The organism is Lutimaribacter pacificus, from assembly GCF_900142185.1.
Lineage (GTDB): Bacteria > Pseudomonadota > Alphaproteobacteria > Rhodobacterales > Rhodobacteraceae > Lutimaribacter > Lutimaribacter pacificus.
In genome coordinates, this window is sequence record NZ_FQZZ01000008.1 from 1 (window position 1) to 55,941 (window position 55,941).

The following is a 55,941-nucleotide window of genomic DNA, read 5'->3' on the forward strand; positions in this document are numbered from 1 at the left end:
GAAATCCGAAAGGGCAAAAGTGGACGACTTTTACGCCGCCCGCGACAACACTATGCCGTCGCTACCGTGGCCGAGTATTGCTCCGCCGTTCACAGCGTTTGCGATAAAGCCGAAACCGATCCCGACCCCGGCCAGAACAAAAGCCACCGGAAAGCCCGTGAAAATCAGCATGGCAAGCGTCACGAACATCAAAGCCGGCAATGCGGCAACCATCAGTTCCACGTCCGGGTCTCCCTATCGGCCATATCATCGGCGCCCGCAGGTCCGGCCACGGGGCCGTCCTCGGCCAGTTGCATGATGTGTTCAGTCGACTCGACGTCGAACAGCTCTGCGTTGGCGGCCCGCAGGTCGGGCGGACCGAACAGGAAGACGATCGACCGCAGCAGAACCGAAAATCCGGCCATGGCAAGAACGACGAACCCCACGGGAAGCATCGCCTTGATCGCCCAGCGATACCCCAGCCCGCCATTGGACGCCGAGGTTTCGCCCATTTCGAAACTGCGCACCGAAAAGGAATACCCGTGATGTATCAGAAACACGCAGTAGGGGATCAGGAACAGCAGGCAGCCGATCAGTTCGATCCATGCGCGCGTGCGGGGCCGCAGGCGGTCGCGCAGCAGCTCAACCCGGACCTGCTGGTTCTGTGTGTAGACATAGCCAAGAGTCAGAAGGAAGATGATGGAGTGCAGGTACCATGCGGTTTCCGACAAGGCCGTCGATCCGATGTTCATCGCGGAATCGACATAGTCGGGATAGGCACCCATGAATTTTCGCGTGCCCACGTCGTAAAGGATCACCACCATAAGCGGGACGACCAGCCAGGCGGCAAGCCTGCCTATGCGCTCGGTGAGACCTCCGAGGAAAACACTTATCCTGAATAGTGTATGCACAAAGGCCCTCCCGACCTGTCCGGCGATAATGGAGCGATCAGGGCGCGCAGAAGGACATCCCGCGCGCCCCGCAAGGGCGATCAGTTCTTGGGCAGGTACCCCATCTCACCCCAGATCGCGTAGCTTGCGCGGAAATCGCTGTAGGACTTCCAGACCTTGGCAAACTCCTCATCGCCTGCCGCCTGCTCCTCGGCGACCTCCTGCCAGGCGACCTCAAAGGCATCAATGAATTCCTCGGGCCATTTGTGCAGGGTCACGCCCTTTTCCTCCAGACGCGCCAGCGAAGGAAACTGCATCGCCTCGCCTTCGGCCAGGCTGCGGGTGACAGCCGCCTCACAGACCGTATCGACAATCGCCCGCTTTTGTTCCGACAGGCCATCCCATGCGGCCTTGTTGAACATTACCTCGAAGAAGGTCGATTGCTGGTGCCAGGCCGGGAAATAGGCATGCTTGGCGATCTGGTAGAGGCCCACCGCCTCATCAATTGCAGGCATCGACAATTCGGTACCGTCAATCGTGCCAAGCTCCAGCGCCGTGAACAGATCGCTTGTGGCGATAAGCTGGGTCTGGACGCCCAGCTTCTCCATCACCTTCCCGCCAAGCCCGTTATAGCGCATCTTCATCCCGCGCAGATCGTCGACCGTGGCAATCTCTTCGCGAAACCACCCCGACGTTTCGGGCGGCATCACCGCGCATATAACACCGTGCACACCGCGCTTGTGGTAGATTTCCTCATAAAGGTCCTTGCCGCCCCCGAAATAGAACCAGGCCAGATATTCCCCGGCATCCGGGCCGAAGGGCACGCCCGTGAACATCTCGCTCGCCGGAATCTTGCCAACCCAGTAGGAGGGCGTCGAATAGCCGGCCTCGACCGCGCCGGTCTGCACCGCGTCGAAGGCTTCGAGCGGCGGGACGATTGCCCCCGGCTCCTGGAACGTCAGCGTGAGCTCGCCGCCGGAAACGACGTCGATCCGGTCCGATATCCAATGGCCCAGCGTCCCGATTTGCGGCAGGGACAAGGGGAATGCGCTCTGCACATTCCAGTCTTCGGCGGCGACTTGAGTCGCCGCCGCCCCCATGATCGCAGCAAACGTCATCTTCCTGATAAACATGTGTTTCTCCTCCCTGCTTGTAAGGCAACGCCCGGTGTGACTCGCGCCATCTCCCTCTGGCGAAGTGTTGCACTTCATTTTGAATACACCAATTGTGTATATGTATGCAACATGCTAATCAATGAATAACCAAGACGATGCGCCGGGGAGGAACCAATGTCGCAAAACCTGTACGACATGCTAATGGCCGAGTGCTGCGCCAAAACCGAGATCGCCGTGGAAACGCAGGCAGGAAAGCAGACATCATATAGCCAACTGGCAAGTCGCGTTGATGGTATCCTGGGCGCATTGACCGCCTGCGGCGCCCGGCCGGGCGACCATGTTGCGGCCCAGATTCCCAAGTCAATCGATTCCATTGCGCTCTATCTGGCGGCACTCAAGGGTGGACTCGTATACATTCCAATGAATACGGCATACACGGATTCGGAGCTGACCTATTTCATCGGCGACGCCTCGCCGCGCGTGCTGGTCTGCGACCCCGAAAACCAGGATCGGCTGAACCGGAAATTCGCCACCGACCGCCTGACCGTCATGACCCTGCCCGCTCATGACCGGGCGGCGCCCGGCCCTCGCGTGACGCAGCACCCCACCACGCACCGCGGCCCCGATGATGCGGCGGCGATCCTTTACACGTCGGGTACGACCGGTGAACCGAAAGGCGCGATCATCACCCATGGCAGCCTGACATGGTGCACAAGGCAACTGGTGGAGGAATGGAAATTCACCGCAGACGATGTGATTACCCACACCCTGCCGATGTTCCACGCGCACGGGCTGTTCCTGGCGGTCAACCTGCCGCTTGCCGTCGGGGGGAAGATCCTGCTGCACGATCGCTTCGATGCCGAGAGCTGTATCGCAAGTTTCGCGCGGGCCACCGTGTTCATGGGGGTGCCCACGCTCTACAAGCGTCTGCTCGCCTCCCCGCGACTCGATGCGCAGGCCTGCGCGCGAATGCGGCTGTTCACCTCGGGATCGGCGCCGCTGAGCCAGGTGGATTTCGATGCGTTTCAAGGCCGCACCGGCCAGACGATCCTGGAACGCTACGGCATGACGGAGGCATTGATCATCTGCTCCAACCCCCTGGAGGGGGATCGCATCGCCGGCTCGGTCGGCTACGCTCTGCCGGGTGTGGAAGTGCGTATTGCAAAGGACGGTGCGGTCTGCCCCTCCGGCATGGTTGGTATGCTCGAAGTACGCGGCCCAAACCTGTTTCGTGAGTATCTCAACAAACCGGACAAAACCCGCGAAGAGATGACCGGCGACGGTTTCCTGAAAACCGGCGACCTGGCCCGGCAGGATGCCGATGGCCGCGTCTGGATCGCCGGGAGGCAGAAAGAGCTGATCATCTCGGGTGGCTACAATGTCTATCCCAAGGAGATCGAGAATGTTCTCGACACCTTCGACGGCGTGGGACAATCGGCCGTAATCGGGGTGCCGCATCCCGATTACGTGGAAGGCGTGATCGCGATTGTCGTGCCGAAATCGGCGGAAACCAGGATCGACCTCGACGAACTGAGCGCGTTTGCGCGCGAACGCCTTGCGGGATACAAGGTGCCCAAATGGTTTCTGTGCCAGGATCGCCTGCCTACAACCAGCGTCGGCAAGGTCATCAAGGCCAAGCTGATCGAGCAGCATCGGACGATCTTTTCCGACACTGAAAACCCGGGCAGGTAGAAACTTTTGGTATCCATATCGGCACGCGCACCATATCTTCTACCGCCAGTGACGGGGGAGGCTCGATGAACAAGGTAAACAGCAAGGTCAATCGGTCGACCGAAATTCGGCAGATCATAGAGAGCCAGATTATTTCGGGGCAACGAAAGCCCGGCGAACGACTTGAGGAATTGCAGCTCGCACGCGATTTCAATGTCTCGAGAACGCCGGTTCGCGAGGCCCTGTCCCAGCTTGAAAACTCGGGCCTGATCGAATCCCGCGGGCGGCAGGGAACGGTTGTGCGGACGATCTCCGCCCAACAGGTCCTGGGCGTGATGGAGGTGCTCGGCGCCCTCGAAATGCTGGCGGCCGGCCTTGCTGCCCGGCGCATGTCGCAGGACGAGCGGGATGCGCTGGTCAAAAAACACGAAGAGTCCGCCTCGCTGGTCGAAAACCGGGATTTCGAAGCATTCGAGGCCATCAACCGCGAACTACACGAACTGATCTATGCCGGTTCCCGGAATTCGCATCTGCGCGAAAAGATCGTCGGCGAGAGGAGAATCATGGAAATCGTCCGACCGTCGATCTTCCGGTCGGTCGGGCGGCTTGAAAAGTCCTTTCAGGAACACGCAGCGATCGTCGAGGAAATCGCAAACGCGAATGACGCACAGGCAGAGCGGCTGATGCGCGAACATGTTGCAACCGGCGGAAACGTCTTTGCCGATCTCGTCGCCAACCTTCGGGCGAAGACTGAAAAAGGCTAAGTGTTGAATGCTTTTCCCTGATGCGCCCACCGTTTGACAGATTCGATGTGTCAGGGTCGGGGTCGGCAGGCAAATCCTGGATGCCGGGCCCGGTGAGTCCCGTTCGAACCACCTGTTGATTGCTGAAAGAACAGGCCGGCGACACGGCCATTCCCAGGCCGGTTGTCATCGGCCTGACAGCCCCTGCCGGAAGATCGCCCCACAAAAAACACCGTCTTTGTCGAAATCCTGACACGATCGCCGCTATGCTCTGGGGTTATCGAATGAATAACCTGGGAGCATTCCCGCCGGGAATGGGGTATGGATGAAGATCATGGGACAGTCTGTTCGCTATGCTTTGGGTCGGGTTCGCGGATATATCGCGGCCCTGTGCTTTCCGCTTGCGCTGCTTGTTCCGCAGGCCGCGGTGGCGGATGGCGGTTTCCTGCAGGCCCGGATGGCCATGCCCGCCCCCAAGGGAGCGCAGCAAATCTGCCAGACCTACCGGTGGGCTTGCGCTGCACAGCGCGCACGCACCCTGAACTCCTCGGCAGAGCTGGCCCTGGTCCTCGACGTCAACACGAAGGTGAACACGACGACGCGCGCGGTGCCGGACGCGTCACAGCACAGGCGTGCCGAACTTTGGTCGCTGCCGACCAGCGCCGGCGGCGATTGCGAGGATTTCGCCCTGCTGAAGAAACGGGAACTGGTGCGCCTTGGCGTCGATCCGGGCCGGTTGCTTCTGGCCACGGTGCTGGACCGGCGGCGCGTTCCCCATGCCGTTCTGGTCTACCGGTCGCACAAGGGCGACCTGCTGCTGGACAACCTGACCGACAAGGTCGTGAACTGGCGCAGCTCCGGCTATGTCTTCCTGCGGATGCAGAACCCCGACAGCCCCGATCAGTGGGTCGGCGGCTTCCGCATGGGCTGAAGAACGGCGGCCCGGGCATGGCAGACTGCCCCGGGCCGACCCGTAAGGATCACGCCGCCTTGCGCTTGCGGCGCGAGACATAGCCGACCGCACCGACCGCGCTGAGCAGCAGCGGCAAGGTTGCCGGAACCGGAACCACCGTGGGCGAGATACGGGCATAGATGTCGGCGCGGGCCGGGTCGATATCGTGCCATGCGCCACTGTGCCATGCCTCGTACACCACGAACTCGTCCGAGAATGTCGCGCCGCCATCCGAGGACAGGCCGAGAATCTCGAACATGTACCGCTGACCGCCGACCATGAAATACTGAACCGCCGGAGCCTGCTGCACGTGCAGAGTATCCGCGTCGTCAGGGACAGACACATTGTTGTTCGTGGTCGTCAACACGTCGAAGGCATAGTCGAAGGACAGGATATCGCCCACCGCCGGGTCCGAGAGCGCCACATCGATCGTCAGGTTCGCCCCCAGGAAATCGTGGCTGGCAGCATAGCTCAGGCCGTTGCGATATTCGAAGCTGCCCAGCGAGAAAATGCCCCCGTCCGTGGTCCAGTTCGCCCCGCTTGTAAAGCTCATGTGGTTACTGTCGGGGTCGGTTTCGCCGATATAGGTGGCGATCGCCTCGTCCGTTTCCGGCACCGAGGACACCCATTCGACACCCCAGGTGACGGACGCGCTGTCACCGTTATTCGCAACGGTGTGGCCAAAGCTGCCATCTACGGATGTCCATGCGCCCTGGGCGGAGCCTGTAAAGGTCGCGGCGTGGGATGCGGCCGCGGTGGCCAGCAGAAACGCGCAGGTCAAAATCGACATTTTCATAATACAACTCCTGAATTCGGTTCCGGCCTTGTCCCGGACGGCCCTCCGGGGCCGGTTTTCGTTCGGTTTTCCGTTCATGCGTTCGATCATCGGTTTCGGTCTGGACACTTAGTTGGTCACACCGGACCCGGGGCCGCTGGGACCGCCATTGTCGCCGCCACCGTTGTCGCCGCCGCCATTGTCGCCGCCACCGTTGTCACCGCCGCCGTTGTCACCGCCGCCGTTGTCGCCGCCACCGTTGTCACCGCCACCGTTGTCACCGCCACCGTTGTCACCGCCGCCGTTGTCACCGCCGCCGTTGTCACCGCCGCCGTTGTCACCGCCGCCGTTGTCGCCGCCGCCGTTGTCGCCACCACCGTTGTCGCCACCGCCGTTGCCGGGGCCGGCGCCAACCTGGCCGGCGCCATCGGCGTGACCGTCCCCACCGCTGGCGGCTGCCGTCGAGAATGTCGTCACTTCGGTCAACGCCACCGTAAGGCCGGAACACATCCCCTGGGTCTCTTCCAGGATGCGGCCGAAATCCGAACGTTTCTGGATTTGCGCAACGAAGCCGGGGGTCAGGCGGTCACATTCACAAAGCTCTTCGGTCGACGATGCGAACATTGCCGTCCAGCCAGTGCATCGCTTGTCGGCCATCGCCGGCGATGCCAGCGATCCCAGGACGATACACAGGGCGAGACCGGCGGGTATGGGCATATTGTTGAACATAGATGAACCTTTGAGAATAAATTTGAGTGTTGCGGCGTAAGTGTCGCCAATGGATCGGCAATGCAATGAGGCCACCAAGGAACCTGCCTCAGTTGTGACATATTTTAAACATCTGTCCGCCCGACTTCTTGACCGGCATTCCGACGTGAAAGAACGCGAGGCACAATATATAGCGCCTACTTATCTATGAGATACCATTTGATGTGTTCTCGTTGTCAAACCGGAAACACACTATCGTTGATCCGCAAGGGTCCGCCCGCATCAGCCCCTCCACAATCCGAACACAATTGCGTTTATTGTAAAGATACGGTTGCCAACGGGCCGTATCAGACCGATGGAAAAGCGGCCTCCGAATGGCAGGTATGGCTGGCATTTGTGCCTTACCAACCCGGCGCCACGCGGCCGGGGCGGCAGAAAACATCTGCAACACTGACCCGGAACCGCGCCTGAAACAGCGAACGGAGGACCCCCCGGTCGTCCGCAGACGCCCGGCGATCGCCGAGGTTACCTGAGACCAGGTTATCCGACCGGATCAGGTTGACTGTCAGTGCATGGCGATCCCGGATGGTGCAGCGGCAGCCATCGACCTCAATCCGTGCCGTAGCCGACGATCGCCTTGATCTCGAGGAATTCCTCAAGCCCGAAACGGCCCCATTCGCGCCCGTTGCCGGACTGCTTGTAACCGCCGAAGGGAGCGCCCCGATCGACGGCGGGGTAATTCAGGTGAACGCCGCCCGCACGCAGGGCGCGGCCAACTGCCCGGGCGCGCTCGAGGGACGCGCTCTGCACATAGGCGGCAAGGCCGTAGGGCGTATCGTTGGCGATCCCGATCGCCTCTTCCTCGCTGTCGTAGGGAAGGATCGACAGGACCGGGCCGAAGATCTCTTCACGGGCAATGCGCATATCGTTGGTGACGTCGGTAAAGATCGTGGGTTTGACGAAATGTCCTGCATTCAGGCCGTCCGGCTTGCCAGTGCCGCCGCATATCAATGTCGCACCCTCGTCGATACCGCTCTGGATAAGTTCCTGCACCTTGTCATATTGCGCCGCGTTCACCATCGGGCCCATGTTCACGTCCTCGCGCGAGGGATCTCCGACGACATAGGTCGCCGCCGCTTCGCGTGCGAGTTCGGCAACGCGGTCCTGCATGGCGCGCGGCACCAGCATCCGCGTCGCGGCACTGCACGACTGCCCGGCATTGCCAAAGCAGCGCGCCACGCCCGGTGCCACCGCCTTTTCAAGGTCGACATCGTCCAGAAGGATGTTCGGTGCCTTGCCGCCGAGTTCCTGCGCCACCCGTTTCACGTTGTTGGCTGCAGCCCTGGCGACCTCGATGCCGGCGCGGGTCGACCCGGTGAACGACACCATGTCGATACCCGGATGTCCCGAAATAGCGGCCCCGACCGTCGCGCCATAGCCGTTGACAAGGTTGAAAACCCCCTTGGGAAGGTCAGCTTCGTCCGCGATCTCGGCAAAGACGATCCCGCTGAGCGGTGCCTCTTCACTGGGTTTGAGCACCATCGTGCAGCCCGCCGCGATTGCCGGAGCGACCTTGCAGATGATCTGGTTGACCGGAAAGTTCCACGGCGTGATCAGCCCGCAAACCCCGATCGGTTCGCGGGTCAGAAGCGTCGTGCCGGACATCTCGTCGAAGTCGTAGTCGCGCAGCACGCGGATCATCTCGCGCAGATGGTTGGGGCCGCTGGCGGCCTGAATATTGGTCGCGGCGGTGATCGGGCAGCCCATCTCGTCGGACAGGACCCTGGCGATATCGCCCTTGCGCTTTTCAAAACTCACGAGAAGCGCTTCGAGCAACGCGATCCGGTCGTCGACCGAACTGCGGGAAAAGGTCGCAAAGGCCCTCTGCGCAGCTTCGACGGCGCTGTCGACATCCGCGGCGGTGGCTTCGCTCACCTCGCCGATTTTCCGCTCGGTGGCGGGGTTGAAGACGTCGATAACACCTGTGCCCTGCGAGTTCCGCCACTCACCGTCGATATAAATCTGCCTGCTGTGCATACCAGCCTCCTTGTTCATCCCTGTGTCATTTCCCGCCCGGAAAAACCTCGCCGTAGACGCGGCGCCAGTTGCCGAAGCAGATCGCCTCGACCTCGTCCGGCGAGAAACCGATATTGCCGAGCGCGCCGGGAATGCGGCCGATGTGGCGAACCTCGGTGAACCAGTCGAGCGGTGCGGTGGTGCCCGGGTTTTCGGGCGACCCGGCGCCGTAGTCGATTTCGCGCGTCCAGCGCCCCATGCGCATCCAGTGCATGTCGGCCAGGGTGTGGCCGTGGCTCCGGTCGGTTCCGATACCCACGTGGTCGATACCCACGAGGTCGACGGTACGGGCGACGATCTCGGCCCATTTCTCGGCGCTCTCGGCATGTTCGGGCGCGCAAATGTTTCGGTAGCTGGCACAGCCGATGATTCCGCGCCGTTCCTTGAGCAGCGCCAGCGTCTTGTCCGTCTTGTTACGCTTGTGCGGTATCACTGACGCGGGATTGGCATGAGTGATCGCCACCGGTTTATCCGAGTGTTCGATGACCTGCTGGCTGGTGAGTTCACCCACATGAGACAGGTCGATCAGGATGCCGTGTTCGTTCATCTCACGAACCATCACCTTGCCCGCGCGCGAAAGGCCGGAATCCTCGGGTTCGTAGCAGCTCCCGCCGTATTCGTTCTGGTTATTGTAGGTCAGCTGGACCACGCGCACGCCGAGATCTTGGAAAAGTTCGACAAAACGGATGCGGCTGTCGAAGAGGTTGGTGTTCTGAAAGCCGACGATGATCGCCGTCTTGCCCTCTGCCCGGGCGCGGTCGATGTCCTCGGCGTCACGGACCAGCACGACGAGGTCCGCATTCTCGCGGGCAAGGTCGCGCCAGCGGGTGATGGCGTCGAGGGATTCGATACACCCCTGCCAGAACCCCCCGGTGATGGTGACGCAGCTGACCGCCCCTGCCCTGAGTTCTTCGAAAACACCGCGGTTGAAGTGCCCGCATTGAAGTCCGTCGATCAACATGTTCGTTCCTGTTCCTGGGATGATTTCTTGCGATTGGATACGGTCAGATCGTCGACCCTCGGATCATCAACTGGCGTCCGATCTTGTGTTGCAGGACGGGTCCGGCCGGACTCTCGGCCGAGACGACGATTTGTGCCGCCTGAGTGGCGAGTTCCCGGTAATTCGTCGAAAGCGTGGTCATCGCCGGACGAACGAAGGACGCCCATTCGATATCGCCGAAACCGATGATCGACAGCGCCCCGGGAACAGCGATCCCGGCGTCGGCCGCGGCGGCCATGACACCCAGGGCCATCTCGTCGCTGCCGCAGACGACGGCATCGAAATCCTCCTGCCGCGCCGCGATCTTCTCACCCGAGGCATAACCTGCCGGGTAACGGTAAGCGCAGTCGAAGACGCGCTCCCCGGCAACCTCCACGCCCCATTCCCCAAGCGCACGCCGGTAACCCTGATAGCGCCACGACCCCACGGCAGACCCTTCGATCCGCCCGACATAGCCGATCTTGCGGCAGCCCCGGCGCAAAAGGTAGTCGGTCGCTTCAAAGGCGCCCTGGTCGTCGTCATGCCAGACCGAGGGAATACCGTCGGCGGACCTGTCCTGGCCGACAACGATGATCGGACAGGCCGAGAATTCAACCTCGGAACGAAAGCTCCCGATTGCCGCCATGTCGACGGGATCGGGGGTGGCCAGGATGAGGCCGCTCAGACGCAGCGCCTTGGCCCGGGCCAGGATCGCTTCGAACCGGTCCCCCCGATGGCCGAGGTTGAAAAGCAGAAGGTCCAGACCGTTCGCCTCGAGTGCGTTCTGCATATGCTGCGAAAGCTGGAGGTAGACATACTGTTCGATATCGCCGATGGCGAAGGCAACCGTATTGTTCTTGCCGCTGCGCAGCCCTTGGGCAAACAGGTTGGGTTCATAGCCAAGCTCGCGCACGGCACGCAACACACGTTCTTTCGTGGCCGGGGCCACGATCGACTTTTCACTCAACACGCGCGAAACCGTGGCAGGCGACACCCCCGCCCGTTTGGCTACATCCAATACGGTTGTCACTTTCCAATCCTCCTGCCGATCAGACTTCGTCCCGCAGCGGATCCACGGGATGCCGGGCCATCGGATAGACCTGAAGGTCCATGTATGGCCAGACCGGGAGGCTGGTCAGCACGTCATGCAGTTCGGTTGTGTCCCTGGCGCGCCAGAGACCCCAGTTCTCCTTGCGGCCCGGCACCCGCCACATACGGACCAGATGCCCCTTTTCCACCAGCGTGGCGGCATGGGCGCGCTCACGGTTCCTGAGGTCGAGCCGTTCCTCCTGCGTTACGGATTCGGGCCATATGAATTTGATATTCACCAGATACTCGGCCATTCGCCTTCTCCTATCCTTGTGTCATTGCGTGAACGCCCCCGGAGGTTCCTGCCATATCTCTCAGGACCGCCCGGGCGGTGTTGTGACCGGCGATGCCGGAGACGAAATTGCCGGGCCAGCACCCGTTGCCCGACAGGTAGAGACCGTCAGTATAGGTGCGATAATTCTGCAGGCCCGGAAAGGGACGCATCCAGAACTGGCGGAAGGGCAACATGTCCCCGTGCGATATATTGGCCTGCACCAGCCCGTACTCGGTTTCGAACTCGTCGGCGTCGAGCATGGCGTAATCGCTCACGATGCCGCGGATGTTCGGTATCCATTGCTCGAGAATATCGAGCACCCGGCTGAACAGGCGATCGCGCTCGTCCGCCCAGGTCGTGCCGGTCAGATTGTACGGAGCGTTTCCGATGTTGAGCGACAGGACATGCTTGCCCTCGGGCGCCAGGCCCGGGGATGTCATGGACGAACACAAGCCCCAGATCACCGGATTCTCGGGAACCCTGCCGAGCAGCATGTCGGCATAGCTCTCTTCGAGGTAGCGGATGCTCGGCGCGACGCGAAGCTGGGCGGCGGCCAGCGCCCTGGCCTCGTCCTCGTTGCCGGCAAAAGTATAGCGGGGGAAATCGTCGAGCGCGAGAACCACCTTGAATGCCTTGCCCCGCAGGGGTTGGGTGCGCCGTTTTTGGGCAACCGCGGTCCAGCGTTCATCGTCGCTTTCGAGGATATCGACCGTAAGATGAGGGTTCATCGCCGAAATGACAATCGGCGCCACCAGTTCGGTGCCGTCTGCAAAAGACACACCTGCCACCTTGCCGCCCCTGGTGTAAATCCGGTCGGCGGCCTTGTTCCTGAGGATTGTGACGCCCTGCGCGGTGACACTGGCCTCCATCGCGTCGATGATGGCCCCCATCCCGCCGACGGGCAGGCCGGTCGATCCGCGCAACGGCATCCGCCGTGGGTCGTCCTCTTCCGTCGCGGCGAGCGAGGCGAGCGATAGCGGCCGCATCATCAGGTTAAACGGCGTGCCGGGCGTCGAAGGGCCGACGATGCCGCTTACCACGGCAAGCGGGCTCAACAGCGACTGGCTCTGCGGCGAGAGTTCGAAATACTCGAACAGTTCCCGCGCGCTGCCCAGCACGATGCGCGAAAACGCCTCCTGGTCCTCGATCGCGTCAAGGTTCCGCACAAGTTCCTTGAGCGTCGGAGGCTCCCGGAAAAGCGAGATGCCAAGCCGGTTGGCGAACTTCTGGAGGTAGTCGTTGAACGCGTTGTAGCGGCTGGATTCTCCGGGGCGGAAACTCTCGAGGATTGCCTCCGTCCGCTCGCGTTCGCGCCAGCCGATAAACGGTTGCGAATCTTCGAGCGGATGAACCAGCGTGGGGTTCGGGCGGACGAACTTCAGCCCGAACTCCTCCAGCTTCATGTCGTTCACGATCATCGGCTCAAGCGAACCGGGCGAATTCGTGATGGTCGAAAAGTAACCCGGCAGGAACTCCCGGCGCGCGGCCGGGCCGCCTACGAAATCGTTCTTTTCGGCGATCACCACCTTCTGCCCGGCCGCGGCAAGATAGCTCGCCGCGACAAGGCCGTTGTGACCACCACCTAGTATTATGACGTCGTATTCAGACATTCTTCGGGTCCGGGTTACTTTCAGGCTCTGGTCTCAGGGGAAATACTTGTCGGTGTAATAGGCCGAGGCCTCCCAACCGCCGTCCATCTCGCCCACATCCTCGAGAACCTGAAGAAGCGCGGTCACCTGCCCTTCAGAGACATGGCCCCAGTCATCCGCACCCGCATCGGTCGACAGCGCCAGAAGGCCGGTCATGTAGTCGACGCACTGGGAATGCTCCCCGGGCAGTTCACGCTCTGCCCGCGCCAGCGTGCAGGCGGCCTCCGGGTCGGCGGCAACCTCCTGGAACGCCCTCTTCGTTACCTCCAGGAAGGTCGTGATACTGTCCCCAAGCCTCTCCTCGGAGCCGGGATTCACGGCGAAGCCGAAGCCGAGAAGCGGCACACCGTGTTCGGCCAGAAGGAAGGATTCCGGCTGGTACCCGGCCCCGCGCACCAGCGCGTTATAGGCATAGGAATCGCCGCTCACCACGTCCACCTGTCCGGCCATGAGGGCCGTGGTCTTGGTGCTGCCGTCCATCGACACGATATTGAGATCGGTTTCGGAAATATCGTTGGCCAGCTGGAATATACGCAGGCTCAACTGATCCGATCCGCCGGGCGTGCTGCCGATGCGATACCTGGTCAGGTCCTGCGGTTCGTTCAGTTCGACCTTGCCTTCAAGCCCGATGAATGAGGCCGCGGTACGCGGCTGGTAAACCCCCACGATCCTGAGCGGAATACCCTTCGAGATCGCATGTGCGGCATTGGTGATGTTGAGGTGGCCGATGTCGTAGTTGCCCTGACCGACAAGCTGTGCGGTCGTATTCGATCCGCGGCCTTCCTCGAACTCGACGTCAAGTCCGGCCTCTTCGTAGTAACCCTTGGCCAGAGCTACAATAAACGGTGCATGGTAGGGGCGCCATGCCCAGTCGAGCGCGACCTTGATCTCGTCCGCCAGGGTCGCCGAGGGCGCCGCCAGCAGGGCCGCGGAAGCCGCGAGCAGTGTCGTTCTGATCTTGCATGTCATCGTTGCATTCTCCGTGTTGGTTGGTTTCCGTTGGTTTTATTATTATTTTTGTGATTTTTCCCTGGACGCCTGTTCCCTGGTCACCGCTGGCTTGCGTGCCAGGGGATCGACAGTTTCTCGACCAGTTCGGCGAGGTACCAGATGGTCACCCCGAAAACCGAGATGATGATGACCGATGCGAATGCGTAGGGCGTGTCGAGGCTGCCGACCGCCTGGATCAGCGCATAGCCAAGGCCGCGGTTCGAGGCGACGAATTCACCGATCACCGCCCCGACCGGAGCGCCGGTCGCCGCGATCTTGATACCCGAGAAGACATGCGGAAGCGCGGTCGGGATGCGTATCTTCCACATCGTCTGCCACCGGTTCGCCCGCATCGACTTGACCAGTTGGAGCAGGTCGGGTTCGGCCGACTTCAAACCGGTCACCGTGCTCACGACGATCGGGAAGAAGGTAAAGACGACGACGAAGATGATCCCGCTTTTAAGTCCGAAGCCGATCCACACCAGCAAGAGCGGCGCAACGACCACCTTGGGGATAGCATGAGCGATCACCAGCCATGGATAAAGCACCCGGTCGATCGAACGCGATGTCGCAATGGCGGCCCCAACCACGATACCAAGCACCAGCGCGATGACAAAGCCCACCGACGAGGCGACGACCGTGTACCACAGGTGCGACATCAGAACCGGCCACCGGTCGATCATCGTCTCGAAGACCTGCATGGGTGCGGGTAACAGATACTGGGGCAAGGCGAAGCCCCAGACCGCCAGCTCCCATAGCAGAAGACCCGCGATGCCGCTCAGCAGCGGCAGAAGCGATCCATGATAGATCTTGAGCCATTTGGCCCGGCGCACCATACGCTGGTGCTCGGCCAGGTCTTCTGTCTCGGCGGCAGACGGGTTGTCGATACGTAGCTCCGTCATGGTCTCAAAGCACTCCCGCCTTCTCGAAATGGATACGAATGCGACGCGTGATGTCGATGAACTCGGGCTCCTCACGAACCGAAAGGGTCCGGGGCTTGGGGATACCAACCTCGATATCGTCGATGATCCGCCCGGGCCGATCGGACATCACGATCACCCTGTCCGACAGGAACACCGCCTCGGCGATACTGTGGGTGATGAAGAAGGTCGTGACCTCCTCGTGCATCTGAAGCCGCTGAACGATCACGTTCATCTTGTCCCGGGTCAACGCATCGAGCGCACTGAACGGTTCGTCGAGAAACAGCATCGAGGGCTTGAGCAGCAGCGCCCGCGCGATCGAGACGCGCTGCCGCATACCGCCCGAGAGTTCCCACGGCTGGTTGTTCTCGAAACCGGAAACGCCCAGTTCCTCGAGCAGGTTGCGCGCCCGCGTCCTGATCTTCTCGTCCACCCGCCCCCGCAACTCGGCAGGCAGCAGGACGTTCTCGAGAACCGTGCGCCAGTCGAGCAGCAGATCTTTCTGGAACACCACGCCAACGTCGTCGAGCGGGCCGTTTACATTACGGGACTGGACGGTGATCTCACCCCGGGTGCGATCCTCGAGCCCCGCCAGGACCTTGAGCATCGTGCTTTTTCCGCAGCCGCTGGGCCCGACAATTCCGACCGTCTGCCCGCGATCGAAACTGAACGAGATCGGACCCAGGGCGTGGACCACCCCACTGGGGGTGAAATAGGTCTTTTCAACACTCTTCACGTCGACGAATGAAGCGGTATCCAGCATTACCCTGCTCCTCGGCGCGGCCGCCTGATGCAGCCGCCTTGGTTCCTGTCCAGCCGATGCCCTGACGGCTCCGGCCTCAGAAAACGCCAAAATGATAACGTTTTCTGAAAACGTTTTCAGAATAGGTAGCGGTATCGATTCGTGTCAATGGGGATGGCCGGTTTTCCAGTGAACGGGTGTCGGGATGGCCCCGGAATGATGAGAAAACAACCGGACTTCCCTGCCAAAGCACATATCGGCCCGGCTACGGAAACCGATGGCCGGCAATTGCTCAGCGATCGGTTTGCGCGCATCTCGACGCTTCGGGAAACCGATGCAGAACAAACCCGGACGGACAGATGTCAGACGGTTTTGGACAAGGTTCTACAAGGACAGTTTGCCCGCCCCGCCAGGGACGCCGGAATGCCCCCGCCAACTGCTCCGCCCCCGCCCCGCGGCCCCCGTGACAACCGCCCTTAAAGAGCCTCCTTCAGCATCAACGAGGCTACCCCTCGCACGATCATTTTGCATGCAAAAATGCCGAAACCGGCGTTGACGGCAGAAAACTGTCGCGTTAATGCATGCTATACGCCTTTTGGCGGATTGGTCGCCCACCGCGCAACGCGTGGACCGGCGATAAGCGCAAAGATGAGAAAGGGAGTGTGGAATGGAGTCCATCTCGCGTTACGGCACGCCGCCGACCCGGCTGATTTCCATGATGAAATCGTTTGAATACCCGTTCCGAAACGTCCGTGCGGGGGATCGGTTCGCCATCCTGACCGACGACCAGATGGACCCGCTGATCTGGCAGGCGATGATGGCCGCCTTGCATGCACGCGGCGCCGAAGCCTGCCTGTGCCTCTACCCCAAGCGCGCCTATCACTGCGCCGACCCCTCGCCCATCGCGGTGGGTGCCGCGAAAGAGGCAGACGTGGTGATCGCCCTGACCACCACCGCGCTCAACAGCGGCACGCCGGGGCTGCGGCAGATCCGCTCCGAGGGCGGTGCCAAGGGCAAGACGCCGATCTGGCTCTGGGAAGAGATCAACCAGGAGATCCTGATCGAGGGCGGCGGTGCCTGCACCGAGGAAGACGTCCGCGAGATGTGCGAGATCCAGCGCCGCATGGGCGAGATTTGCGACGCGGGCAAGACGATTTCGGTCACCACCCCCGGCGGCACCGACCTGCGCGCCGACATCACCGGCTACCCTCCGGGCGCGCTGGCCCGCCGCTGGGGCGCGATCCCCTTCGAGCGTGACGCCGAGACCGGCCGCTTCGGGCTCAGCCCCGGCACCTGGCCATTCGGCGAATTCCACGTCGAACCGCTGGCCGGAACCGCCAACGGCGTCGTGGTCTGGGACCACACCGGGCAGTATCCGGCCGGCCAGTGGCACGAACCCGTCACCGTGCGCATCGAGGACGGGCATGTCACCGATATCTCCGGCGGGCACGAGGCGGCGCAGATCCGCGATTACCTCAAGGCTTACGGCGACGAGAATTCGCTGGTCGTGGGCGGCGAGATCTCGATCGGCACCAACCGCAAATGCCCGCCCTATACCGGCAACATGCGCAGCGAAAAGAAACGCTATGGCGCCATGCATTTCGGCATCGGCCACGGCGCCGACCGGGGCGAGGTCGTCAGCAAGCTGCGCTACGAAGGCATCTGCGACCGGGTGACGATGATCGTGGACGACAAGCACGTTATCGCCAAGGACGGGGTGATCCTCGTATGAGCATCCTGCCTCCCACCGAGGGAGCGCGCGCTGCGGAGCTTACGGATGACGACCTTCAACAGATCGTCGATGCCTTCCGCGGCTCGGGCTGCACCCTTCTCGAACTGACATCAGGCGCAATCCGTTTGCGCCTGGGCCGCCGGCCGGCGGAGTCCTCCCCCTCCGCCGGCGGCAAAACCGTTCCCGTCGCCGCGCCCTTTGTCGGCACATTCACCGGCAGCGTGGCGGCGGGGCAGACGGTCGGCAAGGGCGCGGTGCTGGGCACGATCCGCAGCCTCCGCGCCGAAACCGGGGTTCTGGCCACCGAGGCCGGCACCATCGCGGCGCAACTCGTCCCCGAGGGCAGCTTTGTCGCCTTCGGCGCGCCCCTGTTCGAAATATACCCCGAAACGCCCGAGGGAGGTCAGGCACAATGACGATTCAACGGGTCTTCGTGGCCAACCGCGGCGAGATCGCCGTCAGGATCATTCGCGCCTGCCAGGATGCCGGGATCGAAACCGTGATCGGCGTTTCCGAGGCCGACCGCGACGCCCTGCCCGCCCGCATGGCGGACCGGGCGATCTGCATCGGGCCCGCGCCGTCCGGGGCCAGCTACCTGAACCTTGACGCCGTGGTGACGGCCGCGGTCGGCGCTGGCTGCGATGCGCTGCATCCCGGTTACGGATTTCTTGCCGAAAATGCCGAACTGGCCGAACTCTGCGCCGAACAGGGCATCACCTTCATCGGCCCCGGGGCCGCAACGATCCGCAGCCTGGGCGACAAGATCAGCGCCCGGATCATCGCGGAAAAGGCCGGCGTGCCCGTTGTGCCCGGCCGCGACCAGGTGACAAGCTACGAAGATGCGCTGGCCGCCGCGCAGGAGATCGGCTTTCCGATCCTTCTCAAGGCCGCGGCGGGCGGCGGCGGGCGCGGCATGCAGGTCGTGCGCAGCCAGGACCGCCTGCAAAGCGCCTTCGACACCGCGCGCGCCGAGGCCCGCGCCGCTTTCGGCAACGATACGCTTTACCTCGAGCGGTTCGTCGGGCTGGCCCGGCATATCGAGGTGCAGGTGCTGGGCGACCGCCACGGCAAGGTGCTGCATCTGGGCGAACGCGACTGCACGCTGCAACGGCGCCACCAGAAGATCGTCGAGGAGGGCCCCGCCGTCGCGGTGCCCGCGGTTCTGGTGGACGAAATGCGCCGCGCCGCCGTCGATCTTGCCCGTTCGGTCGATTACGAGGGGGCCGGCACCGTCGAGTTCATCTTCGACCAGGAGCTTGAGGAGTTCTATTTCCTCGAGGTCAACACGCGCATACAGGTCGAACACCCGGTCACCGAATTGCTGACCGGCATCGACCTGGTGGCCGAACAGCTGAAAATCGCGGCGGGTGAACCGCTGGCGCTGGAACAGGACGACATTCGCCTGACCGGCCACGCCATCGAATGCCGCATCAATGCCGAGGCCGCGCTGGAGGGGTTCCGCCCCTCCCCCGGTGAAATTCTCGCGTGGGAGGCCCCCTCCGGGCAGGGTATCCGCGTCGACACCCATTGTTATGCAGGCTATGTCGTGCCGCCTTTCTACGACTCGATGCTGGCAAAGCTGATCGTCACCGGCACCGACCGGGACGATGCGCTTGCGCGGATGCGCGCGGCGCTGGCCGATTTCACCCTCACCGGCATCGACACCACCTTGCCGTTTCTTCTCGCCCTGCTGGACCGGCCGGAATTCGCAACCGGCGCGGTCAGCACACGCTGGGTGGAAACGGTGCTTGAAGACCCGGAATTTCTCGCAAAGCTCGAAGGGGACCATGTATGAGCGACTTAACCTACCAGGATGTGATCCGCATCCTCGAACTGATCGACCGCTCGGACTGCATTGATCTCGATCTGGAATCCGGCGATCTCCGGCTGAAGGTCTCGCGCGGCAATGCGTCCTCCGCCCCGCGCCCGGCAGCCGTGGCGGCACCGGCACCCGCGCCAGCGCCGACACCCGCGCCAGCACCGGCAAGCGATGCGCCGGCAGTGCCTGCCGCACCGGCCGGGGCCGGAACCGTGGTACAGGATCATCCCGGCGCCACGCCGGTCCGGGCGCCGATGGGCGGCATGTTCTATGCCACGCCCGCCCCCGGGAAACCGCCCTTCGTCACGGTCGGGCAAGAGATCCGCAAGGGCGATCAGCTTGGCATCGTCGAAGTCATGAAGCTGTTTACGCCGATCACGGCCGAGACCGACGGAATCGTCGTCGCGATCGCGGTGGAAAACCAGCAGACCGTAGCCAAGGACGATGTGCTCATGCTCATCGAGACCAGAGACTAACCGGCTTCAGAGCCGAGAAAGCGGGCCAAGAAATGGCGAAAAAGATCAAACTTCTGGACGAGACCCTTCGCAACGCGCAGCAATCGCTTTGGGCGACGCGCATGCGCACCGAAAGCATGCTGCCCATCGCCGACGTGATCGACCGTGCCGGGTTCGATACGGTTTGCGTGGCGGCGGGCGTGACCTTCGAAAGCGCGGCGATGTTCCTGCACGAAGACCCCTGGGAACGGATGCGCCTCCTGCGCCGCCGCATGCCCAAAACCCGGTTCGACGTGCTGGTGCGGGCGCGCAACCTCTGGGGCTGGAAGGCCCAGCCCTATGACGTGCAGACCCTGTTCCTGGAAACGCTGCTGCGCAACGGCGTCGACAGCTTCAAGCTGTTCGACGGGCTGAACGACCTGCGCAACATGGATCACCTGCTGGCCGAGGGGCTGCGGCTGGGCTTCAAGGTGAAAGGCTTTGTCGGCTTCAACGACAGCCCCGCCCATACCGACGCCTATCTTGCCGCCAAGGCCAGGGAATTCGTCGACCGGGGCGTGCATGCGCTGGTGATCTCGGATTCCCCCGGTGTGATGCAGCCCGAACGGGCCTATTCCTCGCTTTCGGCGGTCCGCAAGGCGATCGGCGACACCGAGCTGCATTTCCACTGTCACACCACCGCCGGTCTTGGCCGCGAGGCCTGCCGCCAGGCGATCCGGGCGGATGCCGACGTGATCTGGACGGCGGCACGGCCGCTGGCCTGGGGCTCTGCCCTTCCCGCCGCGCGCGACATTGCCGCGATGGCCCGCGAAGAGGGTTGCGAGGTCGATGTGGACGATGCCGCGCTCGCCGAGATCGACGACTGGTTCTACTGGGTGGCCCACAAGCAGGGCAAACCCGTCCCCGAGGAAAAGCCCTTCGATCCCGCCTTTTATCAAAGCTATGTCGGCCACCAGATTCCGGGCGGCATGATTTCGAACCTCGTGCAACAGCTGAAGGATCGCGGCCTCGAAGACCGGCTGCCGGAGGTGCTGGAAGAGGCCGGGCGGATTCGCCAGGAACTCGGCTATCCGCACATGTCGACGCCGTTCTCGCAATTCGTCGGCGTGCAGGCGGTGATGAACGTGATCCAGGGCGAACGCTATGCCTCGCCGCCCGAGGCGCTGCGCCTCTATGCCCGCGGCGCCTTTGGCGAGACCATCGCGAGCATGGATCAGAACATCCGCGACCGGCTGAGCGAGGGCGCAGCGCCCATCGACCCGCTCGAAGGGCTGGACGAACCGGTGCTGCCGAAGATCCGCGCCGAATACGGCCCGTTCGAATCCGACGAGGATCTGCTGCTGTTCCTGTTCCTGCACCCGGCAGCCTATGAGGATTTCCGCACGCACCGCCAGCCCATCGTTTCGAAGCCGCGGCCGCACCCGGTGGCCTGCCTCACCGAGGAGCTGATGGCCCGCAAGGACATCGGCTCGGTCGAGGTCAGGCACGGATCGGACCTGTCGCTGAAGCTGAAAAACGGCTGAGGCCGCATATACGCGAAAGGAATGCGCCCATCGGGGCGCATTCCCCCGGATCGCCGGCGAAATCGCACGATCCTGAAACATCCCCCTGATCGGGCTACCCCTCCCCCCAAACAAAAAGCAAAGCGCAACGCAGGCACCGGCCTCGCGTCTGCCACTTGTCCCGCAATGCAGGGGGTTTCACGGTTTGCGGGAGCGCGCCCGGTTGGGCGCGCTCCCCTTCGTTCGGATCGCCTGTGCTGTCCCCTCAGAATGCCGAGTTGGGAAGCCACAGCGACAGCGCCGGCACCGTCAGAAGCAGCACGAGCACCAGAATATCCAGAAGCAGGAAGATCGCGGCCCCCCGGAACACGGTCGCCAGCGTTACCGAACTGGGCGTCACGCTTTTGATGACAAAGATATTCAGGCCGATGGGCGGCGTGATCAGGCCGATCTCAAGCAGCTTGATGACGATCACCCCGAACCAGATCAGGTCGACGCCATAGCTCGCCATGACCGGCACCGTGAACGGCAGGGTCAGGACAAGGATGCCGATCGAGTCGAGGAACATGCCGATCAGCAGGTAAAAGAGCACGATCGCTATCAGCACCAGCGCGAAGGGCGGGTCGATCGCCTTGAGCCAGTCCAGCGCCATCGGCGTGATACGGGTCAGCGAGATGAAGCTCGTGAACATCTTGGCGGCAAGCGCCACGAGAAAGATCATCGAGGTCTGCCGCACGGTATCGAGCCCCGCGGTCATCAGGTTCTCGCGGTTCAGCTTGCCACGCGCCATGCCGATCGCCAGGGCGATCACCAGGCTGACGGCGGCGGCCTCGGTCGGGGTGAAAATCCCGAAATAGATGCCGCCGACAACCAGGCCGAAAAGGACAAGCGCGGGCCAGAGGCCGCGCAGGGCAAAGCGCCCGGCCCCGGGCTCCATTTCGCCGTCGTCGCCGGGGGCGTCCTGCGGGCGCAGGCGGCACCAGATGAACACGGTCAGGAGGAACCCCAGAAGCGACAACAGGCCCGGAACGACGCCGGCCAGGAACAGCCCGTTCACCGATTGCTCGGTAAAGATCGCGTAGATGACGAACAGCAGGCTTGGCGGGATGAGCGAGCCAAGCGTGCCACCCGCGGCCACCGCCCCCGAGGCAAGCCCGGGATTGTACTTGTATCGCAACATCTCGGGAACGGCGATACGGCCCATGGCCGCGGCGCAGGCGACGGACGAACCGGTGATGGCCGAAAAGCCCGCGCATCCGGTGATCGAGGCCATCGCAAGCCCGCCGGGCATCCGCCGCAGCAGAACCCGCAACGAACGATACAGGTCGGTGGTTATGTCCGCATGAAAGGCGACATTGCCCAGGCCGATGAAAAGCGGGATCATCGAAAGCGGATAGCTGTGCACGAAGGAATAGGCGTTGGCCTCGATCAGGCTCAGCGCGGGCCGGAGACCACGGGCCAGGTCGAGCGCCTGCCCCGGACGCCAGCCGAAGAAAAGCACAAGCCCGACCGCGGCGCATCCGCCAAGCGCGTAGGCGATTGGCACCCGCAGGACAAGCAGCAGAAAGACGGCGCCGACGATCACGCCGGTAAGGGTAACGGGATCCATGTCAGTTCCGTTCAGATAAGTGTGCGCAGGTCACGCCAGAGCATGACCACAAGCCGGATCAGGAACAGCGCGATGCCCAGAAGGAAGGTCGAATGACCCACCCACATAGGGATATCGAGCACCCCGGCATAGTAATCCTGCGTCAGCCAGGCCTTGCGAACGCCCAGCCAGGCCGCCCAGGCCAGCAGCCCGACGAAGAACAGGCCCACAAGATGCTCCAGCACCGCCAGCGCGACCTTGCCGCGCGAGGGCAGCCATTCGGTGAACAGATCGACCTTGATATGCTGCCGGGTCGCGGTCACGACCCCCAGCGGAAGCAGGATGACCAGCACCATGAGTTCCTGGACAAGATAGACATCGTCGGGGATCAGGGCGCGGCCCAGCCAGCGGCTGACCACGTTGATCGTGACGATGGCCGCCATGACGAACAGCCCGGCAGCGGCGATCCGTGCAAGAAACCGCTCGATCCCGGTCGCGGAAACCGCGTCGGGATCGGCGTCTTCTGTCGGGAGGTCCCGCAACTTACTGCCCCTCGGAGCCGCCGGCTGCCAGCAGCGCCTGATAGGCGTCAAGCACCTCGGCCGCGGGGTCGCCGGCCCGGTTCAGCCAGTCCGAAATCGCTTCCTGGCTTACCTCCAGCAGCCGGGCCCGGTCTTCCTCGGGAAGCGGCGTCACGGTGATGCTGCTGCCGTCGATGCCGGCCACCATCGCCTCTTTGGCATCGTCGATCTCGGCGGTCATCGCGTCCGCGACGTAGTCGACGAACTCCGACGCAAGCGTGGTCAGGATCTCCTGCTGCGAAGCGTCGAGCATGTCGAAGCTCGCCGGGTTCATGAAGATGCCGAAAGACATGTTCTGCCCCCAGTTCAGCTCCAGAACATACGGGGCGACCTCGTACTGGCGATAGGCGCGCATCGAATAGTAATAGTTCTGGTTGCAGTCGATCAGGCCCGAATCGAGTGCCTGGTAAACGTCGGCCTGGCTCATCGTCACGATCTCGGCGCCAAGCCGCTTGAGCGTGTCGCCATAGGGGCCGGAGGCCCGGATTTTCAGCCCTTGAAATTCGTCGAGCGTGGTGATTTCACTGCGGCAGATCAGTTCCACCGGCCCGGTGGTGTAGTTGGTAAGGTACCGCACGCCCGCGGCATCGAATTCCGCCGTCAGCCTGTCGTCCTGCGTCGAAAGATCGTAGATCGCCCGCATCCCGGTCTGGATGTCGCTGTTGGCAACCGGCAGATCGCCGATGCTGTACAGTTCCAGTTCCTTCGGGGTGAAGAAACCGACCACCGTGCCGATATCGGCCACGCCGCTTGCGATCCCGCCCAGGGTATCGCGCCCGCCAAGCAGCGAACCGCCCCAATGGAACTCGATGCTTACCGCGCCATCGGTGCGGGTTGCCAGTTCTTCGGCGAACCATTCAAGCGCGGCCGCGCGCGCGCCGCGGTTCGGGCCGTAATCGGAAAAGCGCAATACCGTCTGCGCATGTGCCCCCGACGCCGCCAGAACGACAGCGGTTGCCAGCAATGTCTTCCCCAGTCCCATGATGTCCTCCTTCATCCGTTTGAACTTGCATTGCATGCTATTACGTCAATTTTACACATGCAACCCGTCAAAAACACACGTTTAGCATGCAATGAAACGGAAGGCCTTGCTAGACAAATTTGACAGCTTCGGACAATACTCTTCGAAAGGCTACGGGAAAGGATTGGTATGAGTTTCGCCCTGGAAGATGCAACCACAGCCCTGCGTTGCAGGCTGCTTGCCGGCAATTTCGACCCCGGCACCAAGCTGCGCGAGATTTCGGTGGCCGAGGATCTCGGCGTGTCGAGAACCATCGCCCGGCTGGCCATGAGCACGCTGGAACACGAGGGGTTGCTGACCCGCGAACCGAACCGCGGCAGCCGGGTGAAGCGGTTTTCGATCAAGGAAATCGCCGATGCCATCGAGGTTCGGGGCGAGCTTGAGGCGATGGCGGTGCGGCAGGCCGCCGAACGCGGGCTCGAGGCCGCCGCCGATGACGAGTTGTCGGAGATGCTGGAGCGTTTCGAGGAATTGCTGACGGCAGGCGTCACCACCGACGAGATGCGCGACCGATGGGTCGAACTCAACAGTGCATTCCATGCCTGCCTGATCGAGGCATCGGGGAACTGGGCGCTCAAGGTGTCCATCGCGCAGATGTCGCGGCTGCCATTGGTATCGCCCTCGGCGCTGATCTTCGACCGGAAGGACCACGAGAACGGGTTTCGGCAACTGGCCGCATCCCATGCGGACCACATGGAGATCGTCGCCGCGATACGGGCCCGGCAGGGGCACCGGGCCGAGGCACGGATGCGCGAACATGCCTACATGAACGCCCGCAACAAGCGCCTGAACCTCGCCGATCCCGAAACCATGGACCTGGCCCGCGCGCTTCCGGGCGGTCCGTTGATTCGGCCCGACAACTGACCGCGCTGCCCGATCGAGCACGCACCGCCCGTATCGGACGGCTCCATGGTTCATGTCGGTATCGTGTTCGCGGGGCAGATCCCGGACGTGCCGGGGCGACAGCGGGAACCGGACGTGCAGCGTGACGGCCAGGCACGGTGGAAACGCCCTGCCCCCTCAAGCCGGTTTCTTGTGACGATACCCTCTGGAACAACGGGGTTGCCCTCTCGTTTCGGTGGCCATAATTCGGCTGCACCCCGCATCCACATGGCCTAAACTTTTCAAGCCCGAGGAAACGCGGAACGGCATCATGAAGATCGACAGCGAGCATCTGGAAATCCTGGCGGTAATCGTCGACAAGGGCGGCCTGACCGAGGCCGCGACGGCGTTGGGCAAATCCCAACCCTCGGTGTCACGCAGCATGGCGCTGCTGGAGCAACGGATCGGGATGCCTTTGTTCGAGTCCCGCCGCCGCCCGCTGCGGCCGACCAAGCTTGGCGTGGATCTGGCTCGGCTGGGCAGCCGCATTCGGATCGCCAACCAGGAAGCCAGCCTGATGATCCAGCGATTTCGGCAGGGCCACGCCGGAAACCTGCGCATCGGTGGCACGCCGATCTTCATGGATGGCGCGGTCTCGACCATCTTCGCCGATTTCCAATCCCGCTATGCCGACGTGAATATCGAGCAGTTCTATGGCTATCAGGACACGTTGATCGCCGATCTGCGCAACGACGCGCTGGATATGGCCGTTCTGCCGCTGCATCCCAGCCAGGTTCCGGCGGATCTGGAATTTACACCGCTGCTGTCCGGGCTGAACGTCATCACCTGCCGCGTGGGGCACCCCCTGACACGGCGCAAAGCCATCACGCTTGCCGATATCGAACCGTTCACGTGGATCGCCCCGCCCGCGAACAGCCCGCTTTACCGCGATCTGGAACGGGCGCTGAAATCCATCGGATGCGAGGATTTCCGCGTCAACTTCTCAGGCGGCACTCTCGCTTCGATCCAGGCCATGCTGGCCGGGTCGGACTCGCTGACCGTCCTTCCCTATTCGGTTGTTTTCCTGTCACGCCAGACCGTCCCGCTGGAGGCGCTGCCGCTGAAGATCAACCACCCGAACCGCGAACTTGGCTTCCTGGTATCGAAGGACCGGCCGGGCCTGCCCGCCATCGGCAAACTGGCCGATTTCCTTAAGGCAGAGTTTCAACTACTCCAGACCAGGATCGAACACGAACAGCAGGTCACCCGGCGCCGGGGCTGACCGGTCACATTCCCAGATAGGCCTTTTGCACCGCTTCGCTTTGCAGAAGGTCGCTGGCCGCCCCCTCGCCCGTAATCCTGCCATCCTCAAGCAGGTAACCACGATCTGAAATCGACAGGCTCTGATGCGAGTTCTGTTCGACCATCAATACGCTCGTTCCCGTCGCGGCAATGTTCGGCAAGGCCCGGAACAGCTCGGTCGTCAGCAAGGGCGACAGCCCCAGCGATGGCTCATCCAGCAGCAAAAGCTGCGGGTCGGTCATCATCGCGCGTCCGATCGCCACCATCTGCTGTTCACCGCCGCTCATCGTGCCGGCGATCTGGGACAGGCGCTGTCGCAGCTTGGGAAAGACTGCAAAGACACGCTCGAGGCTGTCGCTGGCCTGCGCGCGCGTACGCGGCAGGAATGCCCCGAGCGACAGGTTCTCGGCCACCGTCAGAGTGCTGAAGAGATGCCGCCCCTCGGGCACCAACGCCAGCCCCGCCTCGACGATCTGATGCGCAGGCAAACGCTCAAGCGACTGCCCGCCAAGCAGGATGCGCGCGCCGGGCGCTGGCGTGACCAGACCGGCCAGCGCCTTGATGAAAGTCGATTTGCCGGCACCGTTCGCCCCCAGAACCACGACGATCTCGCCCTGGCCCACGGACAATGCCACATCGGACAGGGCCAGATGGCGGCCATAGCTGACCGAAAGGTTGGATACTTCAAGCATGGTGCGGTTCTCCGAGATAGGCCTCGACCACATGCGGATCGGTCAGGACGGCGGCAGGCGTTCCTTCGGCGATCTTTGCGCCGGCATTCATGACGACACAGCGATCGCACAGCGAATGGATTGCGGACATCACATGCTCAACCATGATGATGGCCGTGCCCAGGTCGCGGATCTTGCGGATGACCTCGATCCCGCTCAGCAGCTCGGTTGCGTTCAACCCCGCCAGCCATTCGTCGAGCAGCAGCACCTTGGGTTCCATCGCCAGCGCGCGCGCCAGTTCCAGCCGCTTTTGATCAATGTAGGTCAGCTTCGAAACCTCGACCCCGGCCTTGTCCGCCAGGCCGACGACCTCGAGATATTCGCGGCTTCGCGCGATCATGGCCGCATTCCAGGATCGCCCCGGCTGAAACGCCATGCCGACCACGGCGTTCTCCAGCACCGTCATCTCTTCGATCAGACGCAGAAGCTGAAACGTCCGCGCAACCCCCTTGTGGGCGACCTTGTTCGCCGGCAGGCCGGAAATCGGCTCTCCGTGCAATTCGATCGTCCCGCGATCCAGTGCAAACGCACCCGAAATCAGGTTCATCGTCGTGGTCTTGCCCGAACCGTTGGGACCGATCAGCCCCATGATCTCGCCCGGCATCAGGTCGAAACTGACATCATCCACCGCAACAAGCCCACCGAATGCCTTGCGGATGCCGTTCACTCTCATGATCGTCCCGGTCATGTGCGTTCTCCTTCCCGGGTGGATTGCGGCACGGCGCGCTTGAGCGCGAACAGCTCCTCGATACGGCCGATGATCCCGTTCGGCAGCAGGTAGACGATCACGATGAAGACCAGCCCCAACAGCAGCGAGAATGCCTGTGGAAACTGGCTTCCCAACGCTTCGAACAGGAACGACATCAGAACCGCCCCAAGAAGCGGGCCGTAGATGCGGTGCATGCCGCCCAGCAGCGCCATGATGACCACCTGGAACGAAAGCGTGGCGTTAAAGGCGATGGCCGGGTCGATATAGGTCCAGCGCGGGGCCATGATCGCCCCGGCCAGCGCCATGATCGCGGAACTGGCCGTGAACAACCCGAGTTTGGCGAAGGTCGGGTTCAGGCCGAAATGACGGGCCATGGTCTCGTCCCCGCCTATGACCCGCAACGCGAAGCCGAGGCGCGAGCGTTGCAGTGCCACCGCACCGATCAGCACGACCGCAAGCAAGCCCAGAAGCTGCCAGAAGATCTGGGGTTGCGTGATATCGAGAAAGATGTAGCGCCCGATGGAACGGGTAACGTTGACCTCATACCAGGTGACGAGTTGGCGGACCATCTCGCTCAGGCCGAAGGTGAAGATCACGAAATAAATCCCGGCAAGCCTCAGCGTTGCCAATCCCACGATCAACGCAACACCGCCACCGATCAGCGCCGAGATCAGCAGGATCACCGGCCAGGGCAGTACCTCGCCCAGGACAGCGACGGTATAGGACCCGATGCCGAAGAATACCACGCTGGCCAACGATACATAGCGTGTCGGCCCCGAAAACAGCCCCCATGCGGTCGCCAGAACGGCATAGTTGAGACACCCGATGGCAAAGGCCATCTGAAAACCGCTTGCAAAAAAGGGCATGAATGCAAGCAGGCCGGAAATCGCGAGAATAAGGATGTAGGGTACTGGCGAACGGACGATCATCTGACGGCCCTCCCGAAAATGCCGACCGGCCGGACGATCAGCGCCAGCAGGAAGACCGCGTAGATCACCGCGACGGTCAGGCCCGGATCCAGGTAGGCCGCGACGAAGGCTTCGATCAGCCCCAGCGCCAGTCCCACCAGCAACGCCCCGACCACGTGCCCGACACCGGCCATGATGACCACGATCAGTGCCTTCATGGTAAAGACAACGCCCATCTCCGCGGTGAAGGTCATGTAGGTGCTGATCAGCACACCGCCCAGCGCGGCAATCGCCCCGCCGATCGCAAAAGCCAGGCCTGCGGCCCATTTCACGTCGATCCCCACAAGCTGCGCGCCAACCGGATCGACCGCGACCGCGCGCAGGGCCATTCCCGTCCGGGTGCGCATCAGGAATGCAAAGGCCAGCGCGCCCACGACCACGGCCGCCCCGAAGGAAACCAGCCGGTTCAGGGCCACTGTTGCATCGAGAATGCGCACCGGCACTGAAAGATAGGTGTACGAGGTATAGTTGCTGCCAAAGACCAGCAGCATGATGCCCATCATCGCAAAGAGCAGCCCGAACGTCAGCAGCAGGCTGTCGATCTCAAGCGCGACGGGTGTCCTCGCCCTGCGCAGGATCGGTGTCAGCATGACCCGATAGATCAGCCACGACAGCCCGAAGGCCACAGGCACGACCACCAGCGCCAGCAGGTAGGGGCTGATGCCCAGCGCGCCGAACAGGACATAGACGGCAAAGGCGGCGCCAATCAGAAACTCGCCATAGCCAAGGTTGAGCGAGCGCGACACCCCGTATTGAATCGTCAGACCCATCGCGACGAGCGCATAGACCCCGCCGAGCGTCAGGCCGCTCAGCAATGCGTTCATGAACATGTTTTCCCCTCAGGATGGGCGGCGGCGCGGCCCCCCCGCGCCGCCGCGGTGTCAGATACCGGTCAGCGCGCGGGCCATGCGGGCTTGGGAACGACGAATTCGCCCCGTCCGGGCACGCCGAGCGGCCCAAGGCCCACGACATAGCCGTTGCTGATCTGTCCGGCCTTGAAGATATTCGGCATCATCTGGCTGCCCAGATTGATTTCGCCCAGGACCGTGTCGAACGTGCCGGTCTTCATCTCGTCGGCAACCACGTCGCCGTTCAGCGATCCGGTACGCGCGATGGCCTGTTCCATTGCCTGCAGCGCCGCATAGGTCACGATGCTGCCCGCGCTGTCGGGCCTTTGGCCGGTCACTTCCTCGTGCAGGGCGATGTAGCCCTGCACCCGTTCGTCGGCCATGTTCAGCCCGCCATGGGTCAGCAGGCCGTCGACGGTATCGCCGAAACGGTCATGGAACATTGGAAAGGCCCCACCGATACCGACATACATGACCGCAGGGTTGAAATCGCGCAATTGCGCATTGTCGGTCAGTGCAATCGTGTCGGGTGGATAGCTGAAGGCAACGAACGCCTGGGTGTCGCTCACCTCGGACAGGATCGACGAGAAATCCTGCGTGCCGACCGGATAGGTCTGGTCGTATGTCAGCGTGAAACCGAAATCCTCGAAAGCGGTGCGTGCAGCCTGGGCCAGGTCGATGCCGAAAGCGTCGGCGACCGAAACCATCGCCACCTCGTCGCCGATATGCCCGGCCGCGCGGGCTTCGTCGAGCAGTTCCACCACCGGCACCGCCCAGCTCTCCGCTGTGCCCGACAGCAGGAAGGCGCGCGGCCAGCGTTGTACCAGATCCGGCGCACGGTCGGTAATCGCGGTGGCCGAGGCATGGATGTAACCATGCCGGTCGAACAATGGCCCGACGGCAAGGTTGATCGCCGTGCCCCAGGGGGCCAGCAGGATATCGACATTGTCCTGGTTGATCAGCCGCTCGACGGCGCGCACGGCCTCTTCCGAGTTCGAGCGGTCGTCATACTCTATCACCTCGATGGGACGGCGGGTATCGCCTACGAGGATGCCGCCGCGTTCACGCATCTCGTGGACCCACAGCCGATAGTTGGGAACCTGCGTGGTCATCGCCCCGCCCGCATTCGGGCCACTGAGCGATATCGCGTAACCGATCTTGACCGGGGTATCCGCATCCTGCGCATAGCCCGCATTCACCCCGAGCGAGCCGGCAAGCCCGATGCTCACTATGGACGCCAATGCGCCTCGTCTGGAAATAGTCATGAAGTCCTCCCTTGACCTTGGTTTGAATTCGTTGCGCATACCGGTCGGGGCCAACCTCTCCCCGGCCATGCTCTTTCGGCAGTTTTCCTGCCCGCCGCCCCCCTCAGCGCGCTAGGACCTGTCGTAACACCCGCGCCAGGTCGGCCGCGGGGTCTGCCACCAGTGCCGTTGCCCTCCAGCAGACATGATGATCCGGCCGAACCAGCAGGCAGCCGTTATCCTGAATCTCGCAGATCCGCGCCCAGTCGCCGCTGTGATCGGCAAACTCGCAGCGTGGACCGATGACATGACGGGCCAGGTCGATCCCCAGATGGCTGGATACCTTGCCCGCCGCTTCGACCCAGGCCTCGCCGCCCAGACCTGTCAGCAGCGTAAAGCGCCCATGGCCACACAGATCGAGTGTCGAAACCTCCTCGCCATTGTCATGACGATAGAGCCAGACATGCGGAAGCCGGGCGCCGGGCCAGGTGGTCGGTTGATAGTGCAGGTCGGCGTCGAGCTGGAATGCGGGTTCGATCTGGTCCTCGACAACGACCGCCGGAGACCGGTAACGCTGGTTCATCTCGACACCATGGGCATCGAATTCGTACTTCTTGAAGGCAATGGCCTTACGGATCGCCTCGCGTTGCGCCGCCGCCTCGGCCGTGCCGTCGCTGCGCGCCTCGAGGTTCTTCTGCATCTGCTCAGGGCTGACACCCCCATCCATGCCGAGCGCGGCAAAGATCGGTGCGGTCTCGGCAATGGACTGATTGGCGCGCGTGACGATCTGCCGGGCGACAGGGGCACGTTCATCGTCGTAGCTGGCCAACAGCCCTTCGCCCGCTTGCCCCTTGAGAACGAAGGCCAGTTTCCAGGCCAGGTTGAACGCATCCTGAATCGAAGTGTTCGACCCCAGCCCGTTCGACGGGGGATGACGATGAATCGCATCGCCCATGCAAAAGACCCGCCCTTCGGAAACACGTGTGGCGTAATAGTCATTCACCGTCCAGGTGCTGGCCGCCAGCAGTTCGATCTCCAGATCGGGGTCGCCGATCAGCTGCCGTGCGACACTGGTGGCGAATTCCGGTGTGACTTCGGGCTCCGGGCCGTTGATGTCATAGCCCCATACGATCAGCCACTCGTTCCAGGGGCGCACCATGCGCACCAGCCCCATGCCGATCCCGCCGACATCGGCACCGGGCTGCATCACCCAGTACAGAACCGAGGGGCGATGGGCGACATATTTGCTGAGATCGGCACGGAACAGGATATTCATCGAGCCGCCGACCGCCATTTTACCCTCGAAGGGCAGGCCGGCATGTTCGGCCACCAGCGATTTCCCCCCGTCTGCGCCGATCAGGTATTTCGAGCGCACGGTAAACTCGCCACCCGTCAGGCGGTCGCGCAGAACGGTGGTGACGCCTTCATTGTCCTGTTCGTGATGCAGGTACTCGGTCGACATCCGCGCCTGGGTTCCGCGTGAGCACGCGGTCTTGAACAGCAGCGGCTCCATGTAGGTTTGGGGCAGGTCGTTCATCCGCCCCGGAGAGGACATCTGGTGTTCGGCCCGCGACAGGGGGTGATTGCCCCAGGCCTTCATGCGGCCGATCTCTTCTCCGGCCAGGCTTTCGCAAAAGATATTCTCGCCCATCAGGTCCTGATGGGTGGCGAAAAGATAGGCCTCGTCCTCGACCTCGCGGCCCAGATCGCGCAGCACTTCCATCGTTCGCTGGTTGGTAATATGGGCGCGTGGCGTATTCGCCAGCCAGCGATACTGGTTTACCGCCATGTTCGAGATGCCATAGCTCGACAAAAGCGCGGCAGCCGCCGATCCGGCAGGTCCGGTACCAATCACAAGAACATCCGTCGAGATATCGGCCATTCTTATTTCCTTCCAAGCAAGCGCCTCGGCCGGCGACTATTTCAGTGTCACGTAAGTGCGCGGATCAAGCGCCGAGACCCGCACCACAACGCCCAGCCCCGTTGCCCGGGAAATCTCGTCGCGCAGCCGCCGGGCCAGGCCGGACAGCATCTCGGGCGTTCGCTCGGGGCTGGGCAAAAGCGACAATTCCGTGTTGATCTGGGCCTGGTCCTCAAGGCCGGCGACCTCGATCACCGCGAACTGGCAGGCCGCCTGCGTCACCCTGAGGCTGTCGCACAGCAGGCTGCGCAAATCCGGCAGCATGCCCGAAAGCGTTTCGCGCGTGGCGGGACAGTTCCGCGAGTCGATATAGAATTTCACGTTGGGCATGGAGAACTCAGGCTGGGACCAGGACAAAATCGAAATGCGAGCGCCAGATCGTGTCGGCATCCTCCAGGCGCTCGTAAGGGGCGATCAGTGAGGTCTTGACGCCGAAGACGGCGTCGGACGCCAGGTACTCGTCCTCGCCAACGAAGGTGTGAGTGACCAGTTTCTGATAACCGGGCGCGGTGATCAGGTAATGCATATGCGCCGGGCGGTAGGGGTGGCGGCCCAAACGGTCCAGCATCTGCCCCACCGGACCGTCATCGGGGATCGGATAGCTGACGGGCTTGATCCCGCGAAAGCTGTAGCGCCCGTCGGGGCCGGTGTAGAACCGGCCGCGATTGTTCCACCTGGGCTGGATGTCGGGCTGCTGGACATCGTAATATCCGTCCGCGTTGTCCGACCAGACATCAAGGCACGCCCCGGCAATCGGTGCACCTTCGACGTTCAGCACCTGCCCTTCGAAAAGGCAGCTTTCGCCCTTGCCGTCCAGGCTGATGTTATCGCCCATTTCGCGGATCGGGGCATCGGCCACGTGAAACGGGCCGAAAACCGTATTCTCCGTTGCCCCCACGGGCCTGCGATTGTTGATCGCATCGACCAGCATCGAGACACCCAGCACATCCGAAAGCAATATGAATTCCTGCCGCTCGTCCGAGCAAATCTGGCCGGTGCGCGTCAGGAAACCGATGACATGCTCCCATTCGTCCTGGGTCAGCCCGACCTCACGAACCAGGTCATGCAGGTGCCTCACCAGCGCAGCCATGACCTCGCGCAGGCGTGGGTCCGTGTCGCTCCCCATCCGGGCATTCACGATTTCGATGGATTCTTTCTCGGAGAAATAGGTCATCTCGGTTCCTTGGTAAAACGGCTGCCTGACATCTGCGACATCCCTTATCGGTCCTCACCGGTTTCGGGCTGTTCAAGCCGGTGCCAGCGGCGATCCAGATAGATCAGCGAATCCCGTTCCGGGCTTTCGTCCACCGGTGCCACCGCCCCTTCGAGCAACTCCGCCACGACCAGTGTTGCCGCATCGAGCGGCATGGTGCTGTGCAGCCTTGCGCGGAACCACGTGCGGATATCGGTGTAACGCGGCTCACCGCCCGGCAACCGGTCCCAGGCGACGTCGGGTCCGAACCGCTCCATTCCGGGGGTCGCGGCAAGCCGGGCCAGGTCCAGATCCTCGAAACGCAAAAGGTGGATCACCGCCGTTTCGGCACTCAAAAGCGCCTCGGCAGAGGAAGACTGTGCCGAGAGTGAGAACGCAACAATCGGTGGCGCGGCACTGACGGATATCAGCGAACTGACGGTCAGCGCGACGGGCCCCGTGCCGGCATCGGCCGACACGATCGCCACGCCGGCCGGATGACAGCGAAACGCCTCGCGGAATGCGTGCGACAGGCTGGGCGGTTCGTCGAACGGTTCGGGGTGTCGGTCAGGTTTCAGCATGAGACTCTTCCGTCGGCAGGAGGCCGGGCTCGGCACCCGGCCCTGCCGGTTTCACTTGGGTTCCACGAGATCGTAGAATTTCCAGACGCGATCGCTCCAAAGCCCGCCGATTTCACGGCCGGCAGAGGCGACGATTCCCGGTGCGATGGTGATGTGGTTCACCGCAACCATCATGTCGCGGAACAGGCGCTGCATCGTCCCGGCACGCAGGCTGGCACCACCGGCCGCGCGATAGGCGAAATTGCAGGCGGCCTCGCCGGCCTCGTGCACCTCCGACTTGGCAAGATGCACCATGCTGATCTGCCGGGTGGTCACCGACTGCCCCGCCTCGACCGTCGCCTCGATATCGCGCCAGACATCCATGGCAAAGGCCCGGGCCGCGCGAACGCGCGCTTCGGCACGGCCGTAGTCATGCCAGAATTTCTCACTTTCCCCCAAAAGCCCCGCGCGGCCGGACTTGGTACGGGCGAACTCGGCAATCTCGTCGAGCATCCTGCGGGCCGCACCCATGGCCCAGCCGGTGTGCCCGATGGCGGCCAGACCGATCACACCCAGACCGAACAGTTCCTTCAGACGCTGCGGTTCGGCGTTGGCGATCGGAAAGGTCAGGTCGTCGGGAATGAACAGCTCCTCGGCCGAATAGTCGATCGACCCGCTGCCCTTGAGCCCCAGGACATCCCAGTTCCCAAGCTGTTCGTGTTCTTCGATCGGCGCATGGACGCACATTATGACCGGCTCACCGTTCGCGTCCTTCTGCGGTTTTCCGGTTCCGTCATCGACGAATGCCGCACTATGCGACCAGGTGGCATGGCTGAAACCCGAGCCATAGCTCCATCGACCCGACAGCTGATAGCCCCCATCGACCTTCTTCAGCATACCGAAGGGCGCCCCCTGCCCCGAGAACCGGTTATCCGTGCCGTCGGCGAACAGGCGTGCCACAGCGGTATCCGGCAGAAACGCCGCCGACATCCCGCCGATACAGGCATGGACCATGGACACCCAGCCCGCGGACCCCGAATGCCAGGTGATCGCCTCGATCAGTTCCAGCACCTGGCGCGGCGGCAGTTGCGCGCCGCCCAGTTCCTCGGGCGCCAGCACATGAGACATGCGCAGCGGGCGAAGGGCTTCGAAAGTCTCGTCGGTGAGTTCCGAGGCCGCATCATCGGCTTCGGCGTTTTCCTGCAAAAGCGGTCCGATTGCCTCGATCTTCTTCAGCAGATCACGATGGTCCACGGACTGGCCCCAGTAGCCATGTCTCATAGGCTTGTTCATGGTTGTCCTCCTCAGGTGAACAAATCAGTTGGAAAGAAAGTCGCCGATCCCGGCCATGATTTCCGGCCGTTCCTGCGCAATCAGATGGCCGACCCCCTCGACAGTTATCAGCCTGCCGTCAGGCAGCGCGTCGACCCAGAGCGGCGCCTGACCGGCGGGCAACAGGCGGTCTTCGGTCCCCCAGACGACAAGTGTCGGGTTCGTGATCCGGGACAGGAAGCGGCGCAGGTTCGGATGGCCCATTCCCAGCGGCGCGCAGATCCTGCCAACCGTTTCGCTTTCCCGCCCGCGCGCGGCGCCGAACGCCTCGGCGGCAGCGGGGTCCGATCCGTCGGGAAAATAGCGCAGCGCGACATTCACGTCGTGCGCAAGGTATCCGGGGAAATCCTGCGGGGCGATTGCCCCCAGGTCAGTGGCCGGCCAGGCCGGATCGTTCAGGCCCGCCGGGGCCATCAGGACGACCTTGTCGAACCGGTCGCGCGCAATGGCTGCAAGTTCGGTTGCCAGCCACCCCCCCATCGAGAAGCCGATCAGATGCGGTTTCTCGGGCAGGTCCAGCGCGTCAAGCAGATCGAGGTAGTGGATCAGGAAGTCCGAGATATCCGCGACATGGGGGGCATCGCCGGAATGGCCCATGCCCGGATGACTGGGGCAGAGCACCCGGAACCGATCCGCCAGCCCCCTGGCGAAATCGAACCCCTCAAGGGTGGCCGCCCCGTGAAGGAACAGCACCGGTTTCCCGGCACCGATTGCCTTGATGACGGTACGGACCCCGCCGATCTCGTAGTCCAGTGTTTCGAATTCGGCAGCCATTCGGCCTCCCTCCCCTTCATACCGGCATAGCGACAACACATCGCTACGCCACGCACACAGGGAGATAGAGGTTCGAAGCGGGCGGAACCGCCATCGAACACAGCCTCCCTTGCCATTCTTTCGAGAGACATGAACTGTGGGCATCATGCGCCATAAGCGCCGTGACCCGGGCTTTCTCCCCAAAGATCCGCCACAATCCGGTTCCTCCAACCGTGTGGCGATACCTGTTTTCTAGGGCGGCGGTCTCGCTGGCGTCAAATTCGAAAACTCCGACGCTTTATATCCTGATGATATATTAATGCTCGAACAGCGGGGAAAAACCCGGAAAACGTGGTCTACGTCGTGAAAAGACACACTTTCCGGCAATGTCAGCCCCTTCCCGGATGCCAATCTCAGGCCCCGGCAGACACCGCGCCTCCGACATCCTGCGACCGGGATCAAACTCCACGTCGCCCCGCCGCATTTCATAGCAACATGTTATATTCCCTTCGGCAGAAACGATATCACCGGGACGTATCCACGTTAGCTTTCGGCCTGAAAGAAACCCGAACGCTGCGGCACGCGCCGCAGCGGCAAGCCTCACGAAAGGACTACGGCATGAGAGATTTCGTCTTTCCCGGCATTACCAGCCGGGTTCTCTTCGGCTCAGGAACCCGCGCCCGGCTTGGCGAGGAAATTGCCCGGCTTGGACATCGGCGTGCTTTTTTCCTTTGCACACCGCAACAGACCGGCGAGGCGAACGCGTTGTCCGGTCTGCTCGGACAGCAGAGCGCCGGACTCTTTTCCGGGGCCGAAATGCATACCCCCCTCGCGGTCACCGAAAAGGCCATCGCCGCATTTGACCAATCCGGTGCCGATTGCCTGGTCGCCGTCGGCGGCGGTTCCACCATCGGGTTGGGCAAGGCCATCGCTACCCGGACCGGCGCCGATCAGATCGCCATTCCCACCACCTATGCCGGCTCGGAGATGACCGACATCCTGGGCGAGACCGATGCAGGTGAGAAGGTCACGCGACGCGATCCCTCGATCCGCCCCGAGGTCGTCATCTACGACGTGGACCTGACCCTTGGCCTGCCTGCAAAGCTGACGGTTACATCGGCCCTCAACGCCATCGCGCACGGGATCGAGGGGCTTTATGCCCCCGACGCCAACCCGATCACCGATCTGATGGCAACCGAAGCGATGCGTGCCTTCAAGTCAGGCCTGCCCCGTGTTGTCGAAGCTCCGACCGACAGGGAAGCGCGGGCCAGGATACTGTACGGCGCGTGGCTGTGTTCGACGGTGCTGGGCTATATCACGATGTCGCTGCATCACAAGCTCGCACATGTACTGGGCGGTTCCTTTGGCCTGCCCCACGCCGAAACCCACGCGATCCTCCTGCCCCATACCGCGGGGTTCAATGCCGTGGGCACCGACAGGCTCGACGCCGTGGCAGAGCTTTTCGGCGGCAGTGTCGGTCGCGGCTTGTGGGACTTCGCAAAAACCTGTGGTGCACCTCTGTCCCTGGCCGATCTGGGGCTGGACCGGACGGATATTCCCCGTGCGGCCGAAATAGCGACGCGCAACCGCTACGCCAACCCACGCCCCTTCGACGCGGGCGACATCGAAGCCATCCTGTACGCCGCATGGGAGGGCCGCCCGGTCGCCCCGCAGACCGGTGCGGCCCATCGCCCCTAACTCGGCCAATGCCGTCGGGCGGAGGCGACTAACCCTCCCCAGCAACGGCGGCGCCGACTGGTCTGGCGACCTCCGTCAGATCGGGTCCCAGGAAAAGACATCGCCGGTTATATCCAACGGGAAAAAGCTCTTTTTCATGGCCGGCAATGCGTGGTCCCGGACGGTTTCCGGCGTCCATCCCTCGCCACGGTGGACCGAGCGGATCGGGCGGGGCTGGCTGAAGAGGAAAACCTCGTTGTGCCGCACGCCGAATATCTGGCCGGTCACCTCGCAGGACGGGTCGGCCAATGCGACGCAGAGCGGTGCGATCTTGGCGGGTTTCATCTCTTTCGCGCGTTCGACACGGGCTTTCTCGGCTTCCGTGTTCGTCGGGATCGTTCCGACCAGGCGCGACCAGGCAAACGGCGCGATGCAGTTCGAGCGCACGTTGAAGCGCGCCATGTCCAGCGCAAGCGATTTCGACAGGCCGACGATGCCCATTTTTGCCGCGGCATAGTTCGCCTGCCCGAAACTGCCGATCAGGCCCGAGGTCGAGGAAAAATGCACGAAACAGCCGGAGTCCTGCGCCTTGAATTGCGGAGCGACCGCCTTGGCCATGTTGAAGCTGCCCTTCAGGTGCACGGCCATGACCGCATCCCAGTCTTCTTCGGTCATGCGATGGAAGATCGAGTCCCGCAGGATGCCCGCATTGTTGACCACGACGTCGACAGCCCCGAATTCGTCCATGGCCTGTTCGTACATCCGGGTCGCATCCCCGGAAGAGGCGACATTTCCGAAATTGGCGACGGCTTCTCCGCCGGCGGCGCGGATTTCATCCACCACCTCCTGGGCCGGGGCGCTGCTGGCGCCCTGCCCGTCCGCGGCTCCGCCCAGATCGTTCACGATAACGCGCGCGCCACGCGACGCCATCATCAACGCGATGTCCCGCCCGATGCCGCGCCCGGCGCCCGTGATGATGACCACTTTGTTTTCCAGCATTTTACGCTCCATTTCCAAGTACCAAAAAATTCCGGCGATAATTCCGGTGGGTGTCTTTCCCGTCCGACTGACCCGCGCTACCAGCGATCCTCATTGGTCATGACCACGGTCGCGGCGGCCGAGAACATGCCGCCGACCCCGTGAACGACCGAAAGCTTCGCGCCCTCGACCTGCGCGGGCGACACCCCGCGCATCTGCCGAACGGCCTCCTGCAACGCGAACATCCCGTACATGCCCGAATGCATGTAGCTGAGCCCCCCGCCATTGGTGTTGAGCGGCAGCGCGCCGCCCGGTCGCGTGTGGCCCTCGGCGATGAACGCCCCCGCCTCTCCGCGACCGACGAAACCAAGATCCTCCAGCCCGTAGATCGGCAGATGCGCAAAGGCGTCGTAGATCATCAGGTGATCGACATCCGAGTGGCTGATCCCCGCGCTGCGAAAGGCCTCGCGGCCCGAGATGCGGAACGCCTTGGAACTGCTGAAGCTTTCCATTTGCGAGATCATCGGCCCTTCCACGCTCTCGCCGCCGGCGCCGCGCAGGTAGACCGGCTTCGTGGGAAAGTCCTTCGCCCGGTCGGCGCGTGTCAGGATCAGCGCGCCCCCGCCATCCGAGACAAGGCAACACATCAGCTTCCGAAAAGGATAGGCGATCATTTTCGAGGACAGCACATCCTCTACCGTGATCGGCTCACGGGCACTGGCCCGCGGGTGGAACGCGGCCCATTCACGCTGTACGACAGCCACCATGGCAAGCTGTTCCTCGGTCAGCCCGTCATCCTTCATCTTGCGCAACACCGGAAGCGTGAAGCGCGAGGGCGGCAAGACAGGCCCGTATATCGCCTCGAATTCCTGCTGCTGCATGCTGGGGAACATCGGGCGATGCGCGGCATGCCGCGAGCGCCCGCTTTCCCCGTGCGTGATCAGAACCGTGTTGCACAGCCCCTGTTCGAGCGCCGCGGCCGCATGGCGCACCAGCGTGATGAAAGAGCAGCCCCCCACCGAGGTGCCGTCATACCAGACCGGGCTAACCCCGAGATACTGGGCGATCTCGGCCACGTCGTGCCCGGCGGTCGCGATGCCGTCGATATCCGCGACGGTCAGGCCGCAATCGGCCAGGGCGTTCAGCGCGGCATCGGCATGCAACCCGGTCTGGCTCAGTTCGGGTATCTTGCCCATTTTCGTGGTTTCGGCGGCACCGACAATGGCAATTGTTGCGCGGTTCATGCGGCACCTCCTTTCGCAGGGCGAAACTGCGGCACCGCGAGCGTGCCGCGCTGCTCGAATGTCACCTCGAGCGGCATGTCGAGTTCGAGGGCTTCCGGGTCGGGCGGGCAATCGACGATGTTGCTGACAAGCTTCACACCCTCGTCAAGCATCACCACCGCGATCGTAAACGGCGTTTCGTAACCCGGCGCGGGCACGTTGCTGATGATATAGGAATACAACCGCCCGCGCCCCGAGGCCTCGATCACCGTGACCTCGCGGCTGCCGCAATGCGGGCAGAACGGGCGCGGCGGAAAGAACGGCCTGTTGCCGCACGCCGTGCAGGCGTTCAGCAGGAGCTTTCCCTCCTTCGCACCGTCCCAGTAGAACTGCGTTTCGGGATAAATGGCCGGCAACTGTCTTTCGCTCATCAGGTGTCCTTTCGCTCAGCCCAGCCGGGCGAGGCCGTTGTCGAGAACGACCACGTCGCGCTCGACGGCCCGCGCCCGGAACGAGACCTCGTTGTTGTCGCCCCACATCTCGGTGCGAATGGTCTCTCCGGGGTAGACCGGTGAAGAGAAACGTAACTGCAAATGCGTCAAGGCCGCCGGATCGCCGCCGCCAAGCGCCGAGGTAATCGACCACGAGGCAATGCCCAGCGTGCACAACCCGTGAAGGATCGGGACCGGGAACCCGGCGCCGCGCGCCACCTCGGGATCGGCATGGAGCGGATTGTAATCGCCGCTCAGCCGGTAGACGAGCGCCTGACCCCGGGTCGTCGCATGATCGTAAACCTTGTCGGGTGCACGCCCGGGCAGCTTGTGCACCGGCGCCACCGGCCCGGTCGCACCGCCGAAACCACCGTCGCCACGGGCAAAGCTGGTTCCCTTGACCGTGGCAATCGGCTGGCCCGTGCCCTTGTCGGTCAGGCTGCGCTCCAGATAGATCAGCGCACCCTTTTCGGCCCCCTTGTCGACAATTCCGGTAATCCGGGTCTGGCCAATCAACGTGCCTTCGACAGGCAACGGAGCATGCATGGTAAAGCTTTGTTCCCCATGCAGGATCTTTTGCCAGGTCAGACCGCTGCCGGGTTCCATGGCCCAGAATCCGGGACCGGCGAGCACGTTGACCATCGACGGCAGCGCGCAGAATTCCGGGGCGCGCTCATAGCAGGTACGCAGCTGCCCGGCATCCAGCGGATCGGCACCGAGCCCAAGCCCGAGCGCGTAGAGGATGGTGTCGCGCATGGTATAGCTGTGTTCGACCGGCTCGAAATGCCGGGCCAGAAGTTTCTCCGGGTCGATCATGGCGCGCCCTCCTTTCAGGTGTTCATGCGCTTTGCGAATTCCGGCTGGACAGAGCGCCGTGGATGGTGCCCGACCGGTTCCTGACCGGAATGGGGCGTGGGACGATCCTTCGGTCCGCAGGACAGGTGCCGGGAAAGCACCGGCTTGCTGTCTAGAACCGGATCAATGTCTTGCCATCGGTTTTGCGCTGGAAATACTCCCTTGCGATATCGAGACGCAGCACATCGGTCAGGCCGATCGTCCGCGCGAACTTGCCCTTGAACGTGGTGCCAAGCCCATCCGAGACCCGGACGATCAGCCTTTTCCTGTCTTCCGGGCTCAACTCCTTGAAGAAGGGGCGAAACAACCAGCCGCTGCATGTCCAGGCCAGTCCGGCCGAGCGGGGAATCTCGATCGGCGCAGGGTCCAGCGCGCCGTAGATGTAATAGTGCCGCCGTTCCTGGCTTCCGTAGGGGCCGAACCCCTTGGAATGCTTCCTTGCGCTGGCCTCCATGCAGGTCAGGATGTCACCGGCCTGTTTGCCGCCTATGGCATCGAAACAGATCATGGCGCCCGTGGCGTCGATCGCCTCGACAAGCTTTTCCCGATACGCCTCTTCAGAGCTGTCGATCACGTGTTCCGCGCCCAGATCCCGCATCTGCTGCGCCGTCGCGGCGCTGCGCACGATACAGACAAGCCCCAGCCCCTCCTCTTTGCAGAGACGCAACAGCATCCGCCCCACATTCGAGGCCGCGGCGGTATTAATGAGCGCCTTGTAGCCATGGCGGCGTGCAGTCTCGATGATGCCGAGGGCGGTCAGGGGGTTGATGAAGGCCGTCGCCGCATCGGCCGGATCAAGATCCTCGGGCACGACGAGGCAGTCCTCTGCGCGGAAAACCTGGTAGTCGCAGTAGGTGCTGTTGTTCCAGACGGCCACGCGCGTGTTCATCAGCGCCTCGGCACCCTCGCCGGCGGCGACAACGGTTCCCACCCCTTCGGAGCCGCCCGGAACCGCCTGGCCCAGGCGGTTTTTCTGCAACTCCGCCGTGCCCGGGCGCAGCGGTGCGCTCAGGCCGGGCGCGTCCCCGGTTCCCGTCTGGACCGCCCTTTCAATGTCGATCGGGCCGAAAAAGCTGTTCATGTTGCTCGAATGCAGCGGCGCCGCCTCCATCCGAACGGTGACCTGCATCGGCGCCGGCGGCGGCAGGTCGATGGTTTCCAGCCCGGCGTGAATGGTTCCGTCCTCCGACAGCCGGCTGACCAGGCGCATGGATCGTAGCGGTGGCGACACGCTCATACCGTCTCTCCTTTCCGTGGTGATTTGCCCGCCCCCCGCGCGATTTCGCGGAATGGCACGTCCTTGTCGGCGCGCGTGTCTGCGGGAAGTCCCAGGACACGCTCGGCGATGATGTTGCGCAGGATCTCGGATGTCCCGCCGGCGATCCGGGCACCGGGCGCCGCGAGCAAGGCAAGCTGAAACGGGTTGTTGGCCTGAGGATTGTCCCGGTCGAGCAGGAGGCCGCCCGCTCCCATCATTTCAACGGCATAGCGGGACATCTGCTGGAGTTTCTCCGCATTCACGATCCGGGCAACAGACAGCTCCGGCCCCGGCATCTCGCCACGGCTCAGCTTCGTAAGGCCGCGGTTGCGGAACGCCTCCACCCCCTTGCTTGCGACATACCAGTCCGCAAACCTGAAGCGCACCGCCTGCTCGGCCATGGGAGGAGCTTTCCCGCCATCGGATTGCGTCAGGAACGCATGTATGTCCTCGATGTCGGGCCGCGCCTCTTCGCCGACGGCCAGCCGCTCGTTCATGAGCGTCGTCACGGCCACACGCCAGCCGTCCGACACCTCGCCAAGCCGCTGAGCGTCGGGAACACGCACGCCCGAAAGGAAAACCTCGTTGAAATGGGACGCGCCCGACATCTGGTGAATGGGTCGCACCTCTACACCCGGGGCCTTCATGTCGATGAAGAACATCGTCAGGCCCTTGTGCTTGGGCGCACCGAAATCCGTCCGGGCAAGCACGATCCCGAAATCCGAGAACTGCGCGCCCGAGGTCCAGGTTTTCTGTCCGTCGAGAATCCAGTCGGCCCCGTCCCGCACCGCGCGCGTGGTCAGGCCGGCAAGGTCCGAGCCGGCATTCGGCTCCGAGAACATCTGGCACCAGATCTCGTCACCCCAGAGGGCCGGTTTCGTGTAACGCTCGAGATGCGCGTCGTCCGCATAGGCCAGCAATGTCGGGATACACATCCCCAGGCCGATATCGAACACACCCTTCGGCACGGCATATCTGGCTTCTTCCTGCTGGTAGATGACCTCGTGGATCGACGACAGCCCCTGCCCGCCCCATTGTTTCGGCCACCGGATTCCGGCGAACCCGGCCGCAGCCTTTTTCCTTTGCCACGCCCTTGCGAGACCAAGCTTGGCCTCGTCCACCTCATAGTATCGCGCGGGCTCGGCGGACTCGTCACGCCGGGTCGCATTCGCATCGAGAAACGCGCGCACGCTTTTTCTGAAACGTGCTTCTTCCGGGCTGTCTTCGAGATCCATCGCATTCCCCTCAGGCCAAATGGCGCTGTTCCAGCCCCGAAACGAGGCGTTCCTTCCAATAGCTTTCCGTGCCCAGGCCAAGCGCCAGGGCGTTCGCGCGGCGATAAAAGAGATTCGTATCGGCCTCCCATGTGAAACCGATGCCGCCATGCGTCTGGATGCTTTCGCTCGACGCCATGATGAATGCCTGTATCGCCGAAACGCGCGCCGTCGCGGCCGCCACTGCCAGGTCGCCCTGCTCCGAAAGAAGGCCGAGGGCGCCCATCATCGCGTTCGAGCGCGCAAGCTCGACGGCAACGTAGACATTCGCAAGCTTGTGCTTGATCGCCTGGTTGGCCCCGATAGGCCGACCGAAGGCATGGCGTGTTTTCGCATACTCCACCGCAAGATCGAGGCAAGCCTGCGCTCCGCCGACCTCTTCGAACGCCAGGATCACCGCCGCCCGGTCGAGCGCGGCCACCAGTTCGGCCCACGCGCCGCTGCCGCCGGAGCCGAGCCGTTCGCCCGGTGTCCCGTCGAAATGCAATTCGGCCTGCGCACGCGAGTCATCTATCGTTGGCTGCCGCGTGCGCGTGACGGTTTCGTCGAAGAAGGCAAGAACCGGTACGATACTGCCATCCGGGTCGCGGGCGACCACCACCGCGAAATCCGCCTGTGCACCATCGGGAACAGGGCATTTGCGCCCGGTCAGCCGGCCATTCTCATAGCGCAGCGTGATTGCATCGGCCGAAATCCGGCCCGGCGCCTCGTGAAGTGCCAGCGTTCCGATCATCTCGCCGGACGCTATCTTCGGCAACCAGTACGACTTCTGTTCCTGCGTCCCGGAGCGCAGGATGATCTCGCCGGCGAGAATGTTCGAAGCGAACGGGACCGGCGCAAGCGATCGCCCGATTTCTTCCGCGATCACGCACAGCGCCTCGTAGCCGGCCCCGTTGCCGCCGTATTCCTCGGGGATGAACGAACCGATCCATCCGAACGCGACCATTTCCCGCCACAGTTCCACGTCGGGTTCGGCCTCGCCCGAAAGCGCCGCGCGGGCGCGTTCGCGGCAATCCCTCTTTTCGAGGAACCTGCGGGCCTGATCGCCGATCGCCCGGGCTTCTTCGGAGAATTCAAGATTCATGCCGCACCACCCTTTTCGCCGATCGCATCTGCGGGCGTCCGTTTCCGGCCCTTCCAATAGGGATCGAGCAGGGTTTTCTTGTAGAGCTTGCCGTTTTCACCGCGCGGCATCACGTCGATGAAATCCACCGAGCGCGGGCATTTGACATGATTCAGCGTCGCCCGGCAGAACTCGATAATCTCGCTTGAAAGCGCGTCGCTGCCGGTCTGGCCGTCCTTCAGCTGAACAACCGCCTTCACCTCCTCGCCATAGTCGGCATTGGGAATGCCGAACACCGCCGCGTCGGCGACTTTCGGGTGTTTGAGAAGGTGTTCTTCGATCTCCTGGGGGTAGATGTTCACGCCGCCGGAAATGATCATGAAGGCCTTGCGGTCGGTCAGGAAAAGATAGCCGTCTTCGTCCACGTAACCCACGTCGCCAATGGTGCACCATCCTTTCGGATGCTTCGCCCCTTCGGTCTTTGCCGGGTCGTTATGATACGCGAACGAGCCACCCCCCTCGAAATAGATCGTGCCGGCCTGCCCCACGGGAAGCTCTTCCCCGTCGTCGCCACAGATGTGCAGGCGCCCCATCTTGGCCTGCCCGACGGAACCGGGCTTTTCCAGCCATTCCGCGCTCGTGATGGCGCAATGGCCGATACCTTCCGAGGCGCCGTAATACTCGATGAGTATCGGCCCCCACCATTCGATCATTGCGCGCTTCACGTCATGGGGGCACGGTGCGGCCGCATGGATCGCGCATTTCATGGTGGAGTGATCGTATTTCGCCCGGATTTCCCCGGGCAGTTTCAGCAGCCGGTTGAAATGGGTCGGCACCCACTGGCTGTGCGTCACGCCATATTTCTCGATATTCGCAAGGCACGCCTCGGGATCGAACTTGCGCATCAGGATCACGGTGCCGCCAAGGCGGTTGATCCGGTTCGCAAAACGGAGCGGCGCGGCATGGTAAAGCGGCGCGGGATGCAGATAGATCGTATCCGCATCGAAATGCCATTCCCTCGCAAAATAGCGCAGCATCGCGCCGCCCTCGCCGAAAGGGCCGGCGGGCATCGGCTTGCGGATGCCTTTCGGGCGCCCCGTCGTACCCGAGGAGTAGAGCATTTCGATTCCTTCGACCTCGTCGTCGATGGGCGTTTCGGGCAGCCCCTCGAGCGCCGCGTCGAAGCTGGTGAAGCCATCCATCGGGATATCAGCCATCAACCGCGCGGCAGGCGGGATGGCCGAAAGATCGCACCGGGCCGCCATTTCGGCGTTCTGCCCCGAAGACAGGAACAGATCGGCGCCGCAATCCCGGATGATATAGTCGATTTCCTCGGGGCGGGCGTGCGTCGAAACCGGCGTCACGCGCAAGCCTGCGCGGATCATGCCCCAGAACCAGACCAGGAACTCGGGACGGTTTTCCACCATCAGAACCGTCTGGTCGCCCGGCTTCAGCCCAAGTTTCCGCATGAGGTGCGCAACCCGGTTCGAGCCACGCTCATATTCTGCAAACGTGGTAATGGCCCCGGTTTCGGCGTCAATGATCGCGGGATGGTTCGGTTTCAGCCCCGCCCAGTAACCCACGTGCAGACTGTTCGGCAAATTCCGATCCATCGACGCCCCCTCCTCCTCGGGCAGGCTCTGTCTAGACGAATCCATTTACCGATGCAATACACTTGCTTGTCGTATCGCAAGATTATTGAATGCCGATATCCAGGCCACCGGACACCCGGCCGACAACGCTTTGGAAAGCGGTATTCCGGCATTGTGTCACACGGCACCACCACCAACGGGTGTTCACACCCAGAATGTTACACAGTAAGTTGATTGCAATACCGAAAAGCGGGCCGTAAGCCCGCTGCGATGGCGCCACCAGACGAGAAAGCGCGGGATGGAGACAACCAGGAAGAAACGCAGGACACAGGTCGAACGCCGCGAAGAGGCGGAGTCGCTTCTTATCGCGGCCGCGACCAAGCTGATTTCGATCAAGGGCTTCAGCGGGTTTTCACTGGCCGAGGTCGGCGATCTTGCCGGCTACAGCCGGGGCCTGGCAGGGCATCATTTCGGAACCAAGGAAAACCTGCAAATACGGGTTGCCGAATACATCTTCGGTGAAACGTTCAATGAAATGGCCGCCCTGGTCGGACACAAGCCGCGCGGCATCCCCTTTATCGAGGCATTGCTGGAATACTGCGTCAAGGCCGCCGAAACGGAGCGGGCCAAGGCCCTGACGATGCTTCTTTCCGAGGCGCAAATGAACGAGAAGCTCTATGCCATCATCATGCGCTTCCATCAACGCGCGCTGAGAAATCTGGAATACGAGATCCAGCAGGGCAAGGTGGAGGGAAACATCCGCGAGGACGCGAACTCGAAAATGCAGGCCGCGATCATCTATGCCTTCCTGCGCGGTCAGCTCAATTTCATCGTTTTCCAGCCCGATTTCGAATACGAGGAAATGTCCCGGGAATTCCTGCGCAACCTTCGCACGGCCATCGGCACCTAGATTCGCGCCTCGGTCAAAACCGCTGGCCGTTCGGCCGGGACCGCATGTGGCGATCCCCGCCGAACGGCGCCATGGTTCAATGCGTCATGAGTTGCGGAAGCCAGAGCGAGACAGCCGGATAGGCGATCAGGATCGAAATGATCACGATCTCGCAGGCAAGGAACCACACCACGCCGCGAAATACCGCGGTCAGCGGCACGCTGTCACCGGCAACCGTCTTGACCACGTAGACGTTGATGCCGACGGGCGGCGTCAGAACCCCGACCTCGACCATCTTCACGACGATGACCCCGATCCAGATCAGGTCCATGTCCAACGCCTCAAACGTCGGGAGGAAGATCGGAAGCGTCAGAAGCATGACCCCGATCGGATCGAGAAACATCCCCAGCACCAGAAAGACAAGTGCCATGGCGATCACCAGCTGGACCTTGCTCAGCTCAAGGCTGGCCACGGTTTCGGAAACCACCTCGGGCACACCGGCCATGGCAAGGAAACGGGTCAGCAGCAGCGCGCCGATCGCTATGAAAAACAGCGATGCGGTGGTGTTCATCGTGTCGTCGAGACTGTGCCTGAGGCTTTTCCATGTCAGGTTGCCCTGGCTCGCGCCGATGATGAAGGCAAAGGCAGCCGCAACCGCACCGGCCTCGGTCGGGGTCGCAATCCCGGAATAGATGGAGCCGATGACCGCAAGGATGAGAACAGGCATTGGCCAGACCGAGGCCAGCGCCTCGAATTTCTCTTTCCAGGTCACGGTCTGCGCGACCTTGGGCGCCAGTTCCGGCGAGCGGATGCAGCGGCCGATGATCATGGCACTGTAGATGCCCGCCGTAAGCAGGCCCGGGATCAGGCCCGCCATCAGAAGCAGGCTGACAGACTGGCCCGTGTACCAGCCATAGATCACGAAAGCGATCGACGGCGGGATAAGCGCACCAAGGGTGCCCGACGCGGCGACGGTGCCCGTTGCAAGCCCCTTGTCATAGCCGAACCGCAGCATTTCAGGGATTGCAAGGCGTCCGACCGCGGCAGAGGTGGCAACGGACGAGCCCGAGGCCGCGGCGAACCCGGCGGCGGTGATGTTCGTCGTAACCGCAAGCCCGCCGGGGATCGAGTTCATCCAGAGCCGGGTTGCCCTGAAAAGGTTTGCGGTCAGCCCCATCTGGAAGGCAGCCGCCCCCATGAGCAGGAACATCGGAACCGCCGACAATTCCCAGGACGAGGCGAAACTGAACGGCAACGTGCCGACCGTACTCAGGGCCGCCCCCCAGCCGCGCACCAGCATGATGCCGATAAAGGACACGATGCCCAGCGCGAAAGCGATCTGCACCCGGAGTGCGAGAAGAACGAGTATGCTGGCAATTCCAAGCCCGCCGATTGCGAGATCACTCATCTTTTTCTTGCTCCGTGGTTTCGTCGGCCGCCGTGTTCCCGGCCGTGGCGGGTGCGTCGAAACCCTGTACGTTGAAGAGGATGCAGATGTGCTGGATCGCCTGAAGAATCAGCCAGAGAAGCATCAGTGAAACCCCGACCGGGACGAACCAGCGCGCCGGCCAGACGGGAAATGCAATTGAGCTGAGCTCCCAGTATTCGCCGCGGCTGGTCATTTTGATTGCCTGCTCCACCCCCTGATCAATCAGGACGGCGGAATAGGCGATACCGATAACGCAACCGATCAGCTTGATCGCCGACAGCGGACGCCCCGAAAGGTTCTGGGTGAACAGCTCCACCTCCAGATGCGATTCCGTCCGGGTCACGTTGCCAAGCGGCAGAAAGCAGATCGCCGGCATGAAGTAGGCAGCAACGAGTTCGAGCGTCATCGGAACGGGTGCCGCCAGCAAGTACTTGAGCACCACGTCGAGCGAAACCAGCACCATCATGCCGCCGATCAGGATGGCCGCCACGCCTGCCGGCAGCTTGGCCAGCCAGGTTGCGAAAGTCATAGCTTTGTTCAGGGTCTTCATGCTGCGCCCGAACGGTTCTTTTCTGTGAGGTCAGCCAAGTGCATTCCCGCAAGTCCTCTTTCCGAAACCCATGTGAAAAGTTGCCCCGTCGTTTACGCAGCGGGGCAACTTGTTGAAATCGAGTTACGATTCAATAGTCCAGCTTGGAGTAGATCTCGCGCTGCAGGGCGTCTTCGTAGGCCGCCCGGTCAAGGCCGATCTCGGCCATGATGCCCCGCCATTTCTCGACGGACGCCTGGAAGTCCTCCACGATGCGGCTGGCAACCCCGGCATCGACACCGCGCCGCTCGGCGGCAGCGATCGCGTCGGACCATGCCCCACTCCGGTAGGTTTCGACGGCACTCACGAACGCGTCGTCCGCTTCGAAGATCTGCATACCGCGCGCGACGGTGTTCTCGATGGCCGTGTCGGCCTCTTCGATGACGACAAAGTTGGAATCCGCGATCAGTTTCGGGATTTCCGCCACTATCGCGTCACGCTCCTCCTGCGGCAGATCGTGCCAGGTGTCGAGATTGAAGATCAGGCGCCCCGCGCTGACATAGGCAAAGATCGGTTCGTCGATCATCGAGCGCACGAACTCGCCAAGGTTCGCCTCTTCCAGCCAGCTTGCGGCCCCCGTGGTGCAATCGGCCTGGCCGCGCTGCATCGCCTCGTACATCTCGGTGGAGCTGATCGAGACCGGCACCGCCTCCAGATCCCGGATCAGGATGCCCGGAGCCCCCGATGCCCGAACCTTCCTGCCGCGCAGATCGGCCGCCGTCGCCACTTCCGGCTTGCACATTACGTAATAGGGGGTCGTGGCCACCATCGCCAGCAGCACCGAGTTGTTGTCGGTATAGTCCTGCACGCATTCCGGGCACTTCAGCAGCTGAACTTCGGAGGCTGCGGCCGAAAAGGCCAGCATGTCTTCAACCGACGCCACGGTCCGGCCGAAATCGCCGAACATCGCCGAGGTCGGGATCGAGCTTTGAACATAGGCATCGACGATGCCGCCGGCGTTCACCGTGTTGCTTCCGATCGCATCCAAAAGCTCTTTCGGGCCGCCCATGGCGCCACCGAAGAACCCTTCGAACGTGATGTCGCCATTGGTTGCGTCGGTGACACGATCGAAGAAGGGCAGCAGCCCGTCCTTGATGGCACCATAGTTGGGCGGCAGGTAGTGACCGTAAGAAATTTCCTTTGCTCCGGCCGAGCCTGTCACCATCGCAAGCGCCACGGTGGCGGCGGCAATCGTTGTGGTCTTGAACATCGTAATCCTCCCTTGAATACGCTACGGCTTTTCCGCGGTCGCGCCTTTTTCCAGCTCGGGTGCATCATGCGCCCCGCATCTGGCCTCCTGGTGCGGCCGGCTGGCCACACATTCATTTCTGCCGAATCGCAATGCGATTTTTCCGGCCTCCCAAGTCCTCTCATATCTGCTTGCTGACCAGCAAGCAAGATTTTTTGAGGCAGGCGCCCGATACCCCCTGCACCGGTATTGTCAAGTCGCTCCCTCCCGCCATAGAAGCAAATAAAACGGATATGACAGGCGCCGCCCAAAGGCGCGATGAAGGGGAGGTCGAATAGTGGGAACGGGTCCGCTGTCACAGCTGCAGATCATCGAAATGGCGGGGATCGGGCCGTGCCCCCTGGCGGGGCGGCTCATGGCTGATCTCGGCGCCGAGGTCATCGTGATCGACCGCGCCTCGGGCAAGGCGAACCCGGCGGATATCAACCGCCGCAACAAGCGATCCGTCGCGCTGAACCTCAAATCCGAAGCCGGGCGCGACGCGGCGCTCCGGCTGATCGAAGGCGCGGACGTGGTGATCGAGGGATTTCGCCCCGGCGTGATGGAAAAGCTGGGCCTGGGCCCCGATACGTGCCATGAGCGCAACCCCCGGCTGGTCTATGGCCGCATAACCGGCTGGGGCCAGAACGGGCCGATGGCGCATCTCGCGGGGCATGACCTGAACTACTTGTCGCTTTCGGGCGCGCTTGCGGCGATGGGCCCGCGTGATGGCGCTCCGATGCCGCCGCTGAACCTGGTGGCGGATTACGGCGGCGGCACCATGTTCCTGATCTTCGGCGTGCTCGCGGCGCTTCTGGAACGCCAGCACTCCGGCAAGGGCCAGGTGGTCGACGCCGCCATCGTCGACGGGGTGCCCGCGATGATGGGCATCTTCTTCAACATGCTGCAGACCGGGCTCTGGGATACCCGGCGCGAGCACAACATGCTCGACGGCGGCGCCCCCTATTACCGATGCTACGAAACAGCCGACGGCAAGGCCATCTCGGTCGGCCCCATCGAACCGCAGTTCTTCGCCGAGCTCTGCGAGAAGGCAGGGCTGGAGCATGTCGGGCCGCAAGAGCGGGCCGACAAGGAAAACTGGCCGCATCTTTGCGCCGCCTACGAAAAGGTGTTCCGCACCAGAACCCGCGACGAATGGGCAGAGATCTTCGCCGACAGCAACGCCTGCGTCGCCCCGGTCCTGACCATGGACGAGGTGGAAGACCATCCGCACAACGCCGCCCGCGGGGTCTTTTTCCGGCAGGACGGCATTCTGCAACCGGCCCCCGCACCCCGCTTTGCGCGGACGCCAGCCGGGCAAACACACGCCCCGTCCGCACCCGGCGCCGAGTCCGAGGCAGTTCTGAAAGCGGCCGGATATTCCGACATCGAAATCGCCACGATGAGAGCGAGCGGCGCGCTGACCTGACGGAGCCGCGGGACCGTCACGGCGCTTTGCGGCCCTCGGCCCCCGCTTTCGAGGTCGGCGGCGCGGCGGATAACATGGTATTCTTCCAGCGACGGGACAGCTTTGTCCAAGCGGTGCCGCCGGGGCAGCAGCCCCGTGCGCGAAAAAATTTCTCGCACGCTGTCGGAACACCGTTCGGCGGAACGTCTTAAAGATGGAACGGCGCAAGAACCTGGCCGCCGACACCGTTCCGCATAACGGGAATACGGCCACACCGACCCGAAAGGAGACTCATCATGCCCGGTACCGTCCGCCTGCACCGCGTCATCGCCGCCAGCCCCGAAAAGGTCTATCGCGCGTTCATCGAACCCGATGCCGTGGCCAGTTGGCTGCCGCCCTACGGTTTTCTCTGCACCGTCCACGAGCTGAAGCCCGAGGTCGGCGGCACGCACAGGATGTCGTTTCGCAACTTCACCACCGGTAACAGCCATTCCTTCGGCGGCGAGTACAAGGAACTCGTCCCCGGCGAGCGGCTTGTCTACACCGACCGGTTCGACGACCCCAACCTGCCCGGCGAAATGAAGGTGACCGTGGCGCTGAAGGCGGTTTCGGTCGGCACCGACATCTCCATCGAGCAGGAGGGCATTCCCGATCTGATCCCGCCGGAGGCCTGCTATCTGGGCTGGCAGGACAGCCTGTACAAGCTGGCCAGGCTCGTGGAGCCCGAGATCGACCAGTAACCGGCACCCCGCCCGAATATCCCCGGTTCAACCAAAGGAGGTCACCCGATGACACCCCAACCGATCACCGTCGAAGTGACCGTCGCGGCCCCCGTCGCAAAGGTCTGGGACGCCTACACCACCCCCGAAGACATCATGCAGTGGAACGCGGCCTCCGACGACTGGCATACGCCTGCCGCGTCGGTCGACCTGCGCGAGGGTGGCGCCTTTTCCGCGCGGATGGAAGCTAAAGACGGCAGCATGGGGTTCGACTTTGCCGGAACCTACACGAAGATCGAGCCGCACCGGCGGATCGAATACGAATTCGGCGGCCGTCATGCAGTGGTGAATTTCCTGCCCGAGGACGATCGCGTGCGCATGCGCGTCACCTTCGATGCGGAAACCGAAACACCGGTGGTGCACCAGCGTGCCGGCTGGCAGGCCATCCTCGACAGCTTCAGGCGTCACGTGGAACGGTGACAGGCCGTCACGGGATCGTGCAGACTGGCGCCGTCACGAGAACGGAGATGCGACCAATGCGCTACACGATCCTTTGCTATCATAACGAGGACATCACCTCTGCCTGGACCGAGGAGGAGGACGCCGAGGTGATCGAAAACCTCAAGGCGGTGAACCGCAAATGGGCACGGAATTTCGGGCCCATCGTCCGGCTGATGCCGACAAGCGCGGCAACCACCTTGCGCAAGAGCGAGAACATCGTGACGGACGGCCCGTTCGCCGAAACCAAGGAACAGTTGCTCGGCTTCTACGTCGTCGATGTCGAGAACCTCGACGTGGCACTCCAGATCGCCCGCGAGATGGCCGACGCCAATCCGGGCGGCGCATACGAACTGCGCCCGATCGCGCTCTCCTACCCCGATGGCGAGGCCATAGAAGATGCCCCAACCCCCTGAACCCGACTGGATCGAGACACGGCTGGTCGGCGCGCGGCCGCAGGCGATTGCCGCCCTGCTGCGTTATTTCCGCGATCTCGACCTGGCCGAAGAGGCATTTCAGGAGGCCTGTCTTCGCGCGCTCGGGTCCTGGCCGAAGAACGGCCCGCCGCGCGATGCCGCGGGCTGGCTAATCATGGTCGGGCGCAACGCCGCGATTGATCACAAGCGCAGGCAGGCCCGGCTGACGGCCCTGCCGGACGAGGCCGCGATATCCGACCGCGAGGATGCCGAGGCGGCCCTGGTCGAGCGGCTGGATGCCGCCGATTACCGTGACGATATCCTGCGCCTTCTCTTCGTCTGCTGCCACCCCGACCTGCCCGCCACCCAGCAGATCGCGCTGGCGCTCAGGATCGTTTCGGGCCTGCCTGTGCGCCGTATCGCGGCGGCCTTCCTGGTCGGCGACCGGGCGATGGAACAGCGCATCACACGCGCCAAGGCCCGCATCGCCAGGGCCGATATCCCGTTCGAGACACCGGGACCGGCAGAGCGCGCGGAACGCTTCGCGGCCGTGTCGGCGATGATCTACCTCGTCTTCAACGAGGGTTATACCGACGCCAATCCGCAAGGCGAGCGCGCCGCGCTCTGCGACGAGGCGATCCGGCTGGCACGACTGATGCTGCGGCTCTTTCCCGCCGAGCCCGAGATGATGGGATTGCTGGCGCTGATGCTGCTCCAGCATTCCCGCCGGAAGGCGCGGTTCGACAAGACGGGCGCAGCGATCCTGCTGGAGGATCAGGATCGGACACTCTGGAACCGGGGCCGGATCGCCGAGGCACTGGCGATGATCGACAAGGCCATGCTGCACCGCCAGCCCGGGCCCTATCAGATCCAGGCGGCAATCGCTGCGCTGCACGCACGGGCGGAACGGCCGGAAGATACGGATTGGGGCGGCATCGACGCGCTTTACCAGGCGCTGGAACGCCATGCCCCCTCGCCCGTCGTCACGCTCAACCGATCCGTTGCCATCTGGAAACTCCACGGCCCCGAAGCCGCGCTCGAAATGATCGCGCCGCTTGCCGGGCCGCTGGACGGCTATTTCTACTTTCACGGCGTGCGCGGCAACCTGCTGGAACGGCTGGGCCGAAAATCCGAGGCGCGCGATGCCTTCGGCCGTGCCATCGCGCTGGCCAACACGCCGGCAGAAGCCGCACATATCCGCAAGCATCTCGACCGGCTGGAAGGATAGACTCCGCGTGCCGGAACGCGGCCCATTTCAACGAATGGATCACACCGTCAAATCGTAGGATCAAACGGAAAATGGCTGCCTCGAGTCCTGAGTCGACATTGCAAGTCAAGCGCACCAGAGGGCAGCGCACGGCCGCTGCGCAGCTGTTTCCGGGCGGGGTGGACAAACTATATGTCCCGAATGAAAACGCGGCGGCGGCATCCGCTTCCCTGTGCACCGAGTTTGTTGGGGGCTCTGCCCGGAAGCGGAACATTCGTGTGACGGTTTCCACGTGCCGGGCGACAGCCGCCACCGGATACGGGAAGCCGGCCCGGCGAGAAAAAAATCGCCGGCCTGTCGGAAAAGGCCACGCTGGTTCGTCCTGGGGACAGGAGACCACGACGACACGACAGACGCGCAAACCCCAACCCAAGACCGAAGGAGACCTGAAATGACCGATCTCGCAACCTGCCTGTGGTACGACCACGGCGAAGCCGGGAAAGCGGCCGAATTCT

At 63.0% G+C, this 55,941-nt stretch carries 56 protein-coding genes (1 of these 56 only partly in view); 18 read left to right on the forward strand and 38 right to left on the reverse strand.

Annotation, left to right across the window (positions count from 1 at the left end; genetic code table 11):
- Positions 1-30: 30 nt before the first annotated feature.
- The 3 genes from F3H87_RS17210 to F3H87_RS17220 form a co-directional block, all read right to left on the reverse strand.
- Positions 31-222, reverse strand: a complete 192-nt coding sequence (locus tag F3H87_RS17210; protein ID WP_149789153.1) for a hypothetical protein — start codon at positions 220-222, stop codon at positions 31-33.
- Positions 213-890, reverse strand: a complete 678-nt coding sequence (locus tag F3H87_RS17215; protein WP_149789152.1) for a TRAP transporter small permease subunit — start codon at positions 888-890, stop codon at positions 213-215. The genes F3H87_RS17210 and F3H87_RS17215 overlap by 10 nt, the downstream gene beginning before the upstream one ends.
- An 80-nt stretch (positions 891-970) precedes the next feature.
- Positions 971-2,002: a TRAP transporter substrate-binding protein gene (locus F3H87_RS17220; protein WP_149789151.1), complete on the reverse strand. Its 1,032-nt coding sequence runs from the start codon at positions 2,000-2,002 to the stop codon at positions 971-973.
- A 156-nt stretch (positions 2,003-2,158) separates the two neighbouring features.
- On the opposite strand from F3H87_RS17220, the gene F3H87_RS17225 reads away from it, so the two are divergent.
- The 3 genes from F3H87_RS17225 (at position 2,159) to F3H87_RS17235 (ending at position 5,329) form a co-directional block, all read left to right on the forward strand.
- Positions 2,159-3,676 carry an AMP-binding protein gene (locus F3H87_RS17225; RefSeq protein WP_149789150.1) on the forward strand — a complete coding sequence of 506 codons (1,518 nt, stop codon included), beginning with the start codon at positions 2,159-2,161 and terminating at the stop codon, positions 3,674-3,676.
- Between the two features lie 65 nt (positions 3,677-3,741).
- Positions 3,742-4,419 carry a GntR family transcriptional regulator gene (locus F3H87_RS17230; RefSeq protein WP_149789149.1) on the forward strand — a complete coding sequence of 226 codons (678 nt, stop codon included), beginning with the start codon at positions 3,742-3,744 and terminating at the stop codon, positions 4,417-4,419.
- Positions 4,420-4,732: 313 nt separating this feature from the next.
- Entirely contained in the window at positions 4,733-5,329 is a 597-nt protein-coding gene (locus F3H87_RS17235; protein WP_149789148.1) for a transglutaminase-like cysteine peptidase, read from the forward strand.
- Between the two features lie 49 nt (positions 5,330-5,378).
- On the opposite strand, the gene F3H87_RS17240 is transcribed toward F3H87_RS17235, so the two are convergent.
- The 10 genes from F3H87_RS17240 to F3H87_RS17285 form a co-directional block, all read right to left on the reverse strand.
- On the reverse strand, positions 5,379-6,146 hold the full coding sequence (locus F3H87_RS17240) for a choice-of-anchor K domain-containing protein (protein ID WP_188129245.1): 768 nt from the start codon (positions 6,144-6,146) through the stop codon (positions 5,379-5,381).
- A gap of 108 nt (positions 6,147-6,254) precedes the next feature.
- The gene (locus F3H87_RS21855; RefSeq protein ID WP_188130049.1) at positions 6,255-6,854 is read right to left on the reverse strand and encodes a hypothetical protein; all 600 of its coding nucleotides are present in this window, start codon (positions 6,852-6,854) and stop codon (positions 6,255-6,257) included.
- Between the two features lie 588 nt (positions 6,855-7,442).
- A complete protein-coding gene (locus F3H87_RS17250; protein ID WP_149789146.1) occupies positions 7,443-8,870 on the reverse strand; it encodes an aldehyde dehydrogenase family protein in 1,428 nt (475 codons plus the stop codon).
- A 25-nt stretch (positions 8,871-8,895) separates the two neighbouring features.
- Positions 8,896-9,870: a dipeptidase gene (locus F3H87_RS17255; RefSeq protein WP_149789145.1), complete on the reverse strand. Its 975-nt coding sequence runs from the start codon at positions 9,868-9,870 to the stop codon at positions 8,896-8,898.
- A 43-nt stretch (positions 9,871-9,913) separates the two neighbouring features.
- Complete coding sequence (locus tag F3H87_RS17260; RefSeq protein WP_149789144.1) at positions 9,914-10,918, reverse strand: LacI family DNA-binding transcriptional regulator; 1,005 nt, start codon at positions 10,916-10,918, stop codon at positions 9,914-9,916.
- Positions 10,919-10,937: 19 nt separating this feature from the next.
- Entirely contained in the window at positions 10,938-11,231 is a 294-nt protein-coding gene (locus F3H87_RS17265) for a muconolactone Delta-isomerase (protein ID WP_149789143.1), read from the reverse strand.
- A gap of 10 nt (positions 11,232-11,241) precedes the next feature.
- Entirely contained in the window at positions 11,242-12,861 is a 1,620-nt protein-coding gene (locus F3H87_RS17270) for a phytoene desaturase family protein (protein ID WP_149789142.1), read from the reverse strand.
- Between the two features lie 33 nt (positions 12,862-12,894).
- Positions 12,895-13,869 carry an ABC transporter substrate-binding protein gene (locus F3H87_RS17275; RefSeq protein ID WP_149789141.1) on the reverse strand — a complete coding sequence of 325 codons (975 nt, stop codon included), beginning with the start codon at positions 13,867-13,869 and terminating at the stop codon, positions 12,895-12,897.
- An 80-nt stretch (positions 13,870-13,949) separates the two neighbouring features.
- Entirely contained in the window at positions 13,950-14,792 is an 843-nt protein-coding gene (locus F3H87_RS17280; RefSeq protein WP_149789140.1) for an ABC transporter permease, read from the reverse strand.
- A 4-nt stretch (positions 14,793-14,796) separates the two neighbouring features.
- Entirely contained in the window at positions 14,797-15,573 is a 777-nt protein-coding gene (locus F3H87_RS17285; protein ID WP_223228109.1) for an ABC transporter ATP-binding protein, read from the reverse strand.
- A gap of 646 nt (positions 15,574-16,219) precedes the next feature.
- Here F3H87_RS17285 and F3H87_RS21860 point away from each other — a divergent pair.
- Genes F3H87_RS21860 through F3H87_RS17305 form a run of 5 tightly spaced genes read left to right on the forward strand, consistent with a single transcriptional unit; the run spans position 16,220 to position 21,081 of the window.
- Complete coding sequence (locus tag F3H87_RS21860; RefSeq protein ID WP_188129243.1) at positions 16,220-17,284, forward strand: M29 family metallopeptidase; 1,065 nt, start codon at positions 16,220-16,222, stop codon at positions 17,282-17,284.
- Positions 17,281-17,700 carry an acetyl-CoA carboxylase biotin carboxyl carrier protein gene (locus tag F3H87_RS17290; protein WP_188129242.1) on the forward strand — a complete coding sequence of 140 codons (420 nt, stop codon included), beginning with the start codon at positions 17,281-17,283 and terminating at the stop codon, positions 17,698-17,700. The genes F3H87_RS21860 and F3H87_RS17290 overlap by 4 nt, the downstream gene beginning before the upstream one ends.
- Positions 17,697-19,079: an acetyl-CoA carboxylase biotin carboxylase subunit gene (accC, locus tag F3H87_RS17295; RefSeq protein ID WP_149789138.1), complete on the forward strand. Its 1,383-nt coding sequence runs from the start codon at positions 17,697-17,699 to the stop codon at positions 19,077-19,079. The genes F3H87_RS17290 and accC overlap by 4 nt, the downstream gene beginning before the upstream one ends.
- The gene (accB, locus tag F3H87_RS17300; protein ID WP_149789137.1) at positions 19,076-19,579 is read left to right on the forward strand and encodes an acetyl-CoA carboxylase biotin carboxyl carrier protein; all 504 of its coding nucleotides are present in this window, start codon (positions 19,076-19,078) and stop codon (positions 19,577-19,579) included. Before accC ends, accB begins: the two co-directional genes overlap by 4 nt.
- A gap of 32 nt (positions 19,580-19,611) precedes the next feature.
- On the forward strand, positions 19,612-21,081 hold the full coding sequence (locus F3H87_RS17305; protein WP_149789136.1) for a hypothetical protein: 1,470 nt from the start codon (positions 19,612-19,614) through the stop codon (positions 21,079-21,081).
- 244 nt (positions 21,082-21,325) lie between these two features.
- Here F3H87_RS17305 and F3H87_RS17310 read toward each other — a convergent pair whose 3' ends face one another.
- The 3 genes from F3H87_RS17310 to F3H87_RS17320 are packed head-to-tail and all read right to left on the reverse strand — an operon-like array spanning position 21,326 to position 24,211.
- Positions 21,326-22,669, reverse strand: a complete 1,344-nt coding sequence (locus F3H87_RS17310) for a TRAP transporter large permease (RefSeq protein ID WP_149789135.1) — start codon at positions 22,667-22,669, stop codon at positions 21,326-21,328.
- Positions 22,670-22,680: 11 nt separating this feature from the next.
- Positions 22,681-23,190, reverse strand: coding sequence for a TRAP transporter small permease (locus F3H87_RS17315; protein WP_149789134.1), 510 nt, complete (start codon positions 23,188-23,190; stop codon positions 22,681-22,683).
- Between the two features lies 1 nt (position 23,191).
- Entirely contained in the window at positions 23,192-24,211 is a 1,020-nt protein-coding gene (locus F3H87_RS17320) for a C4-dicarboxylate TRAP transporter substrate-binding protein (protein ID WP_188129241.1), read from the reverse strand.
- Between the two features lie 168 nt (positions 24,212-24,379).
- Between F3H87_RS17320 and F3H87_RS17325 the strand changes: the two genes are divergently transcribed.
- Positions 24,380-25,114, forward strand: a complete 735-nt coding sequence (locus tag F3H87_RS17325; protein WP_149789132.1) for a GntR family transcriptional regulator — start codon at positions 24,380-24,382, stop codon at positions 25,112-25,114.
- A gap of 289 nt (positions 25,115-25,403) precedes the next feature.
- Positions 25,404-26,354: a LysR family transcriptional regulator gene (locus F3H87_RS17330; protein ID WP_149789131.1), complete on the forward strand. Its 951-nt coding sequence runs from the start codon at positions 25,404-25,406 to the stop codon at positions 26,352-26,354.
- A 4-nt stretch (positions 26,355-26,358) separates the two neighbouring features.
- Here F3H87_RS17330 and F3H87_RS17335 read toward each other — a convergent pair whose 3' ends face one another.
- From F3H87_RS17335 to F3H87_RS17385, 11 genes are all read right to left on the reverse strand, one after another.
- Entirely contained in the window at positions 26,359-27,066 is a 708-nt protein-coding gene (locus F3H87_RS17335) for an ABC transporter ATP-binding protein (RefSeq protein WP_149789130.1), read from the reverse strand.
- Positions 27,059-27,793, reverse strand: coding sequence for an ABC transporter ATP-binding protein (locus tag F3H87_RS17340; RefSeq protein WP_149789129.1), 735 nt, complete (start codon positions 27,791-27,793; stop codon positions 27,059-27,061). The genes F3H87_RS17335 and F3H87_RS17340 overlap by 8 nt, the downstream gene beginning before the upstream one ends.
- A complete protein-coding gene (locus tag F3H87_RS17345) occupies positions 27,790-28,743 on the reverse strand; it encodes a branched-chain amino acid ABC transporter permease (RefSeq protein ID WP_149789128.1) in 954 nt (317 codons plus the stop codon). The genes F3H87_RS17340 and F3H87_RS17345 overlap by 4 nt, the downstream gene beginning before the upstream one ends.
- Positions 28,740-29,612 carry a branched-chain amino acid ABC transporter permease gene (locus tag F3H87_RS17350; protein ID WP_149789127.1) on the reverse strand — a complete coding sequence of 291 codons (873 nt, stop codon included), beginning with the start codon at positions 29,610-29,612 and terminating at the stop codon, positions 28,740-28,742. The genes F3H87_RS17345 and F3H87_RS17350 overlap by 4 nt, the downstream gene beginning before the upstream one ends.
- 62 nt (positions 29,613-29,674) lie before the next feature.
- Positions 29,675-30,895 carry an amino acid ABC transporter substrate-binding protein gene (locus F3H87_RS17355; protein WP_188129240.1) on the reverse strand — a complete coding sequence of 407 codons (1,221 nt, stop codon included), beginning with the start codon at positions 30,893-30,895 and terminating at the stop codon, positions 29,675-29,677.
- Positions 30,896-30,998: 103 nt separating this feature from the next.
- The gene (locus F3H87_RS17360) at positions 30,999-32,756 is read right to left on the reverse strand and encodes an FAD-dependent oxidoreductase (RefSeq protein WP_149789125.1); all 1,758 of its coding nucleotides are present in this window, start codon (positions 32,754-32,756) and stop codon (positions 30,999-31,001) included.
- Positions 32,757-32,792: 36 nt separating this feature from the next.
- Positions 32,793-33,125, reverse strand: coding sequence for a hypothetical protein (locus tag F3H87_RS17365; RefSeq protein WP_149789124.1), 333 nt, complete (start codon positions 33,123-33,125; stop codon positions 32,793-32,795).
- Positions 33,126-33,132: 7 nt separating this feature from the next.
- Positions 33,133-33,969, reverse strand: coding sequence for an intradiol ring-cleavage dioxygenase (locus F3H87_RS17370; RefSeq protein ID WP_149789123.1), 837 nt, complete (start codon positions 33,967-33,969; stop codon positions 33,133-33,135).
- 44 nt (positions 33,970-34,013) lie between these two features.
- Positions 34,014-34,568 carry a flavin reductase family protein gene (locus tag F3H87_RS17375; RefSeq protein WP_149789122.1) on the reverse strand — a complete coding sequence of 185 codons (555 nt, stop codon included), beginning with the start codon at positions 34,566-34,568 and terminating at the stop codon, positions 34,014-34,016.
- 51 nt (positions 34,569-34,619) lie between these two features.
- Positions 34,620-35,840, reverse strand: coding sequence for an acyl-CoA dehydrogenase family protein (locus F3H87_RS17380; protein WP_149789121.1), 1,221 nt, complete (start codon positions 35,838-35,840; stop codon positions 34,620-34,622).
- Positions 35,841-35,864: 24 nt separating this feature from the next.
- On the reverse strand, positions 35,865-36,653 hold the full coding sequence (locus F3H87_RS17385) for an alpha/beta fold hydrolase (RefSeq protein WP_149789120.1): 789 nt from the start codon (positions 36,651-36,653) through the stop codon (positions 35,865-35,867).
- Positions 36,654-37,250: 597 nt separating this feature from the next.
- Between F3H87_RS17385 and F3H87_RS17390 the strand changes: the two genes are divergently transcribed.
- The gene (locus F3H87_RS17390; RefSeq protein WP_149789119.1) at positions 37,251-38,330 is read left to right on the forward strand and encodes a maleylacetate reductase; all 1,080 of its coding nucleotides are present in this window, start codon (positions 37,251-37,253) and stop codon (positions 38,328-38,330) included.
- 75 nt (positions 38,331-38,405) lie between these two features.
- On the opposite strand, the gene F3H87_RS17395 is transcribed toward F3H87_RS17390, so the two are convergent.
- From F3H87_RS17395 to F3H87_RS17430, 8 genes are all read right to left on the reverse strand, one after another.
- On the reverse strand, positions 38,406-39,308 hold the full coding sequence (locus F3H87_RS17395) for an SDR family NAD(P)-dependent oxidoreductase (RefSeq protein WP_149789118.1): 903 nt from the start codon (positions 39,306-39,308) through the stop codon (positions 38,406-38,408).
- 77 nt (positions 39,309-39,385) lie between these two features.
- On the reverse strand, positions 39,386-40,531 hold the full coding sequence (locus tag F3H87_RS17400) for a thiolase C-terminal domain-containing protein (protein ID WP_149789117.1): 1,146 nt from the start codon (positions 40,529-40,531) through the stop codon (positions 39,386-39,388).
- Entirely contained in the window at positions 40,528-40,941 is a 414-nt protein-coding gene (locus F3H87_RS17405) for a Zn-ribbon domain-containing OB-fold protein (RefSeq protein ID WP_149789116.1), read from the reverse strand. Before F3H87_RS17405 ends, F3H87_RS17400 begins: the two co-directional genes overlap by 4 nt.
- A gap of 15 nt (positions 40,942-40,956) precedes the next feature.
- Positions 40,957-41,817 (reverse strand): MaoC/PaaZ C-terminal domain-containing protein, encoded by an 861-nt coding sequence (locus tag F3H87_RS17410; protein ID WP_149789115.1) that lies wholly within the window; start codon positions 41,815-41,817, stop codon positions 40,957-40,959.
- A gap of 151 nt (positions 41,818-41,968) precedes the next feature.
- Positions 41,969-43,093: a zinc-binding dehydrogenase gene (locus F3H87_RS17415; protein WP_149789114.1), complete on the reverse strand. Its 1,125-nt coding sequence runs from the start codon at positions 43,091-43,093 to the stop codon at positions 41,969-41,971.
- Positions 43,090-44,349 (reverse strand): acyl-CoA dehydrogenase family protein, encoded by a 1,260-nt coding sequence (locus tag F3H87_RS17420; protein WP_149789113.1) that lies wholly within the window; start codon positions 44,347-44,349, stop codon positions 43,090-43,092. Before F3H87_RS17420 ends, F3H87_RS17415 begins: the two co-directional genes overlap by 4 nt.
- Before the next feature lie 10 nt (positions 44,350-44,359).
- On the reverse strand, positions 44,360-45,472 hold the full coding sequence (locus F3H87_RS17425) for an acyl-CoA dehydrogenase family protein (RefSeq protein ID WP_149789112.1): 1,113 nt from the start codon (positions 45,470-45,472) through the stop codon (positions 44,360-44,362).
- Positions 45,469-47,064 carry an acyl-CoA synthetase gene (locus F3H87_RS17430; protein ID WP_149789111.1) on the reverse strand — a complete coding sequence of 532 codons (1,596 nt, stop codon included), beginning with the start codon at positions 47,062-47,064 and terminating at the stop codon, positions 45,469-45,471. Before F3H87_RS17430 ends, F3H87_RS17425 begins: the two co-directional genes overlap by 4 nt.
- A gap of 277 nt (positions 47,065-47,341) precedes the next feature.
- Here F3H87_RS17430 and F3H87_RS17435 point away from each other — a divergent pair, with 277 nt between their 5' ends.
- Complete coding sequence (locus F3H87_RS17435; protein ID WP_149789110.1) at positions 47,342-47,953, forward strand: TetR/AcrR family transcriptional regulator; 612 nt, start codon at positions 47,342-47,344, stop codon at positions 47,951-47,953.
- A gap of 76 nt (positions 47,954-48,029) precedes the next feature.
- Here F3H87_RS17435 and F3H87_RS17440 read toward each other — a convergent pair whose 3' ends face one another.
- The 3 genes from F3H87_RS17440 to F3H87_RS17450 form a co-directional block, all read right to left on the reverse strand.
- Complete coding sequence (locus F3H87_RS17440; RefSeq protein WP_149789109.1) at positions 48,030-49,340, reverse strand: TRAP transporter large permease; 1,311 nt, start codon at positions 49,338-49,340, stop codon at positions 48,030-48,032.
- Positions 49,333-49,911: a TRAP transporter small permease gene (locus F3H87_RS17445; protein ID WP_149789108.1), complete on the reverse strand. Its 579-nt coding sequence runs from the start codon at positions 49,909-49,911 to the stop codon at positions 49,333-49,335. Before F3H87_RS17445 ends, F3H87_RS17440 begins: the two co-directional genes overlap by 8 nt.
- A gap of 130 nt (positions 49,912-50,041) precedes the next feature.
- Positions 50,042-51,160, reverse strand: a complete 1,119-nt coding sequence (locus tag F3H87_RS17450; protein ID WP_149789107.1) for a C4-dicarboxylate TRAP transporter substrate-binding protein — start codon at positions 51,158-51,160, stop codon at positions 50,042-50,044.
- 316 nt (positions 51,161-51,476) lie between these two features.
- On the opposite strand from F3H87_RS17450, the gene F3H87_RS17455 reads away from it, so the two are divergent.
- The 6 genes from F3H87_RS17455 to F3H87_RS17480 all read left to right on the forward strand — a co-directional run.
- Positions 51,477-52,607 carry a CaiB/BaiF CoA transferase family protein gene (locus tag F3H87_RS17455; RefSeq protein WP_317511570.1) on the forward strand — a complete coding sequence of 377 codons (1,131 nt, stop codon included), beginning with the start codon at positions 51,477-51,479 and terminating at the stop codon, positions 52,605-52,607.
- Between the two features lie 275 nt (positions 52,608-52,882).
- Positions 52,883-53,326: an SRPBCC family protein gene (locus tag F3H87_RS17460; protein ID WP_149789106.1), complete on the forward strand. Its 444-nt coding sequence runs from the start codon at positions 52,883-52,885 to the stop codon at positions 53,324-53,326.
- Positions 53,327-53,374: 48 nt separating this feature from the next.
- Positions 53,375-53,785: an SRPBCC family protein gene (locus F3H87_RS17465; protein WP_149789105.1), complete on the forward strand. Its 411-nt coding sequence runs from the start codon at positions 53,375-53,377 to the stop codon at positions 53,783-53,785.
- A gap of 56 nt (positions 53,786-53,841) precedes the next feature.
- The gene (locus F3H87_RS17470; protein WP_149789104.1) at positions 53,842-54,219 is read left to right on the forward strand and encodes a YciI family protein; all 378 of its coding nucleotides are present in this window, start codon (positions 53,842-53,844) and stop codon (positions 54,217-54,219) included.
- Positions 54,203-55,447: an RNA polymerase sigma factor gene (locus tag F3H87_RS17475; RefSeq protein ID WP_149789103.1), complete on the forward strand. Its 1,245-nt coding sequence runs from the start codon at positions 54,203-54,205 to the stop codon at positions 55,445-55,447. Before F3H87_RS17470 ends, F3H87_RS17475 begins: the two co-directional genes overlap by 17 nt.
- 430 nt (positions 55,448-55,877) lie before the next feature.
- Positions 55,878-55,941, forward strand: the beginning of a protein-coding gene (locus tag F3H87_RS17480) for a VOC family protein (RefSeq protein WP_149789102.1). 422 nt of this gene lie beyond the right edge of the window; 64 of the gene's 486 nt are visible here — the first part of the coding sequence; it begins with the start codon at positions 55,878-55,880; its stop codon lies beyond the right edge, outside the window.

What these genes read in the sequence shown, in the direction of transcription:
- F3H87_RS17225 (WP_149789150.1), top strand. Translation starts at nt 2,159, where the DNA reads ATGTCGCAAAACCTGTACGACATGCTAATGGCCGAGTGCTGCGCCAAA.
- F3H87_RS17310 (WP_149789135.1), bottom strand. Translation starts at nt 22,669, where the DNA reads ATGGATCCCGTTACCCTTACCGGCGTGATCGTCGGCGCCGTCTTTCTG.
- F3H87_RS17435 (WP_149789110.1), top strand. Translation starts at nt 47,342, where the DNA reads ATGGAGACAACCAGGAAGAAACGCAGGACACAGGTCGAACGCCGCGAA.
- F3H87_RS17320 (WP_188129241.1), bottom strand. Translation starts at nt 24,211, where the DNA reads ATGGGACTGGGGAAGACATTGCTGGCAACCGCTGTCGTTCTGGCGGCG.
- F3H87_RS17360 (WP_149789125.1), bottom strand. Translation starts at nt 32,756, where the DNA reads ATGGCCGATATCTCGACGGATGTTCTTGTGATTGGTACCGGACCTGCC.
- F3H87_RS17475 (WP_149789103.1), top strand. Translation starts at nt 54,203, where the DNA reads ATGCCCCAACCCCCTGAACCCGACTGGATCGAGACACGGCTGGTCGGC.
- F3H87_RS17375 (WP_149789122.1), bottom strand. Translation starts at nt 34,568, where the DNA reads ATGCTGAAACCTGACCGACACCCCGAACCGTTCGACGAACCGCCCAGC.
- F3H87_RS17275 (WP_149789141.1), bottom strand. Translation starts at nt 13,869, where the DNA reads ATGACATGCAAGATCAGAACGACACTGCTCGCGGCTTCCGCGGCCCTG.
- F3H87_RS17460 (WP_149789106.1), top strand. Translation starts at nt 52,883, where the DNA reads ATGCCCGGTACCGTCCGCCTGCACCGCGTCATCGCCGCCAGCCCCGAA.
- F3H87_RS17430 (WP_149789111.1), bottom strand. Translation starts at nt 47,064, where the DNA reads ATGGATCGGAATTTGCCGAACAGTCTGCACGTGGGTTACTGGGCGGGG.
- F3H87_RS17250 (WP_149789146.1), bottom strand. Translation starts at nt 8,870, where the DNA reads ATGCACAGCAGGCAGATTTATATCGACGGTGAGTGGCGGAACTCGCAG.
- F3H87_RS17340 (WP_149789129.1), bottom strand. Translation starts at nt 27,793, where the DNA reads ATGACCGGGACGATCATGAGAGTGAACGGCATCCGCAAGGCATTCGGT.
- F3H87_RS17255 (WP_149789145.1), bottom strand. Translation starts at nt 9,870, where the DNA reads ATGTTGATCGACGGACTTCAATGCGGGCACTTCAACCGCGGTGTTTTC.
- F3H87_RS17410 (WP_149789115.1), bottom strand. Translation starts at nt 41,817, where the DNA reads ATGATCGACCCGGAGAAACTTCTGGCCCGGCATTTCGAGCCGGTCGAA.
- F3H87_RS17370 (WP_149789123.1), bottom strand. Translation starts at nt 33,969, where the DNA reads ATGACCTATTTCTCCGAGAAAGAATCCATCGAAATCGTGAATGCCCGG.
- F3H87_RS17390 (WP_149789119.1), top strand. Translation starts at nt 37,251, where the DNA reads ATGAGAGATTTCGTCTTTCCCGGCATTACCAGCCGGGTTCTCTTCGGC.
- F3H87_RS17305 (WP_149789136.1), top strand. Translation starts at nt 19,612, where the DNA reads ATGGCGAAAAAGATCAAACTTCTGGACGAGACCCTTCGCAACGCGCAG.
- accC (WP_149789138.1), top strand. Translation starts at nt 17,697, where the DNA reads ATGACGATTCAACGGGTCTTCGTGGCCAACCGCGGCGAGATCGCCGTC.
- F3H87_RS17425 (WP_149789112.1), bottom strand. Translation starts at nt 45,472, where the DNA reads ATGAATCTTGAATTCTCCGAAGAAGCCCGGGCGATCGGCGATCAGGCC.
- F3H87_RS17405 (WP_149789116.1), bottom strand. Translation starts at nt 40,941, where the DNA reads ATGAGCGAAAGACAGTTGCCGGCCATTTATCCCGAAACGCAGTTCTAC.
- F3H87_RS17440 (WP_149789109.1), bottom strand. Translation starts at nt 49,340, where the DNA reads ATGAGTGATCTCGCAATCGGCGGGCTTGGAATTGCCAGCATACTCGTT.
- F3H87_RS17400 (WP_149789117.1), bottom strand. Translation starts at nt 40,531, where the DNA reads ATGAACCGCGCAACAATTGCCATTGTCGGTGCCGCCGAAACCACGAAA.
- accB (WP_149789137.1), top strand. Translation starts at nt 19,076, where the DNA reads ATGAGCGACTTAACCTACCAGGATGTGATCCGCATCCTCGAACTGATC.
- F3H87_RS17445 (WP_149789108.1), bottom strand. Translation starts at nt 49,911, where the DNA reads ATGAAGACCCTGAACAAAGCTATGACTTTCGCAACCTGGCTGGCCAAG.
- F3H87_RS17355 (WP_188129240.1), bottom strand. Translation starts at nt 30,895, where the DNA reads ATGACTATTTCCAGACGAGGCGCATTGGCGTCCATAGTGAGCATCGGG.
- F3H87_RS17365 (WP_149789124.1), bottom strand. Translation starts at nt 33,125, where the DNA reads ATGCCCAACGTGAAATTCTATATCGACTCGCGGAACTGTCCCGCCACG.
- F3H87_RS17285 (WP_223228109.1), bottom strand. Translation starts at nt 15,573, where the DNA reads ATGCTGGATACCGCTTCATTCGTCGACGTGAAGAGTGTTGAAAAGACC.
- F3H87_RS17230 (WP_149789149.1), top strand. Translation starts at nt 3,742, where the DNA reads ATGAACAAGGTAAACAGCAAGGTCAATCGGTCGACCGAAATTCGGCAG.
- F3H87_RS17265 (WP_149789143.1), bottom strand. Translation starts at nt 11,231, where the DNA reads ATGGCCGAGTATCTGGTGAATATCAAATTCATATGGCCCGAATCCGTA.
- F3H87_RS17325 (WP_149789132.1), top strand. Translation starts at nt 24,380, where the DNA reads ATGAGTTTCGCCCTGGAAGATGCAACCACAGCCCTGCGTTGCAGGCTG.
- F3H87_RS21855 (WP_188130049.1), bottom strand. Translation starts at nt 6,854, where the DNA reads ATGTTCAACAATATGCCCATACCCGCCGGTCTCGCCCTGTGTATCGTC.
- F3H87_RS17450 (WP_149789107.1), bottom strand. Translation starts at nt 51,160, where the DNA reads ATGTTCAAGACCACAACGATTGCCGCCGCCACCGTGGCGCTTGCGATG.
- F3H87_RS17270 (WP_149789142.1), bottom strand. Translation starts at nt 12,861, where the DNA reads ATGTCTGAATACGACGTCATAATACTAGGTGGTGGTCACAACGGCCTT.
- F3H87_RS17470 (WP_149789104.1), top strand. Translation starts at nt 53,842, where the DNA reads ATGCGCTACACGATCCTTTGCTATCATAACGAGGACATCACCTCTGCC.
- F3H87_RS17220 (WP_149789151.1), bottom strand. Translation starts at nt 2,002, where the DNA reads ATGTTTATCAGGAAGATGACGTTTGCTGCGATCATGGGGGCGGCGGCG.
- F3H87_RS21860 (WP_188129243.1), top strand. Translation starts at nt 16,220, where the DNA reads ATGGAGTCCATCTCGCGTTACGGCACGCCGCCGACCCGGCTGATTTCC.
- F3H87_RS17350 (WP_149789127.1), bottom strand. Translation starts at nt 29,612, where the DNA reads ATGTTCATGAACGCATTGCTGAGCGGCCTGACGCTCGGCGGGGTCTAT.
- F3H87_RS17335 (WP_149789130.1), bottom strand. Translation starts at nt 27,066, where the DNA reads ATGCTTGAAGTATCCAACCTTTCGGTCAGCTATGGCCGCCATCTGGCC.
- F3H87_RS17420 (WP_149789113.1), bottom strand. Translation starts at nt 44,349, where the DNA reads ATGGATCTCGAAGACAGCCCGGAAGAAGCACGTTTCAGAAAAAGCGTG.
- F3H87_RS17385 (WP_149789120.1), bottom strand. Translation starts at nt 36,653, where the DNA reads ATGGCTGCCGAATTCGAAACACTGGACTACGAGATCGGCGGGGTCCGT.
- F3H87_RS17380 (WP_149789121.1), bottom strand. Translation starts at nt 35,840, where the DNA reads ATGAACAAGCCTATGAGACATGGCTACTGGGGCCAGTCCGTGGACCAT.
- F3H87_RS17415 (WP_149789114.1), bottom strand. Translation starts at nt 43,093, where the DNA reads ATGAGCGTGTCGCCACCGCTACGATCCATGCGCCTGGTCAGCCGGCTG.
- F3H87_RS17345 (WP_149789128.1), bottom strand. Translation starts at nt 28,743, where the DNA reads ATGATCGTCCGTTCGCCAGTACCCTACATCCTTATTCTCGCGATTTCC.
- F3H87_RS17465 (WP_149789105.1), top strand. Translation starts at nt 53,375, where the DNA reads ATGACACCCCAACCGATCACCGTCGAAGTGACCGTCGCGGCCCCCGTC.
- F3H87_RS17280 (WP_149789140.1), bottom strand. Translation starts at nt 14,792, where the DNA reads ATGACGGAGCTACGTATCGACAACCCGTCTGCCGCCGAGACAGAAGAC.
- F3H87_RS17240 (WP_188129245.1), bottom strand. Translation starts at nt 6,146, where the DNA reads ATGAAAATGTCGATTTTGACCTGCGCGTTTCTGCTGGCCACCGCGGCC.
- F3H87_RS17330 (WP_149789131.1), top strand. Translation starts at nt 25,404, where the DNA reads ATGAAGATCGACAGCGAGCATCTGGAAATCCTGGCGGTAATCGTCGAC.
- F3H87_RS17290 (WP_188129242.1), top strand. Translation starts at nt 17,281, where the DNA reads ATGAGCATCCTGCCTCCCACCGAGGGAGCGCGCGCTGCGGAGCTTACG.
- F3H87_RS17395 (WP_149789118.1), bottom strand. Translation starts at nt 39,308, where the DNA reads ATGCTGGAAAACAAAGTGGTCATCATCACGGGCGCCGGGCGCGGCATC.
- F3H87_RS17235 (WP_149789148.1), top strand. Translation starts at nt 4,733, where the DNA reads ATGGGACAGTCTGTTCGCTATGCTTTGGGTCGGGTTCGCGGATATATC.